Raw genomic sequence first — 54,945 nt, 5'->3', positions numbered from 1 at the left:
CCTTGCCCTGTTATATATAGTAGTAGCCCTTTGGCTTATAGTTTTGCGGAAGCCGATCAACAGAAGTATGTTGTTTTGATTGATGCAGAACCCAATCAGGCAGTAACTATTACACCGATTCCACTTAAAGCAGGTAAGCGTTTATTACGACCAAAATTCAAACTTGTTACCGAAGCCGTTGAGTGGCTTCAGGAAAACCCGAACTGTTTCGCAGAAATTACCCTGCAAACTACAACGTATCTGACCAGCGAGGAACGTCGGCAGCTTCAGCAAGCGCATGAGTCGTTAGTGACCATTATTCCTGATGTGCGTATTGTAGATGAGCCGGAGCAGGAAACAACACCTGCTATTGATCTTACGCAGAGTATGGAAGCTCTATTTACAAATTATTTCAAGAGTCGAAACAAAGGGCAAGAGCCTAATGGCCGCTTACAGCAATTGTTTCGAGAGATTTTAGCAACTGAACCTGAATGATACCTATTAAATTATCCATTCAAGGTCTCTACTCGTATCAGGATCTTCAGGAGATTGACTTTCAGAAACTGACCGGATCGAGTGTGTTTGGCATTTTCGGGAAAGTGGGCAGTGGTAAAACGTCGCTGCTGGAAGCTATCAGCTTTGCCTTATATGGCGAAACGGAGCGGCTAAATAGCCGAGATAACCGACAGTATAATATGATGAACCTGAAGTCGAAGCATTTGCTTATTGACTTCGAATTTCAGGCAGGCCCCGATCAGCATATATATAAGTTCACGTACGAAGCGAAACGGCATCCGAAAAAACACCACGAGATTGGCCCCGGCGAACGGCGAATGTTTGTCCGCCAAGAAAACGACTGGCATCCAATCGGAAATGAAAAAGAGGATATTTCGGTACTCTCGAAGCAGATTCTGGGCCTGGATTACGAGAATTTCAAGCGTACGATTATCATTCCTCAGAATCAGTTTCGCGAATTTCTGGAACTTAGTCCCACTGAGCGGACTAAGATGATGAATCAGCTGTTCAAACTAGAACAGTACGATCTGGCTGGACGGATAGGGAAATTGAGCAAATCTAATGATGATCAACTAGCCGAACTTCGCGGATTATTAAGTCCGTTGGAAGCTGTTACGCCTGAGGCTATCACACACGCCGAGGCAAATATTGCCTCCAGCATGGATGCTGTTCGAGCAAAGGAACTCGAAATAGAGCAGTTGGAACCCAATGAACAACAGCTGTTGCATTCCCAAACCCAAAGCCAGAAGTTGGCAAGCGTGCAGCGAGAATTAGTAAGTTTGCAAACACTGGAAATCAATTATAATCAGCTTCGGCAGACGATTGCCTTATATGAAACATGTCGGCTTGTGTTTCAGGCCGATTTGATAGCGCTTCGAAAATTGCAGGATAAACAAACCGGTCTGATTGACGCGAAAACTAAAGCAGCCAAGCAGTTTGCCTTAACAGAGAGTCGGTTAGTTAGTGTTCAATCGGTTTATGAGGCTACGAAAAAAGCCTATGAAAGTCGAGGCCAATTGCAACAACAGATCGATGAGTTAGACACGGTCCAGCAGTTACGAACGTTGCAGGAATCGATTGAACTCCAGACGCGCAATCGTCAGCAACTAGCGACTCGAATTGAACGACAAAAGAAAGAGTGTGATAGTCAAAAAACACAGCGTCAAACGTACCAGACCCTTATCGACCGTTTGCTTGGACAACCCTCCCAACTAGAACGTCTGTATCAGGCAGAAAAATGGTTTGCCGTTTATAAGCCACTGAAAAAGCAGGCTGATGACTTACAGAAACAGTTAGTTGAGTACGAAACAGCGATTGAGCAAATCAAACACCAAAAAGACCAGGCGCTGACAGGTTTCCCTGAAGAGTGGGCCTCGTTTACCTTGAAAACATTGCCAGCGCACATTGATACCGCGTTGGAACAACTAAAAGGCATTCGTAAAGACCGCGAAAAGGTTTATCAGCAGGCATTCGTAAAACAGGAATTAGCCCATTTTGCCGATTCACTGACTGATGGTGCCCCCTGCCCTCTTTGCGGTTCCGAGCACCATCCGGCCAGACACGAAGCTATTCAGGATACATCGAAGGCCGATTTAATTCAGCAGGAGGTATCGAAAAGTGAAGCTGCACTGAACAAAGTAAATCAGCGTATTGATGATACGACTGCGTTACGATTGCTCATCGAAGGGTTAGCCAAAGATCTTCGGACAGCTTTAGATAACAGCAAACGGCTTATTCAGGAACGCACCGAAATAGTCCGTCAATTGACCGAACATGAAGATCAGTTCATTTGGCATGAGTTCGACAAAAACCAGGAAGACGACCTGACGGGTACTATTCGTCGGGAAAGCGAACAGCAAAAGCAACTTCAGGATGGGCAGAAGATCGTTAGGGAGTTGAGCCGACAAATCGAGGATATCGAAACTGTATTGCGCGATGAGGAAAAAAAGCGGAATGAGTTCGATACAGCGATTGCTGGTCTGAGTGGCCAATTGAAACGGGAAGTTGAATCCCTTGCCTATTACCGTCTTTCTGAGGTTGAGAAGTGGGATTTGCGCCAGATTAGTGATTTGCGAAGCGCTCTCAATCGAGCCTACGAGCAAACGAAGACCAATTTTGACGAAGCCGATAAGCAGAAATCGGATGTCGAGAAATCACGAGCAACGTTAGCGGAACAACTTCAGCAACTGAGCAAGCAGTTGACCGACCAGGAGACGGAAATTCAGGCAGTAGAATTGACCCTTGCTCAAAATCTGGTCAGGGAATCTATGACTCGTGAAGTCGTTGAACAAGTGCTGCAAAGTAATCTGGACATTGATCAGGAAAAGCAACGCATTCGTGAATTTGACAAAAAACGGGCTGGTTTAGAGAAGCAAATCGCCGATTTGGAAATTGAGCTGGCCAAACACCCGTTTGATCCAACTGCGCTGGCAACTGTACAAAGCCAACTCAAGCTGTTGCGAGACCAAAAAGACGGTTTAAATAAAGAGTTCGGGCGACTGGCCAATGTGCTGACAACGCTAAAACAGCAATGGACTCAGAAACAGGAGCATCAGAAACGGTATGATGCGTTAGATCTTCGTAAGCAGGATTTGAAGAAAATGGACGAAATGTTTCGGGCGCAGGGCTTTGTCAACTATGTTTCATCCGTTTATTTGAAAAACCTCTGCGAATCGGCTAATGATCGTTTCTTCAAGTTGACTAATAGTCAACTGAAGCTTGAACTAGATGAAAAAAACAATTTTCAGGTACGCGACTACCTCAACGGGGGCGAAACCCGGAGTGTAAAAACGCTGTCGGGTGGTCAAACCTTTCAGGCGGCTTTATCGCTGGCGCTGGCGCTGTCTGACAATATTCAGCATTTGACCAAAGCGAAGCAGAATCTATTTTTTCTGGACGAGGGGTTTGGTACTCTGGACAAAGATTCGCTGCAAACGGTCTTCAAAACCCTAAAGGCGTTACGCGCTGAAAATCGGGTGGTGGGAATTATTTCACACGTTGAAGAACTACAACAGGAAGTGGATATGTACATACGCGCCGAAGCTTCGGAAAATGGGAGTCGGATTAAGCGGAGTTGGGAAGAGTAAAAAGCTGGCGCGGGCATTTGCCCGTGCCTTTTCATTTAGCCAGCATTCGCTGGCACCTAAATAGCCAATAGAGTCAGCGAATGCTGACTAGATAAAAGGCGCGAGCAAATGCCCGCGCCAGTTCTATCTACAAAGCAATCTGCTTCACTCCCCACTGCTCAACTACTTTCCCGTCATTCAAACGGAAAATAGTATAGAACGTAGCCGCCTTTGAACCTACTTTCCCCTCAGCTTGCACGACTACAAAATCGCCTTCGCCAATAACATGGGCTACTTTCTCTACGATAAATTGATCCGATGTCTGATGGAAGTAAGCTGTTAATCCAGCGATGCCATTTTCAATTTCAGGAATGTGCTGGATTAGGTTAGCATCAACAAAATCGGGAAGTGCTTCTAGTTGGCGCTTGATATAAACCTTTTCAAAGAACTCCGACACCAGGGCTTTGTTGTTTGCTACCTGCCCGTTATCCTCAATCGGCAACGGGCCGTCCATCATGGCGTTACCATTTCGGGTTGTTTCGGGCTGATCTTCAATAGCATCCCAATGCTCAGTTACCTGCCCGTTTCGAAATCGGAACAGGTCAACTACGACTTTCTGCTTATCACCCCAACCGAAACTCATGTTCGTTACAACATAGTCTCCTTCGGCAATTAGGCGCAGAAAAGGCGTTGAGGTACTTGCTGGTTTCGGCATTTGCTTCATGTAGGCCAGTGCTTCCAGAAGTCCCTCTTTTCCTGGCTTAACCATCGGACTATGTTGAATGTACTCGTCTGCTATTATTTGTTTCGCAAAATCGAGGTCGCCCTGACTAACTGCCCGGCGGTAGAAATCGCGGATGATGGATTTATTTATTGCTTCTTGTTGCATGATCTGCTTGTTTGTAGTAATCGTTTTGGAACACGACAAAATGAGGGCGACACCTACGCATAGGAAGCCCGAGATGAAATGATGAAATTTCATCGGTAGAGAATTATAAGGATTGAGAAATGACCAAAAACTCACCCCAAAAATAGGACGAGTCAACGCTGCCCCGTGTTGGGCAGTCTATACCGAAAAGCATTATCCTACTAGATAGGAGCTTTCGGCGCAGGTCAGTGATATGTGATGATAATCTTCAGGGTGGTAAAGTTATCAAATCTTTAATTACTCTGGGAAACGGCAGCGCTTTTTTACTTTTACCGAATCAATCATCAAACTCATTCCGATGAAAAAACTTATTACGCTTTTCCTCTTCGGCTGCATTGTACTAACCGGATGCCGTACACCGAAGTCGGGAACGGCTACATCATCAATCCAGAAGCCCATTACTACTATCGCCTTTGGCTCATGCAGCGACCAAAAACGGCCTCAGCCACTGTGGGATGATATTGTGGCGCAAAAACCGGATATCTGGATTTGGCTGGGCGACAATATTTATGGCGATTCGGAAAGCATGGATACCCTGCGGGCTAAATATGCCCGTCAAAAATCGAATCCTGTTTATCAGCAATTACGGCAATCCACCCCGATCATTGGCGTTTGGGATGACCACGATTACGGAGTTAATGATGGTGGCAAAGAATATCCCAAACGAAAAGAGAGCCAGCAGGTTATGCTGGATTTTCTGGATGTGCCCACCAATAGTCCATTACGAACGCAGGAAGGGGCTTACTCCATAAACACATATGGCCCAAATGGCCAACGGGTAAAAGTAATTCTATTAGATGGCCGCTACTTCCGAGACCCATTGAAGAAGGAAAACAAACAAAACGTACCCGATCCATCGGGCGATATGCTAGGCGAAACGCAGTGGAAATGGCTGGAACAACAATTAACCAACTCTGATGCCGATGTGCATATTATTGGTTGTGGTATTCAATTCTTGCCAGAAGAACATATCTACGAGAAGTGGGCCAATTTTCCAACCGCCCGCCAGCGCTTCCTGGATTTGATAAGCAAGACAAAACCCAAAGGCGCGATGCTTATCAGCGGTGATCGCCACATGGCAGAGGTTTCGAAGGTAAGTATACCGGGTTTACCCTATGATCTGTACGATATAACCAGCAGCGGCCTGACCCACGTTTCGGCCCCGCACGAAGAAGCGAATCGCCATCGGGTTGGTAAAATGGTCACAGAACTGAACTATGGATTAATTACAATTGACTGGAATGCCAAACCTCTAACGGCTACTGTTCGGATCAATGGCGATAACCAGACGACGTATCTTACTCAGGAGATTAAGTTTTAGGAAAAGGACAAAAGGAAGGAGCGGGAAGAAAGGAAAACATGCGTTGAGCAATGTGTATCCCTTTCTTCCCGCTCCTCCCTTTCGTCCCTTTTCCCCCCTGTGTTTATTCCTTCGTAATCAAGGACATTACCTCTTCCGAGATCCCGGTCATTGAGAAACCGCCATCGTGGAACAGGTTTTGCATCGTTACCATACGCGTCAGATCAGAGAAAAGTGTGATCACATAATCAGCACATTGATTGGCGGTCGCATTTCCGAGAGGAGCCGTTTTATCAGCGAAATCGAAGAATTTATCGAATCCCCCAATGCCACCACCCGCTTTCGTTGGTGTTGGAGATTGCGAAACCGTATTTACACGTACATTACGATATTTACCATATTGATAGCCAAAGCTCCGGGCAATGGACTCCAACGCAGCTTTTGCATCGGCCATGTCGCCATAAAATGGAAATGTCCGTTGTGCCGCCATGTAGGTTAAAGCAACAATCGAACCCCATTCATTGATAGCATCCTGCTTATAGGCTGTCTGCATCATTTTGTGAAAAGACAGAGCCGAAATGTCGATACTTTGCTTATACCACTCGTAGTTGAGGTCGGTATAGGCTTTTCCTTTCCGCACGTTTGGGCTCATGCCAATACTATGCAACACGAAATCCAGTTTACCGCCGAGGATTTCGGTTGATTTGGAAAACAGATTTTCGATGTCTTCAACCGAAGTGGCGTCTGCCGGAATAATTTCGGCATTACACTGTTCAGCCAGTTCTTTGATAGCCCCCATGCGCATAGCAATCGGCGCATTGGTCAACGTGAAAGTGGCCCCTTCTTCTTTCGCTTTTAAAGCGACTTTCCAGGCAATTGAGTTTTCGTCTAAGGCACCCGAAATGATGCCGCGTTTTCCGTTCAGTAATCCGTAAGCCATGTTTTTCTAATGATGAATGATGAATGATGAATGATGACCAACTAGTGTTCCAGTGAATCCCAATCCATTATTCATTAATTGCTCAAAGTTAGGTTATTTTTTTGGGTGAAGGGCTACAGTCGCCGTTGATGCTGGTGCAGATGGTAACTTTAAGACATCGGTCATGAATTTCTCAGTGGCCTGATAAACACCCGTTAAGTCTTTCGATGTGAAATGAGATGCAATTACGTGAGCATCTGCATTGGGGAAATCGACTTTCTCTTTTTTATCGGCGGGTGTCCCTAATTCGTCGAACATCTCCAGCATGGCGGGTACCGACACAACCTGATCCTGATGCGCGGTATCTTTATAGTAATAGCCCATAAATACGGGCTGCTTCACTTTCTGAAACTGCTCGGGCGTCATAAACTCATCGAGCATCGTTTGCAGCGTAATCAGACCGTTTGTATGATACCGAGGCAGCCAATATTTAGCCCGTTCGTTATCGTAATGGCTATTAATGAAGTATTCGCCTTGAAACACCTGATCCAGAATTTGCTTCCCCCAGGGCTTGGTGGCCAATTTTAAGGCTGGATTAGCCGTTGCAATACAAGGCGAGTATAAGATTAACGCATCTATTTCAGGATGATGCGCAGCTAGATAAAGCGACAACATGCCCCCCGCCGATGTACCCATGACAATCACTTTTTCGCCCAACGCTTTACCGATCGCTAGCGCCCGTTCGGCAGAGGCCGCATAATTCGATGGCGTAATTTCCTTAAACGCATCCGGTGAACTTATGCCATGCTCTGCTGTACGGGCGAGGTATAAATTACAGCCGAAGTGCCTGGCAATCTGTTTATGAACCGGATCGCCTTCTGCCCAGCTTGCCGAAAAGCCTGGAATGTATACGATGCTATAAGGCGTTTTGACTTTATGCAGACTATCGGCCCAAACAATGCGGGCTTCATTGTCGGGCCGTAGGTTAGATTTTCGCTCTGACTCTGCAATACTTTGTTCCAGCTTCACCAGATCTGGATCAAGCGTAATTGGTGCATCTTTAATAGGGTCAGAATGAGCCGATGGGCCAAGTAAATAACCGACCGCCATAACCGCCAAGAGCAAGCCTAAAATCAGAACAAACCGTTTCATACGTATTCTTTTATATCCATCCGAATGCGCCAATCTTTCGGCAAATAGTTATTCACCCGGTTGCCCACTCCTTTTACCCAACCCAGATTCAAGCCATTGTACTTAACCAACAGCCAGCCCTTCACTGGTTCATCGAACACCAGATTCTCTTTCTTAAAGTATCGTAACGCGTTTTCTTTACTTAATTCAATACTCGGCAGATTCTGATTAATGGCCGTGCTGAGCGCTAGTGCGTGAGAAGGAATAAAGTCTTGTCCTTTAAACTGCCCCATTTCCAATCCGAAACCTTTTTGGCGAATAGCAACATCGAGGAACAGAAACGTTTTTTCTAATGCTTTCGGCAAAGCCATTACATCGCCATTCGGTTTTTCCCAGAACGAAAAATCGGCTGGATTTTGCAGCCATTTCGATGCTATTGCTGTTTCGCGAGGTCGTAAGGCCCGGATACTGCGGAAAGTACGCGCATCCAATTTCACCGGAGCCGTAAATGCCGTTTTCTTAAAAACACTAATGAAAAAACCTTCACCCTGTACCCGATGCGGGTAACATTGATACCCAACAGCCTCTCCCGTTTCCGAGTCACCAGCTTCTCGCTCCACTACATTCCAATCAGCAGGCAGAATCAAGGGAATATTTCTGAAGCCATTTTCGGTCAGAAATCGGACGTTCTCCGCGTTTTCAGTATCGTTATAAGTACACGTGCTGTAAATCAGGATACCGTCTTTATCCAGTAACGTTGCCGCTGCGGCCAGAATCCTCTTTTGGCGCGCCGAACAAAGTTGCACATTCGCTTCTGACCACTCTTGTATAGCATCGGGATCTTTTCGAAAAAGTCCCTCACCAGAGCAAGGCGCATCGACGACGACCACATCAAAAAAGCCCGCCAGATTAGCCATATCTTCCGAATCATGATTGCTAACAACGACATTTGGATATCCCCATTTATCGAGATTTTCACGCAAAACCGAAACCCGACTTCGAATTACTTCATTGCACATCAGCAAACTATCGGGATGTAAAGCCGAGGTCAGCAAGGTACTTTTCCCGCCCGGCGCAGCACACAAATCCAGAACCCGCAACGGGTGATTTACATTAACAGTTTGTCGTACTACATCATGGAGCAACATCGACGAAGCCTCCTGAACGTAATAAGCACCTGCCTGAAACAGGGGATCAAGCGTAAAATTGGGGCGTTCGGGCAGATAGAATCCAGCAGAACACCAAGGCACAGGTGTCAAGTTAGCTGTGTCATAGCCATTCTTACGTGGATTCAGACGAATGCTTATGGGTGAAGGTCCCATCAACGCAGACTGGAAATCAGGAAATTCCGTAGTCAGTTGCGCCTGCATCTGCGCCTGGAACTCCTGGGGCAATTCAACCTGGGGCGACCCAGTCCAGGACGGGTTTTGATCATTCATGCAGCAAAAATACGGAACTGTCGGGCGGTTTTCACTAAACTTGTAACATGGCAGCAACACAAGAGCGATTTACCAAAATCAAGACCTTCATTTTTGATGTCGATGGTGTTTTGACCGATGGTAGCGTTAATCTATTAGCCTCCGGCGAACGCTTCCGAACGGTACACATCCGCGATACCTATGCTATTGAACAGGCACTGAAAGCAGGCTTCCGGGTAGCCATTCTATCTTCATCTAATGCCGACGGTGTCCGTAACTGGCTGACGAACATGGGCGTAAAAGATATTTTCATGGGTGGCCCATCCGACCAGAAAGTCAACGCCTACCTCGGTTATATTGCTCGCGACGGCCTGAACGAATCCGAAGTTTTATATATGGGCGACGACCTCCCCGACTACAAAATCTTGAGCCGTTCGGACGTACTAAGTACGTGTCCGTCTGATGCCGTTAGCGAAATAAAAGGCATTTGCCAATACATATCGCCCAACGCAGGCGGCCATTGTGCTGTTCGGGATGTGATTGAGCAGGTAATGAAAGCTCAGGGGAAGTGGGGTGTTTAATCTTAATGGATAATGAATAATGTACAATGGGAAACACTCACCCCATTCATTATTCATTATCCATTTTACATTATCCATTAGTTATAAATGAACAACTTAGCAGAACGTGATAAGGCTGTTATCTGGCATCCATTCACACAAATGCAGACGGCGCCAATGCCGATACCTATTGTACGAGGTCAGGGATCAGTATTATATAGTGCCGACGGTCGTGAATATCTGGATATGATTTCGTCGTGGTGGGTCAATTTGCATGGTCACGCGCATCCGTACATTGCGCAACGGGTAGCAGAGCAATTACAAATCCTTGAACACGTCATTTTTGCGGACTTTACCCATCCCACCGCCGTTGAGTTAGCCGAGCGATTACTCGCCATTTTGCCCCAAAACCAGAGCAGGGTATTTTATTCCGACAATGGTTCAACTGCCGTTGAGGTTGCTCTGAAAATGGCCTTTCAATATTGGCATAATTTGGGCAAACCGCGCCGTAAAGTTGTGGCTTTCGAGAATGCTTACCACGGTGATACGTTTGGAGCAATGGCCGTCAGTGGGCGTAGTGCCTTCACTGCTCCGTTTACCCCTTTCTTGTTCGATGTGGAGTATATACCTGTTCCTGTAGCGGGTCAGGAGGAAGCCGTTCTGCAACAAGCTGCTACGCTTTTTACTGACGAAGTAGCTGCTTTCATTGTAGAACCACTAGTACAAGGGTCCGGAGGTATGAATATGTATGAGCCTACTGCTCTGGACAAACTGTTTCAGCTAGCCCGCCAACATGGTTCGCTCATCATTGCCGACGAAGTAATGACTGGTTTCGGCCGGACGGGACGGTTATTCGCATCGGATCATTTGCAGGAAAATCCCGACCTCATGTGCTTATCGAAAGGGTTAACTGGTGGAACAATGGCGTTAGGGGTAACGACGTGTACGCAAGCCATCTACGATGCTTTTCTGTCGGACGACAAGTTCAAAACGCTTTTCCACGGCCACTCATTTACGGCCAATCCGCTTGCCTGTACGGCAGCTTTGGCCAGTATGGACTTGCTCCTACAGGATGAGACGCAGGCAAATATTCAGCGTATTTCCCAAAAACATACTGAATTCGCAAAGCAGTTAACAACTTACTCAACAGTCGACACCATTCGGCAACACGGGACATTATTGGCCTTCGATTTAAAAGCTGGCGAGCAGACATCGTATTTCAATAGTATCCGGGATACGGCCTACAATTTTCTGCTTGAAAGCGGTATTCTGATGCGCCCATTGGGCAATGTTTTATACCTGATGCCGCCTTATTGTACCACAGATGAGCAATTAGCGTATACGTATTTCCAGATAAGCAAACTGGCTCAAACGATCTGACTACCAGGGCTTGACATTGTGATTTTAAAGAATCAACTTTGTTATCGTAAACAAGCGGGAGTAGCTCAGTCGGTAGAGCGGCAGCTTCCCAAGCTGCAGGCCGTGGGTTCGAGACCCATTTCCCGCTCGCCCATAACTATATGAAAAGTAGCCGGTTAGCCGAAAGGTTGGCCGGCATTTTTTATGGGATTTGGAGGACGGTTGAAACGCTGGTTGAAACACCTCCTATACCCCCTTTTTCAGAGCTTACCCACAGTTATCCCCAACCCCTGTGGATAAAAATCACAAAAAGGCAAAAATTGGGGCTTCCTAACCTAGCTTCAGTCGGGCCAGAACTACTGGGGTTTATTCTGTTTTGTCTCTTCCGATGAAACTAAAAAGATGAAAATTTCAAGAATCGAGGTCTTGCACAAAAAAGACCGATTTTTGAACCACCAAAGCCATTGTTTTCATGTAGCTGAGGTAGTCATATCTTTAACAATCGATAGTGTACGCTGATCGGGGACGCCATTAAAATACTTCAATAAGACCGCTTGAAAAACAGGATCTGCTTTGTCCAATAGACTAAACAGGGTCATACTGGAGTGCAATTTCAAGTCGTCTGGACTTCCCAAAATTTGATTGGCTGATTTTCCATTAAGCTGAAGCATTGCGTTCGCTATTTCAATCAGGCGTTTCCCCAATACGGGATGCTCCAAATAATCACGGGCCTCCTGGAGGTCTTTAATAGCGTAGAATCGAGCGGTTTCACTAAGCCCTAGCCCATCAATCTGAGGAAAGATATACCACATCCAGTGAGTTTGCTTTCGGCCACTGATGATTTCAGCTAGGGCCTTGGCATAGCTGCTATACTGAGCGTCTAAAAAGCGTTGGAGTTTATGATCTGCTTTCATGCATGTCTGGGGCAGCTTACTATAGCTACCGTAGGTTGACTATTCCCTTAACCAGTGAGTATGCCCTGTTGTTGGCGCTAGCTATAAGTAGCTACAAATAGGCTTTAGTTTTGGCTCCTACTTTGGGGTAAAGAAGGGAAATGTTAACAGGCAAAAAAGAATGTTTTATAGCCTACACTGATTGTCTTACTATTTACAGTTTAACACCTGCTGTAGCATTTGTTTCAACTGGGCCTGCTCCCGCTTGATGGCCTGTAGTTCCTCGTTTTGCTGTTGAATAGCCTTATCTTGCTGAATGCTATACAGCGTCAATTCTTCTACCTTCTCCAACAGAGTAGCATTCATCTTTACCAGATCAACGCCGTCCTTTACTACCTGCTCAGCTGAGGGTATACCAGGTAAATGCTGGTTGACATCGATGTACTTCTTTACCTCCGTCAATGATTGCAAGTGATAGCCCGATGCAAACACCTTGTCACTCCATTCATTAGCATTGGCGATTCGGAGTTGATAACGTGCTTTCACGACATCACCCTTTTCGTTGACCGTTAGGAACTGGTCGGTCGAGCGGCCTGCCGGACTTGATGAAGTTAGTTGTTCTAGGCGCACCCCTGATTGATTAGCCTGTGAACTGTTTACATGAAGACTGGAAGTAGGGGCAGAGGTACCAATGCCCACGTTGGCATTATTACCCAGAATTAGGGCGTTACTGATGGCTACTCGGCTGTTGGCACCGATGGCAGTGGCGTTATACAATCCATCTTCGGCCTGACTATTATAACCCATTAGCACATTGTCGTCACCAGTTGTGATAGCAGTGCCCGAGTTAGGCCCGATGATGATATTATTGCTACCTGTTGAATTCAAATAACCTGCCTGATAGCCGATAAACGTATTTTTTACTCCAGTTTGGTTTGTGTAGCCTGCCTGATAGCCCAAAAAGGTATTGGCAGAAGCAGTTGTATTATTTATACCCGAACTAGTCCCTATAAACGTATTCTGCTGGCCAGTTGTGTTAGCAGTCCCCGCCGAAGCTCCCACTAAAGTATTTCCAGTACCGGTCGTATTTGAAGTTCCCGCAACATAGCCCGTAAACGTGTTAAATGAACCTGTGGTGGTTGAGAAACCTGCCTGAGCACCCAAAAAGGCATTACTACCTCCAGTAGTATTGTGATTTCCCGCTTGATAGCCCACGAAAGCATTTGAGCTGCCAGTGGTGTTAAAAACCCCTGACTCATTTCCCAAAAATGAATTCCACTTCCCTGTTGTATTAGTATAGCCAGCACGATAACCTACAAAAGCGTTATCTGTACCTGAACTATTACTATACCCCGACTTTGACCCAACAAACACATTGCCCGAAACAGTATTATTAAGACCAGCCGAGTCACCAATCATGATATTGTTACTCCCATTTTGATTACTAAAGCTTGCATAGCTTCCAAGATAAACATTTGAAAAGCCTGTCTTATTCAAAAACCCTGCATAGTAACCTACCAGCACGTTATTTGAGCCAGTTGTATTGGATTGCCCCGAACTACGACCGAGAATTGTATTTTGACTCCCAGTTGTATTATTACTCCCGGCGTCTCCCCCTAAAAAAGTATTTGAATTGCCAGTTGTATTGTTAGTCCCCGCGTATGTGCCAATAAACGAGTTTGAGATACCCGTTGTACTGTAGCTACCTGCCCTTGCACCCATAAATACATTGGCATACCCAGTTGTATTAGCCGAGCCTGATTCTGCTCCAACAAAGGTATTGCTGATTCCTGTTGTGTTAAGATAACCTACACCGGCCCCTAAGAAGGTGTTTAAGTTTCCTGTTGTATTCAATAATCCAGCACTACTACCTATAAATGTGTTTTCTGATCCAGATGTATTCCGGTTGCCGGCTTGAGATCCAATAAATACATTATCAGCAGAAATGCTTGTACTACTTACACCTGCCTGATATCCAATTAACGTATTATTCTTTCCAGGTGTACTTGAAATTGGGGCGGTAACGACATAGTTGTTTTGTGCAAAAACCGATGTACTAAGAAAGAGAATAAGTAAGTAAAAATGAGTTTTCATTGTATTTAGGATGGTTAAACGATGTGAACATTGACTGCACGTTAAAAATATGGGATTTTAATATATAACTCATTGGTTTTGTAATAATCAAAAAACGCCAGCCCTAATAGAGCCAGCGTTTGTTTATTTCGATACCGAACCCGGTTACATTTAATTCAGCCGCCTGACATCATTAATGAACTCGCCCGAGAAAGCTACCTCATACTGCACTAAACGCTCGATGAGCAGTTCCATTTTCTCCGACAGTAAGGCCGCTTTCTCTTCCAACAGGGTCGCTTTCTCATCTAGCTGCCGGTAGAGCCTGTCTGCAACCTCACACTGCTTGTTACTGCAAGTTACTAGCTCCTGCTGTACGGTCGCTAGGCCCTGTAGCTCTTCCACCCACTGCCAGAGCGTTTCGAAGTCGTAGCAATCGCGGGGATCGCCGGATGATGGTTTCGTTTTCATGGCTTAGTACGATACAACGGATGAGTTAGTAGCAAAACCGGCAATAATCTTTAGATCCAGGCCGATGTACCGTCGCGCAGGACGTGTTGAGGACCACCCTCCCAGACGCGTCATCTGCATATCATTATCACTCCGAATCCCACGAGCAGTTAAGCCTGTATCACAACCCATCCCAAACAGGAGTCGAATAAATTCGCCCGTTTTCGGGTCACGTAGATCCGTCAGACGCGCAATCGTTTTTAGTTGCTTGCTCCAGTTCGAGCCATAAAAGAGCCCCTTAGACCCGTTATACTTTTCCAGGAGCCGCAATGCTCTAGGCGTTACGTCTACGGTCTGAACAAGCCTGGTTCCAGCCTGCTTAGCTCGGTCATGCTGCATGAAGAGGTTATTGGAATAGACAAACTCTATTTGGGGCAATTCTATATAATTAGCCTAGTGTAGACACAGTTCGGCAGCAACCAGCCAGCTATCACACTGGAGGTGAAGTAGCGGGGGTAATTCGGCCTTCTCAAGCTGGTTCATTTATTCACTCGGGAATGCAGATGAATGAGTTTATCGAACAGAAAGTAAAAGAGCTGGAAAGCTAACAGGCTATATATATGAGTGGGTTTAGAAGTCCTGGTGTTATTGGTGCCGGGCCTTTTTGTTTAAGCCTACAGCAATGGAGAGCGCTTAGTAAGGACAATCCTATCCTCAAAATGCCATATGAATAGGGTAGTTTTAAGTCGAAAGCTAGGACTAATTACGGGCCATAAAGCCTGTTGCCCAACTACAACCCAACTCTCAAAACATTATTCCTAAGCAAAGAGTCTTACTGGCCACTTACTAGCCCGGCTAAATCAGATCGTATAACTGCCTGGTGTAAACCCATTATGCCTATAGTTTCTGCTTTTCCGCTGGTACTTTCCCAGAATCGACCATTACGTTACGGCGTTTTCTTTTACCTGTATATCATGCAGGGCATTCCGGCTGGTTTTTCGCTCACCGCCTTAGCCAACTATTTAACCGCCGAAGGAGTTAAGTCGTCCTCCGTGGGTTCGTTTGCGGCCCTAGTGGGGCTACCCTGGGCGTTTCAATTTGTCTGGGGGCCCTTGATTGACCGCTATCAACGCTCGTCAATGGGGCGTCGGAAACCTTGGGTGCTAGGTGCTCAACTATTGGCGCTTCTGGCCTCAATCGCTCTGCTCTTCATTCACAATCCCATAACCCAGCTTCAGACACTAGGGGGCTGCTTCCTGGTCCACAGCATCTTTGCTGCCATACAGGATGCAAGCGTTGACGCCATGGCCATTTCGGTCATTCCCGACCAGGAACGGGGACGCGTAAACGCCTTCATGCGGGCAGGCTTTCTGCTAGGTACCGGCGTAGGTGCTGCCGTTTTTGCGCAGATTCTGCGGAGATATGGTTTTTTTGAGGCAGCCCTAACCCAAACGCTCTGCCTACTAGCCCTAACCCTATTGACTTTTTTCATCCGGGAGCGTCCTGAGGATCGGCTTTCCCCCTTTTTGACTCGTCGAGAATCCTTATTCCCGGCTACTGAGGCCAAAAAAGCGGGGCCCAATCATACCTTCAGCTGGCTATTTGCCGAATTATTGAAAGGCATTTTCGCCAAACGAAGCTTATTATTATTTGGCGGGGTGGTAGCCACTTATGTAAGCATAAGTCTGTTTTTGAGATCCTACAATTATCACCTGATTCACAAGCTGGGCTGGGCCGACACATCCGTGTCTATTCTTACTGGTACCTATGGTATGCTGGTTGCCACCAGTGTTGCCCTTCTAGGGGGCTATCTGGCTGACCGAATCGGGGCCCGTCGTTTACTGGTTTTTGTTTTAGCGCTTATCGCAACCTATCTGCTTGTATTTAACCTCCTGGAGCCCACCTGGAGCAATCGGACGGTTGCCCAAACTGGCCTGGTCGCTTTGTATTTTATGGACCCTAGCCTAAGTGTGGCAGCTATACCGCTGCTCATGTCAGTCTGTCGACCTGGGGTGGAAGGATCACAGTTCACCACCTACATGGCATTTATAAATTTGTCGGATATTGCCGGATCATTTCTGGCGGGGCAGGCATTGGTTTATATTCAGGCACCCACAATTGGCTTACTGGCCGGTGGCTTAGCCGTGGTGGCTCTGCTACTTACTGGGTTGGTTTTACGGCGCTATAAAGATTTATCAACAGTCCTAAAAGTCGAAAAAATTTAACACTGACAATCTTCTATTCCTGATAAAAAAGAAACGTTCGTTAAATCAGTCAGGTTTTTTCAAACTTGCCATTAACGGATTACCTATCTGTTAGTGGCATGTATTAAGACAGGGTGAATGCCTGTTCTCTTTTGCCAGGTAAGTGATAGTCTACAAGTAGACGACTTTCTGATGCTGTGGGAGTTAAGTTATTTGTTGCCAAATTAATTCAAAAAACAGCCAATAAGTTACCACTAGCTTCATTTCTTCAACTATATTGACCCCGATTGCAGGTCTACATCTAGTAGCCTGCGAGCTCTTATGGGTTAGATATAAACGTTGGTGCTACTAGTGCCAACGTTTTTTTATGTGTCCAAAATACACTTTGACCGTCTAAAGAATACCAACGTGAATTTAACCCATAAGAGCACGTTCATCAAAGAAAAAGTATTAGCCCTGTCCGCCTAAGGATGGGGTTATTTTTTTGAGAAAACCGATCTAATATGCCTGGTTTCGCCCAAATCCCTATAGCTATTACGACTTTAGGGGAACTTAGAGCTACTCAACATATATGATTTAGCCAACATTTATACCTGTTCGTTGCTTTTAGGGGTATGACTACCCAAACCAACCCAACCACTGGCCTCTCACTCAATGATTCCAGCGGACGCCAGCAGCTACAAGCCACCCTATCGGACTACGTTACGTTTCTGCGTCGACAACCAGCCGTCTGTGGCACGCCCGAACAACAGGAAGCACTCATCAAACACGTTGCTCAGGGCCATGATTTAATCAAGCTTGTAACAGTTGAGCGGCTCAAGATTACCCGTCAACTCGACCAGCAGAAACATGACTGGATTGAATTGGAAAAGGAAATGACGGCTCCCATCCTGGCCGCGATGCAACCCCTGAAAGATGCTGTTGAGCATTATAACCGGGAGCTATTACGAGTGAGGGAACATCAGCAGGCTGAAGCCGCCCAGCAAGCCTCACTAGCTCAATCCGGCGAGACAAACTGGCTTACACCGGAAGTCGCCTTAATCGCTAAACCTAAAGGCGTACAGATGAGATGGACCTTTGAAATCGTAGATCCCAATCAAGTGCCGAACGGCTACTGGATCATTGATGAAGCCGCAATTAAAGCTGATATCGCCAATGGTGCGAGAGATATACCAGGTGTCCGGATTTACGAAGAGGCTATTACCACATATCGCAAATAAGGTAAGGTCCTGTTAGCTATCTCGAAACAAAGACTATGAATGAAGAACTAAAAGACCAACTCGCAACTGAAATAAGCGCCTTTAAGGAGCTACCCTCAACCACTAGTGCCGACGAGATTACCGCAGCCTATAATCGAATTATAGACATCGTTCAATCGCTGATGCTGACCGATGAAGATTCTGACTCCCATGCCCGAGCCTGGAGCCTGCTCAGAGATGATGCCTATAAGTGCCTGGCAGAGGTTCAGGAAGGTAAAACACATGCTATTCATGAGCTGAAACACGAAATGGATCAGCTTGGTGAACTACTGTCAATCGCCTAGTAACGATTAGGCAATGAACCATTGTCAAAAGTGTTAACTCATAGCGATTTGCTATACATAGTACCATATTCTCATTAATAAGACAGTTTTTTACCTCTTCTCAATTTCCTCGTGTTAGATGCTTACCTATCAACTAAATAGGTGTAATCAACTCAAGGTTATGAAAAAGGTAATCATACTCGGGGCTATGCTAGTCGGCATTGCTACCTTCAGCGCACAGGCGCAAACAACACCTACCACTACCAGCGGTAGTGGTACAGGCAACGGTACGAACGGCTCGGCTGCTCAAAACGGATCAACAGTAGGAACAGGTAGCACTTCAGGAACAGGCTCCATGAATGGCGATCAGACTGGCCAGGGTGGTCGTCGCAAATCAGGTCGTTCAGGATCGATGAGTAACGGCTCATCGACGAATGGAATGGGCAATCAGCGTGACAATTCGTCAACAGATGCGACAGGCACCCAAACCGGCAACTCGATGTCAACTCAGGATGGGACGATGGATAAAGGATCTTCGCAATCTCAGGGACGCGGCAACCGTAAAGGTAAAATGACGAAGCCTACTACAACGACTTCCTCGAATTAATCAAATTTAATTCTTAGTAAGTATACTAAATGTCTTTTAAAGGTCGGCTCTAAATTGAAGCCGACCTTTTTCATGAATAATGATACCTACCGCGACGGGTAGCCGCCTAACGGCTTAACCCATTATTCACGTTAGATTAAGTAGACATCACTGCTTATCGATTACTTGCAGAATCACAGCCTGAAGCTCATCAGTAGAGCTTGGCTTTAGTAGATAACCAGTGGCTCCGAGTGCCAGAAAACGTTCTTGATGCGCCTGACTAAATTGACCAGCAAGTATAAAGATGGGAATGTTCTGACAACACATATGGCCCAGAAAGGTCGTTAGCCAGCTTTCCTGATCGTCATCTGGGACTATTCCATCCAGAACGATGGCCGTTGGTTTACTACTAGCCCTGGACGCTTCGGCAAGAAACGATTCGGCGGATAAAAACCATTTGAGCACTACTGGTTTTGCCCAAGTTTCAACGCCATATTGCCAGAATGTAAAATCGTCCTCATCATCATCCAGTAGAGCTATCCAGGGCATTGTCGATATTGGTATCATTGATTCGGTTGTAAGCAATACCTATAGACATCAATAAGCGCGCTATTGTTTACACATTCTAAACTAATCCACTTACTGCATTTAGGGTAAATGAATTCTGCTCATTGTTGTATATTCGCCTTCTCCGTAACAACGAGCTAATGGATCAATACCCTACTCATGCTGTCTTTATCGCTGATGACGACGAAGATGATCGTTTACTATTAAAATACGCCTTCGCTCAACACAGCCCCGAATGTGAGTTGATCTTTGCTGAGGATGGTCTGGCTTTGCTGGATGCTCTGGCCCAATTGACCTCAGAACCCTGCTTAATTATCCTTGATTTGAACATGCCTCGACTCAATGGCCTGGAAGCCTTGCAGGTGTTGCGCCTTAGCACGCAGTATAAACACACCCCAATTGTGATTCTAACAACCTCAAGTGATTCCACAGATCGCCAGGATGCATATGCCTTAGGGGCAAATGAGTATCTGATAAAGCCCATTAGTGTGGATTTGCTTGGCCAAATGGTTCTTCATCTTCGTAAAGCCTGGCATCTGGATCAATGCGTGTAATTACTAATACAGTCGGATACAGGAATTAGGGATGACTAGTGCTTTTCCAATTTAGATTCTATAGTTTCTGTAGATTCTATCGATTCTGATAATCAGTCATCTAGTACCAAAAGAATCTAGTAGAATCAAAAAAAACTCTTTTGGAAGAGCACTAGTAGCAGACTAAGTGTTCTTGTTGAAAGGTGCTTGTGATAGGATGATGTGAATAGAATAAACGCTCAGTTGATCCTGCTCTAAAGCCTTTTCATTCGATTGTAGCTTTTTCTTCGCCCGTTACCTCACTGCCAGTAACCAACAGCCTGGCTTGTCAGTAGTGTAAATGATATTTTAGTTTATTACATGCAGCAATCAGCCGTTACCTACTAGGTGGCGGCTGTTTTTATGCTAAACGCCAGACCCAAAAGAGGCTGGTGTTTAGCAATCAACCTTTGTGAATGCTAGCTACGGCTAGCAGACGTAGGGATGAGGGGATGTCATAAAAAACGCCCAAGCCATCAGCCTGAGCGTTTCGTGAAACCACACCGTCGCGCCTAGCGCGAACTAACGTAATACCCAAAATAGGGATTAGTGGACTATTAGTTGCTGAATTTGCAAGATGGCTTTAGCCATATTTATTTTGAAAATGAGCACTCAACGTCGCGGCAAAACCGAAAAAAGTCCGCTGGGTGCTTCCTTTTTACCGGTAAGTCGATCAAATACGTCATACTTCTTATTTTTGTCCTCAGTAAACCTTGGCTAGGCCAATCGGCAAACGCCCTATAGCGTCAACAGCTTCCACTTTGGAGACAACTTCTAACCCTAAGCATTACCCTTTTCTACAGGGAAACGGCAAGACGGCAGCCTTCCTTCGGCAGTATGACTGGTCTAAAACCGGCTTAGGTACACCCGACCAATGGCCTTACAGTTTACGGGCCTCTGTTAGTAATCTGCTACAGGCAAGCCTACCCATGTTTGTATTTTGGGGAGAAGAGCTTTATAGCTTCTACAATGACGCGGTGATTCCGAGCCTGACCCCAGAAAAACATCCGACCCTTGGTCAACCTGTTCAGGAGCTATGCGGAAAAGACTGGGACTTTATGATCCCCATGCTCAGCAGCGTCCGCAAGACGGGTGAGCCCGTTACTAGTCAGGAGGTACCGATACGGCTTGAGCGTCATGGTGTTTGGGAGGAGGTTTATTGGACTTTTTCCTGTAGTCTGATTCTTGATGATCATGGCCAGCATGGTGGAGTGTTGGTCAACTGTCAGGATACAACCGAAGCGACCAAAAGCCGACAGCAGGTCCAGTTTCCTGAACAACAGTTCCGGGCCCTGGTGGAACAGGCTCCCATTGCTATGGCTGTCTTCCAGGGTTCTGATCACATTATCGAAACGGCCAACCAGGCTTATCAGCAGCTTGTTGGCCGCCCAGCGGATGAGTTGCTGGGAAAACCTATGTTTGAGGCCATGCCAGAAATTAAGGGGAAGGGCTACGAAGAACTGTTGGCCACTGTCCTCGCTACTGGTGAACCTTTGTACGCCAATGAGTTAAACGCTCCCTTAATGCGAAAGGGTCAACTTGAACTGGTGTATTTCAACTTCGTCTATCAACCTCTTCGAGCAGTTGATGGAACCATTCGTGGTGTCACCGTGGTCGCTAATGAAATCACTGAACAAGTACTGGCTCGAAAAAAGGTCGAAGAAAGCAGAGCCCATCTGGAACTGTTAAGCAATACAGTACCAGCGATGATTTTTTACCTGGATGACCAGCAACGCTATCAGTACTATAATGATACCTTCCGGCACTGGTTCGGGGTCAATCCAACGGAGGCCATTGGAAAAACGGTACGCGAGTTTATTGGCGAAGCGGCTTATCAAAACGTACTGCCTCATTTAGCCATTGCTTATGGAGGACAACAGGAACGCTACGAATTGTGGTCTCCCACTCGAATGGGGGAAGGAAAATGGTTGAACATCACCTATACACCTTACAAAAACAAAGAGGAACAGGTACTTGGGTTGATTGTCCATGCTGCTGATATTACCCAAACCAAGCAGCGAGAATTGGCGCTGCGGGACAGTGAAGCGGCTCTGCGGAATGCCATTGAACTGGCAGAATTAGGCACTTGGGCTATTAATGCCCAAACCGGGCAAATTACGTATTCGGAACGACTGCAAACCTGGTTAGGTACCACAGAGCCCGTTTTACAACAGGTCCCTTCCCCCCGTATTCACCCTAAAGACCAGAAGCGAATTAATGTAGCAATCGGGCGGGCGCTTCAAAAAGGGGGTACTGGCCATTTTGATGAGGTATATACCATCTTGCATAGCAAAACGGGGCATGAGCGCATCATTCATGCCAGCGGACAGACCACCTTCGATGCGGATGGCAACGCACTAATCCTGGCGGGTACGGCGCAGGATATCACGATGCAACAAGCCTTACAGTTGGCGTTGGAAAATGAAGTACAAACCCGGACCGAGGAATTAGCGGCAACCAACGGAAAACTGGCTGCCAGCCTTGAAGAGTATGCCACACTGAATGAAGAGTTGGAAGAGGCCAACGGATTGCTGCTGCGCTCGAATGCCAATCTGCAAACCTTTGCCTATGTAGCTTCCCATGACTTGCAGGAGCCTTTGCGCAAAATCCAGCAGTTTGGCGATCTATTAGCGATGCGGCAGGATGCCTTATCGAGTGAAGACCAAATGTATATTAAGCGGATGCAGGTTGCGGCTAGCCGAATGTCCACCTTAATCCGGGATTTGTTGAACTTTTCGCGCATTGCCACTCAACGGGACGCTAACAAGCCGGTATCGCTGACGGAAACCATTCATCGGGTACTCTCTACGCTCGACTTGGTGATTAGTGAAACCAATGCCCAGGTGGAGATAGGCTCTTTACCGACCGTGCAGGGGGATGCGGCTCAATTGGATATGTTGTTTCAGAATCTGTTGAGTAATGCCCTGAAGTTTCGCAGGGCTGACTCGTCCGGACGTTCGATTCCTCCGATCATTCACATTAACGCCCAAATCTTAGGAGCGGACCAGCTCCCGCTTTCCGTGAAGCCGGCCTGGGCAACCTCAACCTATCATCAGATTGACGTGGTCGACAATGGGATCGGTTTCGATGAGAAGTATCTGGACCGCATATTCCAAGTCTTTCAGCGGCTGCATGGTAAGAGCGAATTTGCCGGGACTGGTATTGGCCTAGCTATTTGTGAGCGGGTCGTGGCCAATCATGGCGGAGCCATCACGGCTAGCAGCCAGCCTGACCAAGGAGCCCGGTTCAGTGTGTACCTACCCATTGCTTAGATTCGTTTATTCAGGACTTATTCGAATTCGGGTAACGGCAAGGGGTTAATTGAGCGAATCCTCCGTAGGTAGCCGCGTTGTTTTATACCAATAAGCCCTCATCACCGCCAGATAATCAGTCCACCCCGCCAAATCATCGGGCTTCACCGTGTAGGCCACCGCGCCCAGGTGATAGGCTTGTTCAATAGTTAGTTTGGCCCCATCTGTACTAAATATGATTACAGGGACTTTACCTTGAAACCGCTGAACCAGCTCTGGTAATAAAGCCAAACCATTCGATTCGGTCTTCAAATCGATGTCCAACAAGACTAATTGAGGCAACTTAGTCGTCTTGGCCAGATAAATCAGTGTTTCTGGGGCCGATCGAGTGTTGATAAAAGTCGCTTCGGGAAATGCCTTCTGCGCAATTCTGGTCAGAAGTTCAAAGACGGTTGGCTCATCGTCGACCACCAGAACCATAAATGAAACAATTGAGCCTTCAGTAGGTTGCATTTCAATAATCGTTTGCGTCCTTATAAGCCCTAAAGTCGCTAATTGTTTTCAATTTCCTCATCTATAGACTTTTTCGTGAGCCCAATGCCCACTTCCTTTCCCATATTGGTCGTTGATGATGACCCCCACATTGTAGATATCCTTCGGCGAGCAGCCAGGAGCGTCTTTCCTCAGGCCCATTTTCTGGGTATCCAGAGTTTTGCCGAAGCGGCCCGCTTTCTGAGTGATTTGTCGGGTCCGGGTCCCCGGCTGGTATTGCTGGATATTGACTTGCAAAGTGAACTGGATGGGCTGGATTTTTTGACCTTATTACGGGGGCATCCCCAAGGCCGTTTATTGCCCATTATTATGTTGTCTGCCAATAAAAATCCGCTGAAACGAGGAGAGGCTTATGTGCGTGGCGCCAATGCCGTTACCGGCAAGCCGTTTAGCTTCGAGGAGTGGAAGTTGTATGTGGAGAATTTACGGTTGTATTGGGTTGATGTGGCTACCACGCCAAAACTCTATTTTCTTAGTGAGGACTGAGTCCAGCGCTTTAGGTGCTTTTACAACGTAGCGCCCCTATATCCCCTCTTCTAAAACTTACCCACAGCTATTCCCAACGCCTGTGGATAAAATTCACAAAAAGGCGATAGCTGGCTTTAACTAGCAACCAGCAGATAGCTACTCGTACGGCCGTAGGCAGGCAATCCAAAGCCCAGTTCCTGAATAACCTGGCTAATTCGGCGTCGGCCGATCGGTAGCCTAGCGCCATTATGCATAATCATATAGGCTAAAATCGAAGAAAGAACGATACAATTATGAACATACGCTGGGTTGATTAAATAACCCTTGTGAATCCGAATAAAGCAGGGCCACCGATTACTATACCACTTTAGGGTTCGACTGGATAGAATGGCCCGACCATCCAGCAGATAAACGGTGCAATAATTAACATCCCCAGCTAAATAAAGAATCTGGTCAGGATCAAAGTTGTGTTGAATCTGTGCCGCATGAGAAGATCGCTTCATAGCTAGAGCCGTTGAGGAAAAGAAAATGTAGTTTTTCCTATGTAGTACTACTAGGATACTAATAAATACTATCACTTGTTGCTTTTATTGCATTTCGGTAACAATATATCCTTTATAAATCCTGGAAAATTTATTTATTGGGCTAGCCAGAAATCCTTTTAGAGCCCTAAATCTCAGCCTGCAAAGCAAGTACAACTGTAATAATACTAGATAGCACCCCAGAATGCGGCATTAAGCCCCAAGTGTGTATGGATATCCATTAACCTGGATATGGAGTAACGCGTCGGAGAGAGCCACCTGAATTTAGGACCCTGAAACTTTCTCGAGGCTGAATAAACAGAGCTATCTGCTTTTCTGGTCTGTAATGATGGGGAGTATCCCACTCAATACGCAGGAAGCAGCATACTCGAAAATGCCAGGCACCAAATCCTGACCAGAGTGACCCGGTCGAACTAACCGGTAAGGTATAGCAAAACTGGCCAGGACTGTAGCGAACGATTCCTACCGGGCAACTCATGACCATAGAGGGAAAAAATGTACTGCCCAAGAGTGTATGCTTATCAAAAAATCCAGGTCGAGCCCCACAACAACCGATTGCTGTAGTCCCGCCAGTAGTATTCGCACTAAGGTAACCATGACCTCTACATGAATAATTATAATGTTAAAGACAACGCAAGTGTGGTATCTATCTGTTTAAATTTCAGATTAAATAGTAGGCTTTCTTGTCTGACATTGTAAGTAGTTGTTTTACCATTTTGTTGCTATTCGCACAACTCTGGGGAGAAATAACAAGGAAACAGTAAGGCTAAGGGTGTCAGACGTAAGGTGCCAGGTTAAATAAGTTGCGCACCCCAGGTGTACTTATCGTAGCAGTCGTAGTTGCCCTACTTGTCAGGAGACATGCATCAAACTCAAAATACAACCGTTCAATCAGTTGATTACCGTCTGGGAGGTATCTAGACCGTAAATTGCTAGGCGCATTATCCTATGCGAAAAGAAACCATCTAGCAAACTCCTAGCGTCAATGGGTTACTTTCTTACTTTTTTAGCGGGCATAGTAGTACTTCTAGGCTCACTGTATTTATTCTCCAACTCGATTAATTTTATTAAAACAGGAACCCGTACACTGGCCACGGTTGAAGAGCTTGTTCGAGAAAATAGCAAAAAGGGGAAATCAACCTATCGGCCTATTTTTAAATTTACGACTATCACCGGTAAAGAAATACATCATGCCTATAATGTTGCGAGTTCTCCACCGGATTGGCAAGTGGGCGAGAAAGCAACGGTTGTTTATAAGATAGGTGATCCTGAGAATCCTATGGTACTAAGTTACTTTGGCGCCTTTGGCTGGGCCATCATTCTATTAGCCATTGCTGCAGGATTACTAATCATTGGCGGAGGCTACTACGTATTTAGCTATTACATGAAGCAATTTTTATTGTGAATAGCCCAAAAGCTGGTTCCCTAATCAATTTACGAAGAGGCTGTTACTACCTATCGTAAATAAGAAGGGAGAGTTGGGCCAATTCTGTTCACCTAATTAAGCTTTGGCCGCTGCAATTGCCCGGCGAATAGCTTCATCCTGGCTTATGCCCTGCTCAAGATACTGTTTGGCCTGATCGATTACTTCTTGAATAGTAATACTCGTGGTGGCGTTCATGGGATTAACTAGGAATATTTAAGCCTCAATTTGTTACCGATTTAGACGTTACAAGAAATTTTGTGTCACCTTTTCAAACCTATTCACTATCACAAATTTACTAGACGGCATATATGAAGGATAAATCTACCATCGCTAGTACTATAAACGAGTTGCCAGTGTATTGATCCCATTACCTTATTTCATACACTATCTAGTCCCTTATCCCCTGTCAATTTGTTTACTTCAACAATTGACAACGTTATAAACGAACTAGACACATGAAAAAGATGCAAATGGCCATAGCAGTGGTTCTACTGACTGGAACCTTACAGGCATGGGCTCAATCCGGCAATACGCAAACTCCCAACAATAGCCAGATAGAAAGTAAAGGTGCTTCCAATAATAAGGATGCCAAGCAGAAAAGTAAAACGATACCGAAGCGAGCGGATCATCCGGTACCGGCCTCATCAGTCGGTACTGGTGTTGATGCAGCGGCTAATCCAAATAGTAGTGTTTCGCCAGGTAGTCACACAGCTCAACGGGAGACAAAGATGGATTATAAAGCGAATGGAAAAGGGAAGAGTAAGTTAAAGGGCAAACAGTAAGCGGGCATTAACTTTATCTGAAGGCCAGCAATCAAACCAACTTATTCAACAAACAATAATAGCCTCGCCATTAGACGGGGCTATTAGTTTATACTGCTATGAGTTAGTGTTATCCCCATCCCGTTTATTTCCTTCTGCATAGCCTTGATGCAATCCTTAAACTTGCGGGAGCGCCTATATGTACTTTACCACCTTGCAACCAGTAACTCATACTCCTTAAATACCTATGATGCTAATGGCTTACTAATCAAAGTCACTCAACACGACGGAGGATACGAGTTTATTTATGAATATGAAGCCTATTAACTACTGGCTACTATTCATTCAGGCTTCGCCCGTTGCCTCACTGCCAGTAACTCCAAACCTACTCTATAGATAGTACAGATAATAGTTTAGTTTATTACATGTAGCAATCAGCCGTTACTTGCTGGGTAGCGGCTGTTTTTATAGCAAAAACGCCAGCTCCAAATGGAACCAGCGTTTCGGCAATTACCGTAATTTATAAGACAGCTTCGATGAGGCCGCCAACAAAATTAAGTATAAATACCTACAATAAAAATTAAGTACTTACGCTGCCTGGGTATTAGTATTATAGTCACTGTCGAAAGGTCTAACCTGTACAACTATTTTCGACTTAAAACTTGTTTCAACAACTGTTCTAGTTCGGCCTGCTTCTGCTCTAATGCTTGTAGTTTCTTTTGATCCTGTTGGCGAGCCTCCTCCAATTGAATGCTATATAAGGTCAACTCCTCCACCTTTTCCAATAAGGTGGCATTCATCTTCAATAGATCAATACCATCTCCAGCGACCTGTTCTGCTGAGGGAACGCCCGGCAAATGCTGGTTGGCACCGATGTACTTCTTTACCTCCGCCAATGTCGACAAGTTATAGCCTGGCGCAAACACCTTATCACTCCATTCGCTAGTATTATTGATGTGTAGTTGATAAGAATAGGTCCCTATAAATGCCTTATACTTACTGGTAAGGCTTTATTACCTGCTCCTGGTCCAATAATCGTAGTATAATCAGCAGGTATAAGAGTGTTGGGCGTATTAACAACATAATTGGTCTGAGCCCAAAGGAGGTAAGCAAGCGAAGGAGAAACAAGTAAAATAATGACTCCACTAATGCAGTGCTAATTGTAACAGATTTAGTTTTTAACTATGTAATATAGACGAAATCATGCCATAGAGTATGTAATCGGTTTACTGAATTGGCGATAAAGCTGCGCAATTCACAACGACGAAGCAGGCTCAGCACTAAACTTCTCCGTCGTATTATTTGACAAACCAGAAGGTTTATGAGGCTCATGGCGACCTTTTAGAAGAAGCCTGCCAAGACCGAGTAAAGCATATAAGCTGAGTATAACGGCTGGCAGAATACCTATCCCATGATCTGTCTGCCCCGACCCATCCAGAAATAGGGATACAATCGATAGGCCGAAACCACCTCCAATGAAATAGGCAGTAGTATTAACCCCCGATACTAACCCGTGATGAACTTCTGGGACGGGTTGTAAGGAAAGTACCGTTAAGCCAGAAAAGCTCAGCGCAATACCTATGCTATTAACTCCCAAAAGAGATATTAGCAATACAATAAGCGGATGGTCGGTCGATTGGATATAATAGGTTAAGCATAGCGTACCGATTACCAGCGAGGCCATGCCCAAAATAGCCACCTGTTTTATGGAGAATCGTTTCAGTAGCATGGGCAGTAAATATTTTCCGGCTAAGGCCGAGAGAAGGCTGAAGGGAAAAAGCAACAAGCCCGCATACGCTGCGCTTAGTTGTCGATCCTGTTGCAAAATCAATGAAATCAGAAACAGGTAGCCCGTATAGGGTGATTGCACGAAAAGCTAAGTTAGCCATCTTTGACAGATGGACGTAGCCGAATTGTTTTTTGAGATTGATGATCCCCGCCAAGAAGGAAAGTGTTTTCACCAGCTAACCGATATTCTAATGATCGTACTTTGTGGATACTTAGCTGATTGTGAGGGATTTGAAGAGGTTTATGATTATGCTTGTGATAAACAGGAGGTGTTCCGTGAGTTTTTGGAACTACCCTGCGGGATTCCTTCGCACGATACCCTAAATCGGGTCTTTCGCCGACTTGAGCCCACCCAGCTGGAGACTTTGTTAACCAATTGGGGCAAAGAAATTGTTGACCTGCTGACCCAAAAACAGCTTATCATCGACGGTAAACAACTGCGGGGAACGGTAGAGGCTGGCCACAAACAAGCCACCGTTCAGATTGTCAGTGTCTGGGCCGAGAAAGAGCGGTTGTGTCTGGCTCAGAGCCAGATAGCTACTAAAACCAACGAGATCAAAGCGATTCCTGATTTGTTAAAATCGATTGACATCGCCAGTAGCGTGGTTAGTATGGATGCCATTGGATGCCAAAAAACGATTGCCAAACTCATTATCGATCAGCGGGCAGACTATCTCATTGGCTTAAAGGCCAATCAGGACGGCTTATATGAACAAGTGGTCGATTGGTTCGAGCGAACAAAGCCTTCCTTACAAGCCGATATAAGCCGGGATTTGGGCCATGGGCGAGCTGAAAAGCGGGCTGTATTCGTAAGCGAAACACTGGACTTGATTGATGCCGCAGCGGGGTGGGTAGGCTTAAAAAGCGTCATTTATGTGGAGTCAACTCGTTGGATCAATGACAAAGAACAGCGCAGTACACGCTACTATATCAGCTCACTAAGAGGCTATTCAGCCGCTCAGATGAGTTGCTACATTCGTCGGCACTGGAGTATTGAGAATGAGCAGCATTGGCACCTTGATGTCACCTTTGATGAAGATGGGTGCCAGGTCCGGAAAGACCATGCTCCGCGTAATTTGAGTACGGTTCGTAAGTTGGCCTTAGGCTTAATTAGTCGTGACCCGGCCAAGATGAGTTTGAAGCGTAAGCGAAAGAAAGCTGCCCGAGACGATGCTTATCTAATGACTCTATTGAGCCAACTTAACGTTTGATGCAATTACCCTGTAGCCCGTAAAGGTAGCACCAAGCATGGCCATAACCGTAATTGGGATCAGAGAGCGGTTAAGGACTGGAAACGAAATCAACGGAAAAGCCTGAACGCTGTTTCGCTTGATAAACAGCGCTGCACCACCAGCCACCAACAGGCTTAACAGGAGCAATAAATAACCCTGATTCGCCCAGTCGCCTAGTTCATGGACCACATACGACAAGGCCGTAATAACCAGCGTCAGCAATAACCCGGATGGGATATCGGGCAAGGGTTCCGTGCGAGCCGCATCTTTGGGAAGGTATCGAAAAGCCAATAATAAGGTGAGTAAAATAACTGGAACATTAATAAAAAATACCCACTGCCAGCCAAACCAGGCCGCAATTAAGCCGCCAACCGATAAACCACTACCCGAACCAAGCGCGGCAAACGAACTAAAAATACCAATTGCCTTACTGCGGGCCTGGGGTTCCGTAAACGCGTGTGTCACAATCGAAAGTGCCGATGGCATTAATAAGGCAGCAGCGATGCCCTGGATAGTCCGGAAAATGAGCAGCCAAACAAACGATCCGGCCAATCCGGCCCCAAGTGAAGTGAGCAGAAATAGCGTGGAAGCCACCAGAAAGATTTTTCGCCGACCTATGGTATCCGTCAAACGTCCTCCCAGAATGAGTAACCCACCATACAGCAGCACATACAGCGTCTGTAGCCATTGTACCTGATTAAAAGACAGCTTAAACCAGGTCTGAATCAGCGGCATGGTTAAATTGACAATCGCAATATCTAACGCTTCAAAAAAGACACTGACCGATGCAATAAGCAGGGCTAATTTGGGTCGGAGTATAGGTACCATAATGACCAATTGTTTTCACAAAAGAAGCAATAGCAGCATAGAGCTAAAAAAAACTGTAGGATATTTAGAACAAATACTTATTTTTTACCCCTTATATAGAACATCTGCTTTATCCCATTTTTCTTTTATGAGCCAAACAGAACAGCCCAATCGAGTCGCTATTGAGTTAGATGAAAAGGATTACGCTATTTTGCGACTGCTCCAGGACAATGCCAAGCTTACCGTGCGGGAGATCGCGTCGCGCATTCACCTGAGTACTACGCCCACCCACGAGCGAATCAAACGACTTGAACAACTACAGGTCATTCGGCAGTATGTGGCCTTAGTGGATAATCGAAAAGTAAACCGGAAAGTCATGGTGATTTGTCAGGTGGCACTGAAAGAGCACGACAAACAAACAGCTCACGCTTTTGTAAGTGGCATTATTGGGTTTAAAGAAGTGGTCGAGTGCTATAACGTATCAGGTGACTATGACTTTATGCTCAAAATTCTAGCCGAGAGCATCGAAAGTTATCATGACTTTTTTATCAATTATCTGGGGGAGGTTAAAGGCATCCAAAAGGCGAAAAGCGTATTCGTCATGGATATCATTAAAGACTCTCATGAAGTGGTGTAATTGACATTGTACTAAAGGGCTTTTTGTCATTCTGACGAAAAACGCGATCAAATAAAGTGTATTTCTAAGCTATCATTAGTAGAGTATCGGCTCTCTCTGCTCCTATATATCAACTACCTCAAGCTACTATTGGCCATGAAATTTAGAATTAAAATTAGCCTGCTCGCATTGATTGGTTTCACCTGTTTAGGTAGTACACTCAGGGGTATAGATCCGCCGGAGAAAACCAGCAATAGACACCGGCGAATTGAAAAATCGGTTACCATTAACTTGCAGGAAGAATTTCAGACCATCCACAGTTTTGGTGCATCAGACTGCTGGTCGGCTAAGTTTATTGGCAAATGGCAAGATGAAAGCAAGAAAAATCAGATTGCCGATCTGCTATTTAGCCTGGATACGTTGCCTAGCGGTCAGCCTAAGGGAATTGGTTTGTCCTTATGGCGGATGAATATTGGCGCGGGGAGCTATGAGCAAGGCGACAGCAGCCGCATTAGCGACCCTTGGCGCCGGGAGGAATGTTTTATGGATAGCCAAGGACGTTTCGACTGGACTAAACAAAGTGGAAGCCAATGGTTTTTGCAGGCCGCTCGGCAACGGAGAGTGCGCTATACATTGGGCTTTACCAACTCCCCTCCCGTACAGATGACGAAAAATGGCAAAGCGTTTTCGGCAGGAGGCAAATCCATTAACCTTAAACCGGATGCGACGAATGCCTTCGCAGATTTTTTAGTGAAAGTGTCCGAGCACTTCAAATTCGATTACCTGAGTCCCATCAACGAACCGCAGTGGGACTGGACAGCCGGGAAAAATGGCCGAGCCGGGCAGGAAGGCTCCCCTGCCGAAAATGCCGACATTGCAGCCGTCACAAAAGCGTTATCGGCAAAATTGGCAGCCCAAAAAGCCAAAACGACCGTAGTAACCGGCGAAGCAGGGCAGCTCAATTTCCTCTACGAAAAAGCAGAAAGTGGCCGTGGGAATCAATTAGATTACTTTTTTTCCTCAAAACAAGAAGCGCCCATAACCAAACTCCCCAATGTTGAACCGATTTGGGCATATCATAGCTATTTCACGACCTGTTCAGATTCAGTGCTGGTGGCTATGCGACAGAAAGTGGCCCAACGCGTTAAAGCAGTTGGCAATCCGATGCTCTGGCAAAGTGAGTTTGGCGTTCTGGGCGACATCTGTGGCCGTTACAACGGCAGTCCTCGCCATACAGACATGGACTATGGCCTCTATGTTGCCAAAGTCATCCACAACGACCTAACCGTGGCCAATGTAACGTCGTGGCAATGGTGGCTGGCGATCAATCCATATGACTATAGCGATGGGCTGGTGTATATCAATGGCCCCGATGGTAACTACAAAAAGCACGACAACGCTCGACAAGATGGCCAGGTGCTGGACTCCAGGCAACTGTGGGCTTTCGGTAACTATGCCCGCTTTGTACGCCCCGGCATGAAGCGGGTAGCTGTCCATATGGCAGATAGCAACCCCACACAAGAGGCTAGTCAGTGTATGATATCGGCTTATAAAGATAGTCGTACTAAGCAGATCGTGCTGGTTTGTATCAACATGACCGCTGATCCACTAACCCTGCCACTCCACGGTTTGACGATTCGGCATGGACGATTTGACTGTTATAAAACAACTGAAACCCAAACGCTTGCCAAGTCCATTGCTCCTTCTAACCAAATCCAGCTTGAACCCAAGTCGGTTGTAACGCTAGTGGGCCAGTATAACTGATTTACTATAGCTCTGTGAGAGCATGTTTTTTTCATTCTCGCCGGGTTAAAACCCAGCGCATCCTTGTTGAGCGTAGTATGAACTACGTTCGAGTGTTATCCGGTCTCTGACCGGTATAAAATAAGTTGGAAACTGGTCAGAGACCAGATAACACCAGGGCGTAGTCTTTGGACTACGCCAAACAAAGGGAATCAAAAATCTCTCTCAATCAGCTCGACCTTTTACTCCATAACTTAGTGAAACGAGCAACAATAATAGGATTATGAATCCAAAAGCGGTGGCCAGGGAAAAATGCTGAGCAATAAACCCTAGTAAAGCAGGACCAGCCAGTAGTCCAGTGTAACCCATAGTCGTAATGGCAGATATACTGACTGTTGGAGCGATACCGGGCAGCCTACCAGCCGCACTAAAAAACACCGGAACAACATTAGCCACTCCCAGGCCCATTAACGTAAAGCCAATCAGTGCTCCAATTACCCAAGGACATAAAACAGCAAGGCTCAATCCGGCGGCCCCAATCAAACTACCTCCTACCACCACCGTTTTACTGTTCAAGCGTGCTACCAGCTTATCCCCTACTAATCGCATTATGGCCATAGCAACAGAAAAGGCGGCATAGCCTGCTCCCGCAAACGCTGGTTCAATTTGTTTTATATCCCTAAGAAAGACGGCACTCCAGTCGAGAATAGCGCCTTCAGCCAGGAAAATGGCAAAGCACATCATCCCTAAGAATACTACACTACTGTTCAACCAACTAAACTGCCGATTGCTTTCTGCCGGTTTCTCGTCGCCAGAAAAACGAGCAATCGCCTGTCGCTCAATAGGCAACGGAAACAAGTCTTTGTATTGGGTAAGGGTAATAATGATCATCAACGCAGCTATACTACCGATGGCATAAGCTGGATTAAGTCCCAACTTAATCAGAAAGCCCAGTCCGAGGGAACCGAACAATCCGCCAACACTAAAGAGGCCATGTAGAGACGACATGATCGGCTTTCCGTACAAATTCTGTACTTGTACACCATGCGCATTCATGGCTACGTCAACAGCGCCAATACTAGAGCCAAAAACAAACAACGCAATCGCCACAGGAACGACGGAAGGCAACAGAAGCAACAACGGCAGGACGAGCGCCATGATTAGTGCGGCACAGGCCATAACGATACGACTGCCAAAGCGACCAACCAGCCAACCCGAAATAGGCATCATCAGCATGGCACCTCCGCCTAATAACAATAATAATAAGCCCAGACTGGCGTCGTTCAAAGCTAAACGATCTTTGGCCAGAGGAACCATTGGAGCCCAGCTAGACATGCCCAGACCACAAACCAGAAAAATTAACTGGGTGGCTCTTCGGGCCTTCAACAACACGTGTCCTGATGGCATAGCGGTATCCATTACGTACTAAGCAAAATCTGATTGTGAGCACCAAATGTATAAAACAGCTCCTTAAGAATGGCGAGCCTTTTGCTCATGAGTAACGTCAAGCCAGTTGCTAGTTTGGTTTGGGAGACTCCTCAGCAGCATTTAGTAAATAAGTATCTTGCGTACAATTTAAACCGAATGGTGGATACTGCTCAGCATACGATCGTATAAGGCGACAACTATTGATCAGGAAAATTCACAAACAGGAGGGAGTTTGATAATGTCTACACCAGTAAGTGACGGCTTTCACTTTGGTTATTCACTTATGAATGCCATGCCAGGCAAGCATCTGGTACTATTGCCCGATGCGCCAAACTTTACGATTGCTGCCGTGACCGATGCGTATATCGACGCTTTTGGTATCCAGCGTGAATCGCTGATAGGAGCCAACTTAGTTGAGGTATTTTTGGGTGACCGACGTGATGATGAATTGGCCAGTCAAATCAGCCAGTCACTAACTCAGGTAGTACAAACCAAACGGCCTCATGTCATGGCCAACCAACGTCATCAGTGGCCTGATCAACAAACGGGCAAACTTACGTGGCGAACCTGGCGTCCGGCCAGCAAGCCGGTTCTGGATAGCTGTGGCGAGGTCATCTATATCATTCATACGATTGAGGATAGTGCCAGTGCCGAGGAACTACTAAAAGTGGCCAAAGCCAACCAGTATCAACAAACCCTACTTGACTTAATGAAAGAACCGTTGCAGGTTCTTCAGCCCATTTTCGAAAATGGGGAAATCATTGATTTCCAGTTTAAACTTACGAACCAAGCCTATGCGTCGTATGCCAATACAACGCCTGAACAATTGCAGGGCAAAAAGGTAGGCGACGTTTTTCCTGGCTACTTCGACACAGTGAGTTTTACTAAACCCGTAGAAACCTACAAAACGGGGCAGTCACTTACGTTTGAAATCCACTACGACAAAGATGGCCTCGACCTTTATAATCTGATGAGTACGTTCAAAGTGGATGATGAAGTGGTCATCTACTTTACTGATTTTACCCGTCTGAGGCAGTTACAACTCCAGCTTGAAAGCAAGATCGATGAGTTGAATCGCTCCAACGAAAATCTACAGCAGTTTGCTTACGTGGCCAGTCATGATTTGCAGGAACCGTTGCGAAAGATTCAATCCTTTGCCGATTTACTCAAGGATCAGTACAGCGATCAGTTGGAAGACGGTGCCAGCTTTCTGGAACGAATACAGGCATCGGCAGCGCGGATGTCTATCCTGATTCGCGATCTGTTAGCCTTAGCCCGCATTTCTACCTATCAGGAAACCACAGAGCCGGTAGGTCTGAAAAACGTTATTGACTCGGTCTTAGCTGACCTAGAGATTCGTATTCAGGAAACAGGAACGGTAGTCGAGATCAAAGAGCCGCTGCCCACTCTATCGGGCGATGCTGTTCAATTAGGTCAACTGTTTTTGAACCTGATTAGCAACGCTATCAAATTTCACCGGGCAGGCCAAAGCCCATTCGTTCGGATCAATGCGAATCAAATCAGTGCCAGCCAATTACCTGCCTCTATTAATCATATTCGGCCCGCTTCGACTTACCATTGCATCAGCATATCGGATAATGGAATTGGTTTTGATGAAAAGCATACCGAACGCATTTTTCAGGTCTTTCAACGCTTACATGGCCGGAATGAATTTGCGGGAACGGGCGTCGGGTTAGCCATCTGTCAGAAAGTAGCCCTTAATCATGGCGGAGCTATTACAGCCACCAGTCAACCAGGTCAGGGAGCAACTTTTTCCGTGTATTTACCCAACTAATCTCACGGTATAAATCTCTCTGCACCCACGACGAGTATATTTAGCAGACTTTTTGGACATTCCCATCTATCCAGACAATTAAATCCAAAGCCCAACACACCAGCCTAGTCAGAAGTTAAACAGAATAAGATCATAAGCCCTAGATCAATTACTTTTCTGCCGAAACCTGAATCGTTGCCCTCTTTATCGATGAATGAACTTGACCAATCAGAACAATTTTTAGCGGGTGGTGGCGAAATGGGTGAGCTGATTCGTTCGATGGATTGGTCGACCACTCCGCTTGGCCCAGTTGCTACCTGGCCCCAAAGTTTACGCACCTCCGTTAGTTTGTGTCTCTCCTCAACGTTTCCTATTCTGATTGCCTGGGGTCCCGAAACGATTCAGATCTATAACGACAGCTACCGACCTATCTGTGGCGCCAAACATCCGGAATCGATGGGGCAGAATTTCCGGATTTGCTGGGAAACAGCCCTCCCTGTTGTGGGCGATGCGTTTACGCGTGGCCAACAGGGCGAGGGAACTTATATCAAAGACCAGCGCATGTTTCTGGATCGATATGGGTATCTGGAAGAAGCCTTTATGACCTTTTCTTTTGCCCCGATCCGGGACGAAAGTGGTCAGGTAGGTGGCATTTTTCACCCCATTACCGAAACGACCGATAAGATGCTCAGCGCCCGTCGAACGCAGGTGCTTCGCGATGTGGCAGCCCGCACGGGTCAGGCCAAAACCAACCAGGATATTTATACGAGCCTGACGGATGCCTCATCAGATTTTGCGCTCGATTTACCCTTTCTGCTGATTTATAAAATTCAGGATGAGCAGAACCAGGCTCATCTGAAAAGTATGGCTGGCCTGTCGGCAGACCACCTTTTTCCAGTAGAGTTGACTGAGTTGGATGTAGCCCAGACAGACTGGCTAACCGATTTACCGCAGACCTTAGTGATTGAGAATCTCGCAGAACGGATCGGCTCGTTACATGGTGGTCCTTACGAGGAGTCTCCGCACACGGTTGTTCGCTTACCCATCCTGCTATCGACCAAAGAACAGCCAATTGGCTTTTTGCTGGCGGGAGTTAGTCCACACCGGGCGCTGGATACCGATTATCTCAGTTTCTATGCCCTACTGGCCAACACGATTAGTACGGCCTTCTCCAATGTACATGCCTATCAGGAAGAGCAAAAGAGAGCCGAGGCACTAGCTGCTATCGACCAGGCCAAAACTGCCTTTTTTAGCAACGTCAGTCACGAGTTCCGTACACCGCTAACCCTGATGCTGGGGCCACTGGAAGAATTACTTCAGGATACAACCGTATTGGCATCGCCTTACAAAGCACCTATAGAAGCAACTCACCGAAACGCACTTCGTTTGCTCAAACTGGTGAACAACCTGCTCGATTTCAGTCGAATAGAAGCTAGCCGTGTAAAAGCCAGTTTTCGTCCGGTTGATCTGGTCGCTCTCACGCTGGACTTAACCAGTAGTTTTCGCTCACTAATCGAGCGGGGAGGTTTACAATTTGTTGTTGACTGCCACCCATTACCATCGACTGTCTACGCCGATACAGAAATGTGGGAGAAGATTGTCCTCAATCTGCTGTCCAATGCCTTCAAGTTTACCCTACAAGGAAGTATTCGAGTCGAACTTGCAGCTGAGGAAAACACTGCCGTTCTGCGGGTTTCGGATACGGGGGTTGGTATTCCCGAGCGGGAAATTCCGCATATGTTCGAGCGATTCCACCGAGTGGAAAACGCTGGTGGTCGTACCTACGAGGGTAGCGGCATTGGCCTTTCGTTGGTTCATGAACTGGTACGGCTCCATGCAGGCAGTATTCGGGTGGTCAGTGAGGAAGGGAAAGGGAGTACATTTATCGTCAATATACCGTTAGGCAAATCTCATCTTCCCGCGGGTCAGATAGTTGAAGACAAGCCAAGCCATACGATGAGCCGCTTAGCCGAATCCTTTATTCAGGAAGCTAATTCCATATTAGACGAACCGAGCCCTTCAGCTTCAGCAGAGGCTCTCTCCGAAGAGTTTACGGAGAATAAGGCCGTCAAGATTCTGATTGTAGATGATAACGCCGACATGCGGGCGTATCTGACTCGCTTATTAGAGCCATCATTTACAGTGTACGCGGCTCTGAATGGGGTCGACGCACTTCAGCAAGTAGCGGGTATACAGCCTCAGCTTATTCTGAGCGACATTATGATGCCGGTGATGGATGGTAGTCAATTACTCTATCACCTCAAACAAAATCCAGCCACGGCACATATTCCACTGATCTTTCTATCGGCACGGGCCGGTCAGGAAGCCCGAATTGAGGGTCTACAGGCAGGAGCCGACGATTATCTGGTCAAACCTTTTTCAGCCCAGGAGTTGCTGACTAAAGTGCGGGGCCAGATAAACCTGGAACAGTCGCGCAGGCAGGCTGAAACTCGGCTCCGGAATCTGGTTCAACAAGCGCCTGTGGCTATGTTGCTAGTTAAAGGCAACGAACTGGTTATCGAGTTGATCAATCAGGCGATGCTCGAGCTTGTTTATCGCGAAGGCGATGTTTTGGGTAAGCCCCTTCTGGCAGCCCTACCCGAACTGAGCGGCCAACCCTTTATCGGTCGACTTTTACAGGTATATGAAACGGGTATACCCGATCAGGGCTGGGCAGTGCCGATTTTGGTTCAGCGGAATAACAAACTGGAAGAGGCCTATTTCAATATCCTGTTAACGCCTTACTACGAAGGAACTAAGCTAACTGGTGTTCTGGAGGTATGTACGGAGGTTACCCAACAGGTGTTAGCCAGTCAGGCATTGGCTCAGAGTGAAGCGAGCTATCGTCAGCTTTCGGCCGAGTTGGACGGGCAGGTACAGCAGCGAACAGCGGAGTTACAGGCATCGGTTCATGACCTACAGCGCTCTAACGATAACCTACAAACGTTCGCTTACATTGCCTCCCATGATTTGCAGGAGCCTTTACGAAAGATTCAGTCATTCGGCGATTTACTACAGCAACGCTATGCAGAACAGTTGGGCGACGGAGTTGATTATTTACGACGCATGCAAGTCGGAGCTAACCGCATGTCTACTCTCATTCGGGACTTGTTGAATTTTTCCAGAATTTCAACTCGGCAGGAAGCACCTTCCCAAATTCTGCTGACAGACCTTGTTCACACAGTACTGGCCGATCTGGAGAATATGATCAATGCGTCAGGTGCGCACGTACAGGTAAATCCATTGCCAACTGTGCTGGGCGATCGCTCCCAATTAACTCAAGTGCTACAAAATCTATTGTCGAACGCGCTGAAATTTCACAAAACAAGCCCAGATGGACTTCCAATAATGCCAGTTGTTTCGGTACAGGCTCATTTGGTCAATGCGACTGAACTCCCCACCCAAATCAGGCCTTTTCGGGCGACTGCAACCTACCATCGGATCGATGTTATTGACAACGGTATTGGTTTTGATGAAAAGTATTTGGATCGCATTTTCCAGATATTTCAGCGACTGCACAGTCAAAGCGTCTTTGCAGGAACTGGTATTGGTTTAGCCATTTGCGAAAAGGTGGTGGCTAATCATGGGGGAGCTATTACGGCCACCAGTCAGCCAGGCCAAGGGGCGACTTTTAGTATGTATCTCCCAATCTGATTAGTACAAATGTTACTACCTGCCCCCTGACTCTTTGCTCACTTTTATACACTCGGAGTTACTAAACCGTTCGAACGAATATGTGTTTTCTTTAACTTTGATCTATGAAAACAACGTTATTATTTCTCGTTCTCGCCCTGGCAGCCTGCACAGGGAAGAAAAAAGAGTCTAAAGAGCCACCTGTTGGCATACGAGTTACGCGGGAACCGAGTGGTCGAATTGTGTCCGTACCAGATAGTTCAAGAAGGGATAGTTTCTAGTCATGAGCTACTATGCTCCTATAGGCTAATAGTAGTTAGAACCAGCGAAGAGCCCCTGGCGGGCAACTGGATAAGCGATGTTAAAAAATTAACTTTATCAGCATTTCGGCAATGATGACAAAAAGCGAAGCTGTAATAGACAGGATGAGTGTCCAGGGGCCGGGCAAAATCGATTGTTTGTTCATATCTATCAACGTTGAGATAAAAGATAAACATGAAATTATTACAAATGTTTAGCTAATTAGTAATAAAATAAAGAGCTTATACGCTACTGCTTCTACTGGAAACAAAAATAGCAGCTCCGGTATTGAGTAAGGATGCTAAAAACGAAGCACTTATTACCGGATAAGCAACCTGCTTCAAATACAGCGAGACAACTGCGTAGCCGAAACAACTGAGGCCTATTAATAAGAAGAGAATAGTCAAGATTCGATAAAAGAGGTTCATAGTTCTGGGAGGCCTTCACTAAATAAGCCCCCACCAGAATTGACCGGCAGGGGCTGGATTACTAAGGATAGCTACTAAAATGAATGTAATAAGGAAGATTTAATGTGGTGTTTGTTTTTGATTTAAAGTAAATAAGGAGTTACTAATATAGCAAATAGATTAATAAAAATTCAAATAAAGATAATAATCAAACCAGAATAAATCCTACTACAGCACTTTTCACACGGTAGCACTAGTTAAAAATAATGTAGGCTTTCGCTGGATCAAACCAGTAGAATTCTGCATTATTTTTTTTGTATGCTACAATCGATCTTGCTGACCAATCTTCTACAAATCTTGATTCTACTCTACTTTTATGGCCTTTCCCCGTACAATTTCCCGAAGCGAGTTCTTGAAAACAAGTGCCCTTGCTCTTTCTCTGCCCATTCTGAGTAAACTGGACGCTACGGCGGCTCCACTAAAAAACGTAGGTCTGCAACTCTATACGGTCCGAAATGAGATGGAAAAAGACGTAGAAGGTACACTGAAAAAGGTAGCGGCTATCGGCTATACCGAAATAGAAATAGGTGGCTACTATGGCAAATCTCCAAAGGAATTCAAAGCCTTTTTGAGTGGAATGGGGCTGAGTGCGCCAAGTCTCCTCACTATGACGAGCACGATGAAAACCGACTGGCAGAAAACCGTAGACCAGGCCGCTGAAGCTGGCCAATCGCTCATAGGATGTGCTTATTTAGCCCCCAATGAACGTAAAACTATCGATGACTATAAAAAGCTGAACGAGTTATTTAACCGATCGGCAGAAGTATGCCAGAAAGCCGGGCTTCAATTTATTTACCACAATCACGACTTTGAATTTCAACCCTTAGACGGTCAGGTTCCCTATGATCTACTCCTAAAAGGAACTGATCCTAAATTGGTTAAACTGGAATTAGATATATACTGGTCAACAAAAGCGGGTCAAGATCCGGTAGCGCTATTCAAGCAAAACCCAGGCCGTTTCCCAATTGTCCATTTGAAGGATATGGAAAAAACGGCCGAGCGTTCCTTCGCGCCAGTAGGTACTGGCTCCATTGATTTTCAGCGAATTCTGGATGCACGCAAGATTGCAGGTATTAAACACTATTACGTTGAGCAGGACATTTGCAAAGTTCCCCCGCTGGAAGCCATTGCGATTAGCTTCCAAAATGTCAAGAAGCTTAACGCCTGAGAATGAATACCCGCTTAGGCTTTTACCTGCTGACAGCAACGATCTATGCCAATAAGGAGTATTGGTACTAAGTGATAATCTTTAATAGGTCCTACAGTCGTCATCTATTTTGATGGCGACTGTTTTTTATGCGTCTACTATAACGGACTATAGCCGCAAGCGAATCGTATACTTCTCTGATTGACAACACGATACCTTCGTAAATGAAAAAACGCCAGTCCCAGCGAAACTGACGTTAAACTTCTCTATCCACACCTTCGTGCATGTAACGCACTTAATAAGCCATGCAACTTACAGGTTAATGAATTTAAGTTCATTAACAGAGAATTAAAAACGCCAGTCCTACGAGAACTGGCGTTTGGGCAATATCCACACCATCCCTACCTAAGTAGGAGACAATAAATAGTACCCAGAGCTTTGCCGAATGGGCTATTGGCAAGCCATATACTTTTTATAACAATACGCTATAGTCTTATCATGCCTGGTCAAGCTTCGAGATAGTATAGTGGTTTATGACGATTTGAATCTTCGGCAATAGCCGTAAAAAAACGCCAGTCCCAATGAGACTGGCGTTATATATATTCTATCCACACCATTCGTGCGCCAAAGCGCACCTAATAACTTCTTGCAACTTACGGCATAACGAAGTCAAGCTCATTAATATAAAATTAAAAACGCCAGCCTCAGTAAGGCTGGCGTTTTTTGTACCTAATCCATTCTACACATGAGTGAGGAATAATAGTAGTACTTACAAAGAACACGAATAGACTATCAGAAACTGTTGTTTGAGGCAGCCTATAGCTATATCTTCTCTCTATTAAGCCTTACCGATTCATCTATAGCTGTATAAATAAGCCCGCTAGTCATTGTAAAAAACGCTGGACTCAAACGAGCCAGCGTTTACAAATTATTTCCAACGAATAATTAAGTTTACACTTAACAATTCTCAAAACAAAATAAGGAACAAATGTTTATATTTGGTAACACATCGACTAAACGGCGTAACTAACTAACACATGTTAATTTTAACAGAATTGGAATTTGTAGGCCAATCTGAAGTTCATGGCATCTTGATTTGGTAGGCTTTTAGTTATCAAATACACACGAAAACATCATTTTTTAGAGAGTTAAGCGTATAGTATGAATTCTTAGGAATCAAAAACATCCTGATTTACGTATAGTAGTCAACCCATGAAACTGTTTTCCTTATGCTCTATCCAGCAACACAGGTCATCGCTCGACTAGGTTACTTTGTTTACTTACTACAACAGATTCATCTGAGAAGGATCAATTAATTGACAAAAATCAGTACAGAAGAATAGGAACAATAGGAACGTCTTTAAACTAACTATAGACAAGGTTTTTTACTTAACTCCCAAAACCCTCTTTTCATCTAAACTCTAGCTTAAATCAGCAATAGCATGTATACGTTGATGACTCAGGTTACAGCTCAGAATGCTCACATCCAATCACTTACCCTTTGTGATGATGTCTCGGATATTGATTATGCGTTTGCCCGACTGGAAGGATTATTTCAGCAGGTGTTATTCATCAACCCTGGTAATTCCCGTTTATTACAGGCGTGGGTAATTTTGGATCAACAGGCCAGACCTAATTTAAGACAACTTACCGCTAACAGCACTGGAGTAATCTCCAGGAAAAGGACTTTTATTTCTCTCCAGGAAAAGATTAGCCATGCAGTGGCTTTGCTATAGCGTATAAAAACAGCTATCAAAGTGGCTATCTTATACTCTCAGGCCTATCGCTTAACGCCTGCCACAGTTTGTCAATAGAATTGTAGCGCGACGTTAAGCGATAGGCCTAACTCTATTTTACTGGAAAATTTCCGGTTGAAATGAGTTGAAACTAAATGCCCCTAGAAAGCGGCTGGTGGGCATTGTTGACATACTGTTGAAATGAAAAAACCGCGTTTACAGTTTGTAGACGCGGTTTTTATCAAAGTTTGTGGCTTTATAGGGACTCGAACCCCAACCAACAGTTCCGAAGACTGTGATGCTATCCATTACACCATAAAGCCATTGCGCAAAAGTAAGCTTATTTAGCCGATTTAAGGCATAGGTAAACTCAACAATTTCAATTTGAGTCGATATTTAGCAGAAAAGTAGGCCCGCATCGATCCGACATGGGGCTTGTTCGATACCATTCCATCCTTTTTAGCCAGCGAAACAAAAATCCCGATCGGCAATTGCCAATCGGAACTTAGGAACACCAAATTATTAATTATAAAACTATCAGCCTGAATAGGCCAATACTCAAACAAGTCGAGATAATGAATATTGAGCCCCAGGTTAGTGTATTTACCAGATCAATTGAAAGTATGCGTAAGCGATTCATGTATTGTACAGGTTACAGCGATAATAGATAGCATACATACCGTATAAATACCTAGTTTCAAAATTGAGTATTTTTAACAAGTTTTTAATTGCAAATACCTTTTAATCAGAGCTTATAGCAAGAAGTAACTACCAAAAAATATCATAGAATAGCTTCTTATTTCGGAATTTACGTTCACCCATAAGATTTTTTAGTCAATGGCGTTTTAACTGAGTCGTCAGGCAGTTATGTTAAGCCATCAGATTGCACCAATTGGGCTATATAGTATATTTGTAAGAAACCTTCTCTTTCATGAAAAGCGGTCTTTACCTATTCCTGCTGTTATTGTTAGCCACTGTCGGCTATTCGCAAAGTGATAAAATCCCTAAAGGGGCAAATCGAATAGAAGTCTCTACTACGCTGTCCGATTCTGCCTTATTCGATATGATTTCCTTTAGACTCGAATCGGTGGGCTTTTTTATTGAACAGTCAAATCTGGAAAAGGGCTATATCATAACAGAATACAAAAACGTGAATAAGCCTGATACGGACCCTATCTCTATAAAAGTTATTGTTGGTATCAGCAGTAATAAGGCTGTTTTTAGAGGCCAGGGAGATGCCGAAGTTCTGGGTTATAAGTATACCAACGTGCCCCTGGTTTATAGAGGGTCAGGCAGTGGGGTCGAAAAGAGCGGTTTTGTTTCTTTGACTGAATTGGTAAAGAAAATATCAAAAACGATAGGAACTTCCAGTATCAATTACTTAACCGGTAGTAATTAGAATCGGCCCTCACGACCTCAAATGCGAAAAACCAGTTAACATTGGTCAAAAGTAACAAGAGGTTAAACTCGCTAAAACCAGTATTTCCATAGCCACTGCCCCAGAAGCCAGAGCCCAACAGCCAGGATAGCCAATAAAAGTGTCCACGGGCCGGGATCAGGCCATTTTGCTCGCTTCATTTTGTTTTGACTTGCCTCAATTTCAAGCAGTCACAAAAAATGAACAATAAGAAACCGGTTTGCCTAAAAAAGCAACCTCACCGCTATGTACAGCAAGACCAGCACAATGGCAATAGCCAATGGCCAGGCACCTGGTAGTAGTGGTTTTTTCATAAATGAGCCGCGCTACTGTGTTATATACGGCAGCAATTGAACAATAGATGTCAAGACGGCACTCATTATTTAGGCTAGGTTGAAAAAATAACCTTCTTTCCACGTCGGGTTGTCCCGCTTACTTTTCCCAATACGGTTCGGTGCCTTACCACCATCCTCTACATCCCAGACAGGTAATTTTACAAACGGCTCAATTTCGTCAGCGGGTATTGTTATGCCCCCTAACTACCCTGGCACCAATAGTATTTACTCGAAGCAGCCTTATTTACGGGTTGGTATTGCAAACGTATTTCTGTTGAATTTGCCCATAGGCATCAAAAAAACGTTGGCCTCAAAAATGGACCAACGTTTTTGAACCTAACCCATAAGAGCTTGCAAGCCGACAACTATCAGCTTGCAATCATCTAAAGCACGGCAACTATTGAGCCAACAAAATGCTTGCTCTGTAGATGCTTTCGCTTTATTAGATAAGTATAAAGGCCTATACTCATAGCCTTTGTACGTCAATAGCAAGATCCCATTAAAGTGATTAAGACAACCCCTTTAATCAGTAACCGCCTAACAACTAGCAAGTTAAACGTAAATCTACTATAGCGTTAGTAGATAGTACCAAGCTTACCACTTGTTCTCAACCTCAGAAACGACTTATTTCATTCTCACGTAAAAGCCAACTTTGGCAGAGTAGCTGCTTTTTACATCAGACAAAAACTTACTGACTGGTTAATGGTGCATTGATAGAGCGGAGCTTGAGCGCTACACGCTTCACCATACGTCGGGAAATGGGAATCTTAATCCCTGTATGCATCGTAATGTAAGCTGTAGCGGGCGATAGCTTAACCCCTTCTTTTACATACATAGGATTAATCATGGCACTTTTACTAATTCGGAGTAGCGTTGGGTACCCCTCCTCATACCACTTTAATGTGTGGCTGGTTAACTCTGAAGTACCATTCGAGAAGTACAAATTGCTGTAGTTCCCGTTACCGAGGGCATACATAATTTGATCTGAATTGAGTATTTGTTTTCTCATAGGGAGCTAAATTTTGTTACCAGTACTTACGAAACAGATTTAAGGACGGATTTGCTATTAATTACTTTTATTAACGAAAAATTAATACCTATCAGCAGACATCCGTAACACTCTCACTATTCCCTCATAGTTAGATCGTTACGAAACAATTTCAAAAAAATATAGCTAGTGATATATACTCTCTCTGAATCGTAGTAAAGCTGCATACTATCAAAAAATAAAACAGCCCTGTCATGATTGACAAGGCTGCTTTGGCGAGCTTCCTACGTGGGCTATAAAGTGAAGAGGAAGTTGTGTCGGAAAGTCTTTTTGTGACTACGCCTGCGCTTCTGCCAGAACAGGATAATCAATATACCCCTGAGCAAAGCCATCAGTGCCGGGTGCATAAAGAGTAGCTGGATCAAGTGGCGCTAATTCTGCACCAGTTTCCAGACGTTCGACGAGGTCAGGGTTAGCAATAAATGGCCGTCCAAAAGCAACCAGATCAGCCTTACCACTTTCGAGGTCAGCTTCAGCCCGACTAGCCGTATAGCTACCACATAAAATTAATGTTCCTTTAAATTGCTCCCGAATTGCGTCTACTGTGGCTTCTGGTACGGCAGGTGCTCCTAAGCCAGAGTGATCAACTAAATGCAGGTACACAATCCCTAATTCGTTTAGTTTAGCCGTCAGATAAACGTATAAATCATGATTATCGTCAGCATGAGGAAGTAAGTCGCCCGCAGCCCCGAAAGGCGATAGGCGTAAGCCCACTTTATCGGCGCCAATAGCTTCAATAGAACCAGCTACGATTTCAAGTAAGAATCGAGCCCGGTTTTCGATGGCACCACCGTATTCATCTGTCCGCTGATTGCTCCGATGGCTCAGGAATTGCTCAATCAAATACCCATTGGCTCCGTGCAGTTCTATACCATCAAAACCCGCTTCAACAGCATTCTTGGCCGCTTGTACAAACTCCTGAATCGTTGCTTTTATATCGGCCTGGGTCATCTCACGAGGAGTGGCATTGGAAACCATCCCTTCCGAATCCGTCCACATATCACCTGCTGCAGCTACCGACGAAGGGGCTAGAATTTCAGCACCTTGAGGCATATTGGCGCTATGCGAAATACGGCCTGTATGCATTAGTTGAATAAACACTTTACTGCCTTTCTGATGTATTGCCGATGTTGATTTCTTCCAGCCTTCAATCTGTTCGGCACTATAAATGCCAGGTATCCGGGCATACCCTAATCCGTTGGGCGAGGGAGAGGTGCCTTCGGTGATAATCAAACCGGCCGATGCTCGTTGTGCATAGTACTCAGCCATCATATCGTTAGGGATGTTGCCAAGAGCACGGCTTCGGGTCATGGGAGCCATTACAATGTGATTGGTGAGTGTTAGCGCACCAAGTTTAGCTTCTGAAAATAATTTCTGAGCCATTCGTCTAGTCGTTTTAATGGTGAACAAAGCCAGCGCTTTGCAGTAGTTTCAAGGCCCTAACGCACCTATACATCCAAAAGTTTAAATGTATAAATAAAACTTTTAAGGCCAATCCGCTTTCAGACGGTAACGAACTTATGACTAGTACAGGGTCAAGTATGGCTGTTCACTATATCTATTTGCGCCAGAGACAATACAGAAATCGGTATGATGTAGGAAAGCCCTTCCCCTACTCTTAAATTAACAATTGGCTATACCAACAGTAACTTGTAATTAAAAAAGCTGTCCAATCAAACAGGATAAATAATAGACTAAGAGTGACCTTTCATTCATAAAATTGATCAACCTATCCCCCAAAGATTACAATCAATCAGGTACTTATGTAAACAGTTTGGGCAATTCCTTAAACCGACCTCATTTAGTTTTTTGATTAATCGACTCAAAATATCCATATAATTTCTGGTATTATTAAAAGAGAGCAATATTGGTAAATTACAAATATCACTTAAGTATAAATCAAGCTCAAGGATAAGTAAATTCACTTATATTTACGGCAAAATAGTGCTTTTTCAGGCTTTTTTAATACGTTGAGCTTGTATCCAGAGATTCATATAAATACGCCGTCTAATAGATTTATTATATTTTGCTTATCATCAAGCCATCCGTAAGTCAGGCTGGTCGCGTATGTACTTAGAGGTATGCGCATACTATGATGAGAGTTAGCTTGCCTTCATCACTCCCATAAACTATGAAATCACTTTCATTAACTGACGAGGAAACGATTCGTCAATATCTGCCGGATCAACCAGATCAATGTTTCGAAACACTTTACAATCGCTACGTTAATAAGGTCTATCGGCGTTGCTTGTCCATGACGAAAGACGCCGAGAAAGCAGAAGATTTCACGCACGACATATTCCTAAAAGTATTTGCTAAACTGGATGCATTTCAGGAGAGATCCAGCTTCTCAACCTGGCTTTACTCAATCGCTTATAATTATTGCTCAGACCAACTGCGGATAGCCAAGCGAGTCAATTATACCTCCATAGAAGAAGGATTAACCCAAAGCGCCCCCGACTTTGAGGCAACACAACTCCACGAAGAAACGCTGGAGGTTGTTAGACAGGCCATGGCGACCCTCTCTACGAAAGAACAAACCTTGCTTCGTTTGAAATACGAAGACAATATGAGCGTCGACGAGATTGCTCAGCTTTATAATCTAAAATCCAGCGCAGTCAAAATGCGGCTCAAACGTAGTCGCGAGAAAATACAGCGATTCTGTGCACAACAATACACCATCTAATACCTCAGTTAGCTGTGTCTTGTTTACAGACACAACTAACTGAGGTAATTATGGATAGAAACCATAACTACTTATTAATCAGGACAGATAAACGCTGTCTGTTACTGTACTACTTTTCGCTGGAAATTAAGTTGTCGGCGAAGTATAAACCAACGTCGGCGGGATACGGGCAGAATTGCCCCAGTAACTAAATAAAAGGCAGGGCTGGTACTATCGCATTCGATCCGCTCAATAAACTGCCGATTAACCAGATAATGTCGATGAAGCCGAATAAACCAGGAAGACGGCAATTTAGCCTCGAACCGCTTTAATGTATAGGGAACTAGTATTCGTCGTCCATCAGCAAATTGAAGCCAAGTGTAATTTAATTCTCCTTCCAGGTAAACTAAGTCTGCTACCGCTAACCATTGAGCCCCGCTGCAATTGTCATAAACACGAAGTGGAGGCCAATTAAGTAATTCAGAAGTAATCCATTGTCCGCGATCTACATAAAATGCCATACGTTGAATAAGATAATGGTGAGATGAGGATAGCAAGGGGTACTCTTATAGAGCACTCCTCATTGGGTTTATTTTAATAATCTTTAGTACAAAACTAATGCCACTCTAACCTAAATGTCGCTAAAGTCTAGCGAATAAATTCACTTAATCACAAAATCAAAAACTTATATACTTTATTAAGATACATTCTAAACGATTCATATCCATTAATGATCATTTAACGCTAATCTATATCAACTTATCAACTCGCACAACTAAAAGCTTATATTATTGTTCAACTTTACCTCAAAATATTAACTCGATATAGTACTTACGTACATGAACGTACGATCGATTTATAAAAATATTCGATTTATTTTACGGTGTGCAGAGTGATCGTGAATGGGTATTATAGGTCGTAGAGCCGATTTCAGCCTATACAAGCAATTTTACCGACAAGACAAGTTACTGAAACAGCCGTCCAGAGAATGAGCCACTATAGGAGCACTCATAAAATGTGGCATGATTAACTTAGGTTAGAATTACCTGAGGGTAAAAAATAAAAATCACAAATGGGTATAAACTGCCCCTGCTGTTATTTTTACTCGGTAAATACTCAAGGTACCTTTTTAAGAGCGAACCTCTCTTAGTTGCTCAAGCATATGACCCCATTTCCTGTATTTAAGGGTTCGGCATTGACCCGCCGGGCTCTTGCGCTCTCTACTGCCGGCTTGCTAATCGGTGGCAGTTTTATTGGCGCTTATCAGAATCGCAACCTGAATGCGGCTTCGGGCAAGTACCTCAACAGCCTGTTTGCTCAACTGAGCGACGATGATAAACATGACCCCAAATATGCCGTCGGGAGTCTAAACGTAGCGCCTGGGCTTGAAGCAACCCTTTTTGCGTCAGAACCAATGCTGACTAATCCAACCGACATCGATGTTGATGCACGAGGGCGAGTCTGGGTGTGCGAAGCGTATAATTACCGACCAGCCATCAATGGAAATCCAACCCGAAAGGAAGGTGACCGGATTGTTATTCTGGAAGATCAGAATGGCGATGGCAAAGCCGATGTTTCGAAAGTATTCTTTCAAGATCCAAGCATCGAGTCGCCACTCGGCATCTGGGTTCAGGGCAACAAAGTTATCGTTTCGGACAGCCCAAACGTTTGGGTGTTGACGGATGAAAACGGTGACGATAAAGCCGACAAAAAAGAGCTACTCTTTACGGGCATCGGGGGCGAGCAACACGACCACGGCATGCACACTTTTGTGTTCGGGCCTGACGGAAAATGGTACTTCAATTTTGGGAATGAAGGTGGTCAGCTCCTCGATAAAGATGGCAATGCGGTTACGGATATTGTTACCGGCAAAACCATCAATAAACAGAACTTCAAAATGGGCATGGTGTTTCGCTGTGACCCAGACGGAAAAAACGTAGAAGTGCTTGGGCAGAATTTCCGTAACAACTATGAGGTAGCTGTCGATTCGTACGGTACCCTCTGGCAATCAGATAACGACGACGACGGTAACAAAGGTGTTCGAATTAACTACGTCATGGAAGGTGGCAACTACGGCTACACCGACGAAATGACAGGCGCAGGCTGGCAGGTCAATCGGGAAAATATCGAACCCGAAATTCCTCGTCGGCACTGGCACTTAAACGACCCAGGTGTTGTGCCCAACCTGCTTCAGACTGGCGCTGGCTCACCCACCGGCATGATTGTGTACGAAGGAAAATTGCTTCCTGAAGTCTTTCGGAATCAGATGATTCACTGCGATGCAGGTCCAAATGTAGTGCGATCATACCCAGTACAGAAAGATGGGGCAGGCTACAAAGCGGAGATTGTGAATGTACTCGAAGGCACCCGTGACCAATGGTTCCGACCCGCCGATGTGTGCGTAGCTCCCGATGGTTCGCTGATTATTGCCGACTGGTATGATCCCGGCGTAGGTGGCCACCAGGCGGGCGATCAGAGTCGGGGACGAGTCTATCGGGTAGCTCCCCCAAATTCGCCTTACACGATGCCGAAAGTTGATCTTACAACAACAGCGGGAGCCATTGAAGCCTTACAAAGCCCCAATATGTCTATCCGCTATGCTGGCTGGCAAAAACTTCGTGAACTGGATAAGAAAGCCGAAAAACCCCTGGCCAGCTTATATAAATCGTCCGACAACCCGAGGATGCAGGCTCGTGCATTATGGCTGTTGAGTAAGTTAGAAAAAGGCCCAAAATACATTGAAACGGCCCTCAAAAGCCCCAATGCCGATCTGCGCATTACGGCTCTTCGGGCGGCTAGAGAGCTTAAGGTTGATATAATTCCGTACATAAAACAGTTGGTCAATGACGCCGATGCCCAAGTACGTAGAGAGTGTATCATTGCCCTTCGGCGGAGCACGTCGGCCGAGGCACCCGCTTTATGGGCGCAACTGGCTAGCCAATACAACGGCAAAGATCGCTGGTATCTTGAAGCATTAGGCATTGGTGCCGATGGCAACTGGGATAGTTATTACACCGCCTGGGTAAAGCAAGTAAATGGTGACCCAATCGCCAAAACAGAAGGTCGTGATATTGTCTGGCGCGCGCGCACCAAAGAATCTGTCCCTCTGCTGGCTAAACTTGCCGGCGACCCTTCGGTTGATCTCAGTCAGCGGCTGCGCTACTTCCGGGCCTTCGATTTCAATCCGGGTGCTACCGAAAAATCAAACGCGCTGCTTGCCATTTTAGAAGCGAATAGCAACTCAACTGCTGCATCGGCCGCCGAGGTAACCAAATTGGCACTGCGGCACCTTGATCCCGCTTTCGTAAAAGGATCGTCTGTTGCCACAGCGGCCCTTACCAAACTCATGACTGATGTATACGGAACACCTGAATACATCGAACTCGTTACGCGGTACGAACCGACTTCCGAAAACGTTAATCTCAAGCAGTTAGCGGTAAAAAAAGCGACGGAAGGAATGGGCCGTGATGCCGCCCGGCAATTGTTGAAGCAAGGTGGCAGTCCGCTGGTTTGGTTGGCTATAGACGGTAGCGATACCGAAGCGGCCACCAATATGCTGATAGCTTTACGTCGTATCGGCAACAAAGAATCCATCGACATCCTGAAACGAGTGGCTTTAGATGAAAAACGCCCGGCAGCACTACGTCGGGAAGCAACTCGCTCATTGGGAGGTAGCATGGAAGGCGCCGATCAGGTGGTGGCTCTCCTGAAATCGGGCGATATCAAAGGCGATTATAAAAAAGCTGCAGTACAGGGTGTAAGTGGCGATTGGCGCAAAAATATCCGGCAACAGGCGGCTAACTTTCTGGATGGAGGCAAAAGTGCTGAAGGCAAAAAACTGCCCGGTCTGAACGAATTACTGACTCTTACGGGCGATGCATCGCGGGGGATGACTGTCTTCAAAAACAACTGTTCAACCTGCCATCAGGTGAATGGAGAAGGAATGGACTTCGGGCCTAAGCTCTCAGAAATCGGCTCTAAACTCCCCAAAGAAGGACAATACCTGGCTATTTTGCACCCCGATGCGGGCATTAGTTTCGGTTTTGAAGGTTGGGATGTTAAGTTCAAAGATGGCAGCTCGATGACGGGTATTGTTTCCAGTAAAACCGAAACCGATCTACAAATGAAGTTTCCGGGTGGCGTGGTTCAGAATTACAAAATGGCCGACGTAGTTTCCATGAAACAAATAGACTCGTCTATGATGCCATCGGGCTTACAGGAAACCATGAGTACGCAGGAATTAGTCGATTTAGTTGAATATTTAGCGAGTTTAAAGAAAAAATAATCCGAACCGGGATTTTTGTGATTTAACTGACTGACTTTGATTTTTTAGGATTTAGCTTTCAAAGAAAGCCAGAGGCTAAAATCAAAGTCAGTTAAATCACAAAAATCCCGGTTCAAACAACCCTTATGCAACGACGCAACTTCGTAAAATCAACCTTTGGCGCAGCGGGCTTAGGCCTGACAGGTGCCGCCGTTTCAAGCGAATCATTCGCCGAGAACTGGCATTCACAGCCCACTTTTCTGGCGAAAAATCATTTCAAACTCAAATATGCTCCGCACTTTGGCATGTTTGAAAACAGCGCGGGTAAAGACCTCATCGACCAGCTGAAGTTTATGGCCGATATGGGTTTTACGGCAATGGAAGACAACGGCATGATGGGTCGAGAACCTGCCTTACAAACCAAACTCGGCGAAGAAATGGCCCGCCTGGGCATAACTATGGGCGTGTTCGTGCTCGATAAAGGTGGTAATGGACAAAATACCCTGGCTGCCGGAAAGCAGGAGTACATCGACATTTTCCTGAACGGCTGTAAAAAAGCCGTTGAAACAGCCAAACGCTGCAACACAAAGTTGACGACGGTTGTACCCGGCGATTTCGAGCGCAAACTGCCGATTGGTATTCAAACGGGTAACGTAATTGATGCCCTTCGCCGGGGAGCCGATATTCTGGCAGCGGGTAACCTAACGATGGTTCTTGAACCACTCAGCGACACCCCAAACCTGTTTTTGCGCACCTCGGATCAGACCTACGAAATCTGTCGGGCGGTAAACAGTCCTTCGTGCAAAATTCTGTTCGATATCTATCACATGCAGAAAAACGAAGGGCACATCATTCCGCACATTGACTGGTGCTGGAGTGAAATCGGCTATTTCCAGATTGGCGATAATCCTGGCCGGAATGAGCCAACCACGGGTGAAATCAATTATAAAAACGTGTTCAAGCACATTTACCAAAAGCAGAAAGCCGAAAACAAGGAATTCATTTTTGGTATGGAGCACGGCAAATCGCAACAGGGTAAAGAAGGCGAAGTTGCCCTGATCAAAGCCTACGTTGAATCGGATAACTTTACCGTGTAATAGCAGCTCGGCTAACTAAGCAAATGGGTAATTAGGCAAGTCATGATGACACCTAATTACCCATTTATTGTTCCTATCAAATGTCTTTCCTAGAGAACAACAACCGAGTTCTCTTCGCTCGAAACGCCACTGGCTACATATTTATCAGCAGCCCAATCGTTTGTCCAAGTCGTACCATCCAAAATGTAGCGATATTGATACTCGCCACCTACAGGCAGTTCAACGGTCGTTTTGTACGAACCATCTTTCTGCTTCTTCAGAACCTGGGCGCTAGGGTCCCAGCTATTAAATTCACCGGCCAGGGCGACCGTTTTAGCACCGTTGACGGCTTCAGCCGGCAATTCAAACGTTACTTTTGCAAGTGGTTTGCTTTTTAGAAATTGTTTGGCAACTGCCATAGAGGTCTACT

Annotated in this window: 44 protein-coding genes and 2 tRNA genes (1 of these 46 only partly in view); 26 read left to right on the top strand and 20 right to left on the bottom strand. The window is 45.5% G+C overall.

Annotated elements, in window-relative coordinates; all coding sequences use genetic code 11:
• Both H3H32_RS33290 and H3H32_RS33285 read left to right on the top strand, forming a co-directional pair.
• Positions 1–474, top strand: partial view of a metallophosphoesterase family protein gene (locus tag H3H32_RS33290; RefSeq protein ID WP_182460019.1) — the end only. 753 nt of this gene lie to the left of the window's left edge; the window shows 474 of its 1,227 coding nt (coding positions 754–1,227); its start codon lies beyond the left edge, outside the window; its stop codon occupies positions 472–474.
• Entirely contained in the window at positions 471–3,581 is a 3,111-nt protein-coding gene (locus H3H32_RS33285; RefSeq protein WP_182460018.1) for an AAA family ATPase, read from the top strand. The genes H3H32_RS33290 and H3H32_RS33285 overlap by 4 nt, the downstream gene beginning before the upstream one ends.
• Before the next feature lie 127 nt (positions 3,582–3,708).
• Here the strand turns inward: H3H32_RS33285 and H3H32_RS33280 are convergent, their stop codons facing one another.
• Positions 3,709–4,449: a nuclear transport factor 2 family protein gene (locus H3H32_RS33280; RefSeq protein ID WP_182460017.1), complete on the bottom strand. Its 741-nt coding sequence runs from the start codon at positions 4,447–4,449 to the stop codon at positions 3,709–3,711.
• A gap of 337 nt (positions 4,450–4,786) precedes the next feature.
• Here H3H32_RS33280 and H3H32_RS33275 point away from each other — a divergent pair, with 337 nt between their 5' ends.
• A complete protein-coding gene (locus tag H3H32_RS33275; protein WP_182460016.1) occupies positions 4,787–5,809 on the top strand; it encodes an alkaline phosphatase D family protein in 1,023 nt (340 codons plus the stop codon).
• 103 nt (positions 5,810–5,912) lie between these two features.
• Here H3H32_RS33275 and H3H32_RS33270 read toward each other — a convergent pair whose 3' ends face one another.
• From H3H32_RS33270 to H3H32_RS33260, 3 genes are all read right to left on the bottom strand, one after another.
• Entirely contained in the window at positions 5,913–6,728 is an 816-nt protein-coding gene (locus tag H3H32_RS33270; protein WP_182460015.1) for an enoyl-ACP reductase FabI, read from the bottom strand.
• 93 nt (positions 6,729–6,821) lie between these two features.
• Positions 6,822–7,859, bottom strand: a complete 1,038-nt coding sequence (locus tag H3H32_RS33265; protein ID WP_182460014.1) for an alpha/beta hydrolase — start codon at positions 7,857–7,859, stop codon at positions 6,822–6,824.
• Positions 7,856–9,277 (bottom strand): methyltransferase RsmF C-terminal domain-like protein, encoded by a 1,422-nt coding sequence (locus H3H32_RS33260; RefSeq protein WP_182460013.1) that lies wholly within the window; start codon positions 9,275–9,277, stop codon positions 7,856–7,858. The genes H3H32_RS33265 and H3H32_RS33260 overlap by 4 nt, the downstream gene beginning before the upstream one ends.
• Positions 9,278–9,324: 47 nt before the next feature.
• On the opposite strand from H3H32_RS33260, the gene H3H32_RS33255 reads away from it, so the two are divergent.
• The 3 genes from H3H32_RS33255 to H3H32_RS33245 all read left to right on the top strand — a co-directional run bounded on the left by H3H32_RS33255 (position 9,325) and on the right by H3H32_RS33245 (position 11,323).
• Positions 9,325–9,837 (top strand): KdsC family phosphatase, encoded by a 513-nt coding sequence (locus H3H32_RS33255; protein ID WP_182460012.1) that lies wholly within the window; start codon positions 9,325–9,327, stop codon positions 9,835–9,837.
• A gap of 87 nt (positions 9,838–9,924) precedes the next feature.
• Complete coding sequence (gene bioA, locus H3H32_RS33250; RefSeq protein WP_182460011.1) at positions 9,925–11,196, top strand: adenosylmethionine--8-amino-7-oxononanoate transaminase; 1,272 nt, start codon at positions 9,925–9,927, stop codon at positions 11,194–11,196.
• A 54-nt stretch (positions 11,197–11,250) separates the two neighbouring features.
• Positions 11,251–11,323 (top strand) — tRNA-Gly (locus H3H32_RS33245).
• A gap of 322 nt (positions 11,324–11,645) precedes the next feature.
• On the opposite strand, the gene H3H32_RS33240 is transcribed toward H3H32_RS33245, so the two are convergent.
• The 4 genes from H3H32_RS33240 to H3H32_RS33225 form a co-directional block, all read right to left on the bottom strand.
• On the bottom strand, positions 11,646–12,089 hold the full coding sequence (locus H3H32_RS33240) for a DUF1810 domain-containing protein (protein ID WP_182460010.1): 444 nt from the start codon (positions 12,087–12,089) through the stop codon (positions 11,646–11,648).
• Between the two features lie 189 nt (positions 12,090–12,278).
• Positions 12,279–14,162, bottom strand: coding sequence for a beta strand repeat-containing protein (locus H3H32_RS33235; protein ID WP_182460009.1), 1,884 nt, complete (start codon positions 14,160–14,162; stop codon positions 12,279–12,281).
• Positions 14,163–14,312: 150 nt separating this feature from the next.
• Entirely contained in the window at positions 14,313–14,609 is a 297-nt protein-coding gene (locus H3H32_RS33230; protein WP_182460008.1) for a hypothetical protein, read from the bottom strand.
• 3 nt (positions 14,610–14,612) lie between these two features.
• A complete protein-coding gene (locus H3H32_RS33225) occupies positions 14,613–14,987 on the bottom strand; it encodes a hypothetical protein (RefSeq protein ID WP_182460007.1) in 375 nt (124 codons plus the stop codon).
• A gap of 494 nt (positions 14,988–15,481) precedes the next feature.
• Between H3H32_RS33225 and H3H32_RS33220 the strand changes: the two genes are divergently transcribed.
• From H3H32_RS33220 to H3H32_RS33205, 4 genes are all read left to right on the top strand, one after another.
• Positions 15,482–16,813, top strand: a complete 1,332-nt coding sequence (locus tag H3H32_RS33220) for an MFS transporter (RefSeq protein WP_182460006.1) — start codon at positions 15,482–15,484, stop codon at positions 16,811–16,813.
• 593 nt (positions 16,814–17,406) lie between these two features.
• Positions 17,407–18,012, top strand: coding sequence for a hypothetical protein (locus H3H32_RS33215; RefSeq protein ID WP_182460005.1), 606 nt, complete (start codon positions 17,407–17,409; stop codon positions 18,010–18,012).
• Between the two features lie 35 nt (positions 18,013–18,047).
• Positions 18,048–18,335 (top strand): hypothetical protein, encoded by a 288-nt coding sequence (locus H3H32_RS33210; protein WP_182460004.1) that lies wholly within the window; start codon positions 18,048–18,050, stop codon positions 18,333–18,335.
• Between the two features lie 160 nt (positions 18,336–18,495).
• Positions 18,496–18,921: a hypothetical protein gene (locus H3H32_RS33205; protein WP_182460003.1), complete on the top strand. Its 426-nt coding sequence runs from the start codon at positions 18,496–18,498 to the stop codon at positions 18,919–18,921.
• 147 nt (positions 18,922–19,068) lie between these two features.
• Here the strand turns inward: H3H32_RS33205 and H3H32_RS33200 are convergent, their stop codons facing one another.
• On the bottom strand, positions 19,069–19,467 hold the full coding sequence (locus H3H32_RS33200; protein ID WP_182460002.1) for a response regulator: 399 nt from the start codon (positions 19,465–19,467) through the stop codon (positions 19,069–19,071).
• A 140-nt stretch (positions 19,468–19,607) separates the two neighbouring features.
• On the opposite strand from H3H32_RS33200, the gene H3H32_RS33195 reads away from it, so the two are divergent.
• Complete coding sequence (locus H3H32_RS33195) at positions 19,608–20,021, top strand: response regulator (protein WP_182460001.1); 414 nt, start codon at positions 19,608–19,610, stop codon at positions 20,019–20,021.
• A 779-nt stretch (positions 20,022–20,800) separates the two neighbouring features.
• On the top strand, positions 20,801–23,311 hold the full coding sequence (locus H3H32_RS33190) for a PAS domain-containing sensor histidine kinase (RefSeq protein ID WP_182460000.1): 2,511 nt from the start codon (positions 20,801–20,803) through the stop codon (positions 23,309–23,311).
• 45 nt (positions 23,312–23,356) lie between these two features.
• On the opposite strand, the gene H3H32_RS33185 is transcribed toward H3H32_RS33190, so the two are convergent.
• Positions 23,357–23,803: a response regulator gene (locus H3H32_RS33185; RefSeq protein ID WP_182459999.1), complete on the bottom strand. Its 447-nt coding sequence runs from the start codon at positions 23,801–23,803 to the stop codon at positions 23,357–23,359.
• Between the two features lie 84 nt (positions 23,804–23,887).
• On the opposite strand from H3H32_RS33185, the gene H3H32_RS33180 reads away from it, so the two are divergent.
• Complete coding sequence (locus tag H3H32_RS33180) at positions 23,888–24,328, top strand: response regulator (RefSeq protein ID WP_182459998.1); 441 nt, start codon at positions 23,888–23,890, stop codon at positions 24,326–24,328.
• Between the two features lie 116 nt (positions 24,329–24,444).
• Here H3H32_RS33180 and H3H32_RS33175 read toward each other — a convergent pair whose 3' ends face one another.
• On the bottom strand, positions 24,445–24,813 hold the full coding sequence (locus H3H32_RS33175) for a LytR/AlgR family response regulator transcription factor (protein WP_182459997.1): 369 nt from the start codon (positions 24,811–24,813) through the stop codon (positions 24,445–24,447).
• A 1,024-nt stretch (positions 24,814–25,837) separates the two neighbouring features.
• On the opposite strand from H3H32_RS33175, the gene H3H32_RS33170 reads away from it, so the two are divergent.
• Positions 25,838–26,257 carry a DUF3592 domain-containing protein gene (locus H3H32_RS33170; RefSeq protein ID WP_182459996.1) on the top strand — a complete coding sequence of 140 codons (420 nt, stop codon included), beginning with the start codon at positions 25,838–25,840 and terminating at the stop codon, positions 26,255–26,257.
• A gap of 476 nt (positions 26,258–26,733) precedes the next feature.
• The gene (locus H3H32_RS33165) at positions 26,734–27,060 is read left to right on the top strand and encodes a hypothetical protein (RefSeq protein WP_182459995.1); all 327 of its coding nucleotides are present in this window, start codon (positions 26,734–26,736) and stop codon (positions 27,058–27,060) included.
• Between the two features lie 623 nt (positions 27,061–27,683).
• Here H3H32_RS33165 and H3H32_RS33160 read toward each other — a convergent pair.
• Together H3H32_RS33160 and H3H32_RS33155 are read right to left on the bottom strand one after the other, a co-directional pair.
• Positions 27,684–27,944 carry a hypothetical protein gene (locus H3H32_RS33160; RefSeq protein ID WP_182459994.1) on the bottom strand — a complete coding sequence of 87 codons (261 nt, stop codon included), beginning with the start codon at positions 27,942–27,944 and terminating at the stop codon, positions 27,684–27,686.
• 350 nt (positions 27,945–28,294) lie between these two features.
• Entirely contained in the window at positions 28,295–28,909 is a 615-nt protein-coding gene (locus tag H3H32_RS33155) for an MFS transporter (protein ID WP_182459993.1), read from the bottom strand.
• A 28-nt stretch (positions 28,910–28,937) separates the two neighbouring features.
• Here H3H32_RS33155 and H3H32_RS33150 point away from each other — a divergent pair, with 28 nt between their 5' ends.
• The gene (locus H3H32_RS33150) at positions 28,938–30,038 is read left to right on the top strand and encodes an ISAs1 family transposase (protein WP_182459992.1); all 1,101 of its coding nucleotides are present in this window, start codon (positions 28,938–28,940) and stop codon (positions 30,036–30,038) included.
• On the opposite strand, the gene H3H32_RS33145 is transcribed toward H3H32_RS33150, so the two are convergent.
• On the bottom strand, positions 30,015–30,887 hold the full coding sequence (locus H3H32_RS33145) for an MFS transporter (protein WP_182459991.1): 873 nt from the start codon (positions 30,885–30,887) through the stop codon (positions 30,015–30,017). The two genes, H3H32_RS33150 and H3H32_RS33145, sit on opposite strands and share 24 nt — an antisense overlap.
• 127 nt (positions 30,888–31,014) lie before the next feature.
• Between H3H32_RS33145 and H3H32_RS33140 the strand changes: the two genes are divergently transcribed.
• Together H3H32_RS33140 and H3H32_RS33135 are read left to right on the top strand one after the other, a co-directional pair.
• On the top strand, positions 31,015–31,503 hold the full coding sequence (locus tag H3H32_RS33140) for an Lrp/AsnC family transcriptional regulator (RefSeq protein WP_182459990.1): 489 nt from the start codon (positions 31,015–31,017) through the stop codon (positions 31,501–31,503).
• Positions 31,504–31,638: 135 nt separating this feature from the next.
• Positions 31,639–33,246, top strand: a complete 1,608-nt coding sequence (locus H3H32_RS33135; RefSeq protein WP_182459989.1) for a glycoside hydrolase — start codon at positions 31,639–31,641, stop codon at positions 33,244–33,246.
• A gap of 204 nt (positions 33,247–33,450) precedes the next feature.
• Here the strand turns inward: H3H32_RS33135 and H3H32_RS33130 are convergent, their stop codons facing one another.
• Positions 33,451–34,644: an MFS transporter gene (locus tag H3H32_RS33130; protein ID WP_182459988.1), complete on the bottom strand. Its 1,194-nt coding sequence runs from the start codon at positions 34,642–34,644 to the stop codon at positions 33,451–33,453.
• Positions 34,645–34,936: 292 nt separating this feature from the next.
• Here H3H32_RS33130 and H3H32_RS33125 point away from each other — a divergent pair, with 292 nt between their 5' ends.
• From H3H32_RS33125 to H3H32_RS33110, 4 genes are all read left to right on the top strand, one after another.
• Positions 34,937–36,448, top strand: a complete 1,512-nt coding sequence (locus H3H32_RS33125; RefSeq protein ID WP_182459987.1) for a sensor histidine kinase — start codon at positions 34,937–34,939, stop codon at positions 36,446–36,448.
• A 189-nt stretch (positions 36,449–36,637) separates the two neighbouring features.
• Positions 36,638–40,081 (top strand): ATP-binding response regulator, encoded by a 3,444-nt coding sequence (locus H3H32_RS33120; protein ID WP_240543567.1) that lies wholly within the window; start codon positions 36,638–36,640, stop codon positions 40,079–40,081.
• Positions 40,082–41,143: 1,062 nt separating this feature from the next.
• The gene (locus H3H32_RS33115) at positions 41,144–41,995 is read left to right on the top strand and encodes a sugar phosphate isomerase/epimerase family protein (protein WP_182459986.1); all 852 of its coding nucleotides are present in this window, start codon (positions 41,144–41,146) and stop codon (positions 41,993–41,995) included.
• Between the two features lie 1,421 nt (positions 41,996–43,416).
• Positions 43,417–43,710, top strand: a complete 294-nt coding sequence (locus tag H3H32_RS33110) for a hypothetical protein (RefSeq protein ID WP_182459985.1) — start codon at positions 43,417–43,419, stop codon at positions 43,708–43,710.
• A gap of 251 nt (positions 43,711–43,961) precedes the next feature.
• Here the strand turns inward: H3H32_RS33110 and H3H32_RS33105 are convergent.
• Positions 43,962–44,033: transfer RNA gene (locus H3H32_RS33105), tRNA-Arg, on the bottom strand.
• Positions 44,034–44,641: 608 nt separating this feature from the next.
• Here H3H32_RS33105 and H3H32_RS33100 point away from each other — a divergent pair.
• On the top strand, positions 44,642–45,109 hold the full coding sequence (locus tag H3H32_RS33100; protein WP_182459984.1) for a hypothetical protein: 468 nt from the start codon (positions 44,642–44,644) through the stop codon (positions 45,107–45,109).
• Positions 45,110–46,150: 1,041 nt separating this feature from the next.
• Here the strand turns inward: H3H32_RS33100 and H3H32_RS33095 are convergent.
• Positions 46,151–46,471: a LytTR family DNA-binding domain-containing protein gene (locus H3H32_RS33095; protein WP_182459983.1), complete on the bottom strand. Its 321-nt coding sequence runs from the start codon at positions 46,469–46,471 to the stop codon at positions 46,151–46,153.
• Between the two features lie 315 nt (positions 46,472–46,786).
• Positions 46,787–47,893 carry an alkene reductase gene (locus tag H3H32_RS33090; protein ID WP_182459982.1) on the bottom strand — a complete coding sequence of 369 codons (1,107 nt, stop codon included), beginning with the start codon at positions 47,891–47,893 and terminating at the stop codon, positions 46,787–46,789.
• Between the two features lie 748 nt (positions 47,894–48,641).
• Between H3H32_RS33090 and H3H32_RS33085 the strand changes: the two genes are divergently transcribed.
• Entirely contained in the window at positions 48,642–49,196 is a 555-nt protein-coding gene (locus H3H32_RS33085) for an RNA polymerase sigma factor (RefSeq protein WP_182459981.1), read from the top strand.
• A 101-nt stretch (positions 49,197–49,297) separates the two neighbouring features.
• Here H3H32_RS33085 and H3H32_RS33080 read toward each other — a convergent pair whose 3' ends face one another.
• Positions 49,298–49,696, bottom strand: a complete 399-nt coding sequence (locus H3H32_RS33080; protein ID WP_182459980.1) for a LytR/AlgR family response regulator transcription factor — start codon at positions 49,694–49,696, stop codon at positions 49,298–49,300.
• Between the two features lie 641 nt (positions 49,697–50,337).
• Here H3H32_RS33080 and H3H32_RS33075 point away from each other — a divergent pair.
• Together H3H32_RS33075 and H3H32_RS33070 are read left to right on the top strand one after the other, a co-directional pair.
• On the top strand, positions 50,338–53,460 hold the full coding sequence (locus H3H32_RS33075; protein WP_182459979.1) for a PVC-type heme-binding CxxCH protein: 3,123 nt from the start codon (positions 50,338–50,340) through the stop codon (positions 53,458–53,460).
• A 125-nt stretch (positions 53,461–53,585) separates the two neighbouring features.
• Entirely contained in the window at positions 53,586–54,536 is a 951-nt protein-coding gene (locus tag H3H32_RS33070) for a hydroxypyruvate isomerase family protein (RefSeq protein WP_182459978.1), read from the top strand.
• 89 nt (positions 54,537–54,625) lie between these two features.
• On the opposite strand, the gene H3H32_RS33065 is transcribed toward H3H32_RS33070, so the two are convergent.
• On the bottom strand, positions 54,626–54,934 hold the full coding sequence (locus H3H32_RS33065) for an isoamylase early set domain-containing protein (RefSeq protein ID WP_182459977.1): 309 nt from the start codon (positions 54,932–54,934) through the stop codon (positions 54,626–54,628).
• Positions 54,935–54,945 lie beyond the last annotated feature (11 nt).

The organism is Spirosoma foliorum (assembly GCF_014117325.1).
Taxonomy (GTDB): Bacteria; Bacteroidota; Bacteroidia; order Cytophagales; family Spirosomataceae; genus Spirosoma; species Spirosoma foliorum.
The sequence above is the reverse complement of the archived record's forward strand: the minus strand, read 5'-3'. Positions and strand labels throughout refer to the sequence as shown.

Excerpts from the sequence above, each read along its gene's own strand:
- H3H32_RS33285 (WP_182460018.1), top strand. The coding sequence starts at position 471 with ATGATACCTATTAAATTATCCATTCAAGGTCTCTACTCGTATCAGGAT.
- H3H32_RS33280 (WP_182460017.1), bottom strand. The coding sequence starts at position 4,449 with ATGCAACAAGAAGCAATAAATAAATCCATCATCCGCGATTTCTACCGC.
- H3H32_RS33275 (WP_182460016.1), top strand. The coding sequence starts at position 4,787 with ATGAAAAAACTTATTACGCTTTTCCTCTTCGGCTGCATTGTACTAACC.
- H3H32_RS33270 (WP_182460015.1), bottom strand. The coding sequence starts at position 6,728 with ATGGCTTACGGATTACTGAACGGAAAACGCGGCATCATTTCGGGTGCC.
- H3H32_RS33265 (WP_182460014.1), bottom strand. The coding sequence starts at position 7,859 with ATGAAACGGTTTGTTCTGATTTTAGGCTTGCTCTTGGCGGTTATGGCG.
- H3H32_RS33260 (WP_182460013.1), bottom strand. The coding sequence starts at position 9,277 with ATGAATGATCAAAACCCGTCCTGGACTGGGTCGCCCCAGGTTGAATTG.
- H3H32_RS33255 (WP_182460012.1), top strand. The coding sequence starts at position 9,325 with ATGGCAGCAACACAAGAGCGATTTACCAAAATCAAGACCTTCATTTTT.
- bioA (WP_182460011.1), top strand. The coding sequence starts at position 9,925 with ATGAACAACTTAGCAGAACGTGATAAGGCTGTTATCTGGCATCCATTC.
- H3H32_RS33240 (WP_182460010.1), bottom strand. The coding sequence starts at position 12,089 with ATGAAAGCAGATCATAAACTCCAACGCTTTTTAGACGCTCAGTATAGC.
- H3H32_RS33235 (WP_182460009.1), bottom strand. The coding sequence starts at position 14,162 with ATGAAAACTCATTTTTACTTACTTATTCTCTTTCTTAGTACATCGGTT.
- H3H32_RS33230 (WP_182460008.1), bottom strand. The coding sequence starts at position 14,609 with ATGAAAACGAAACCATCATCCGGCGATCCCCGCGATTGCTACGACTTC.
- H3H32_RS33225 (WP_182460007.1), bottom strand. The coding sequence starts at position 14,987 with ATGCAGCATGACCGAGCTAAGCAGGCTGGAACCAGGCTTGTTCAGACC.
- H3H32_RS33220 (WP_182460006.1), top strand. The coding sequence starts at position 15,482 with ATGCCTATAGTTTCTGCTTTTCCGCTGGTACTTTCCCAGAATCGACCA.
- H3H32_RS33215 (WP_182460005.1), top strand. The coding sequence starts at position 17,407 with ATGACTACCCAAACCAACCCAACCACTGGCCTCTCACTCAATGATTCC.
- H3H32_RS33210 (WP_182460004.1), top strand. The coding sequence starts at position 18,048 with ATGAATGAAGAACTAAAAGACCAACTCGCAACTGAAATAAGCGCCTTT.
- H3H32_RS33205 (WP_182460003.1), top strand. The coding sequence starts at position 18,496 with ATGAAAAAGGTAATCATACTCGGGGCTATGCTAGTCGGCATTGCTACC.
- H3H32_RS33200 (WP_182460002.1), bottom strand. The coding sequence starts at position 19,467 with ATGATACCAATATCGACAATGCCCTGGATAGCTCTACTGGATGATGAT.
- H3H32_RS33195 (WP_182460001.1), top strand. The coding sequence starts at position 19,608 with ATGGATCAATACCCTACTCATGCTGTCTTTATCGCTGATGACGACGAA.
- H3H32_RS33185 (WP_182459999.1), bottom strand. The coding sequence starts at position 23,803 with ATGCAACCTACTGAAGGCTCAATTGTTTCATTTATGGTTCTGGTGGTC.
- H3H32_RS33180 (WP_182459998.1), top strand. The coding sequence starts at position 23,888 with ATGCCCACTTCCTTTCCCATATTGGTCGTTGATGATGACCCCCACATT.
- H3H32_RS33175 (WP_182459997.1), bottom strand. The coding sequence starts at position 24,813 with ATGAAGCGATCTTCTCATGCGGCACAGATTCAACACAACTTTGATCCT.
- H3H32_RS33170 (WP_182459996.1), top strand. The coding sequence starts at position 25,838 with ATGGGTTACTTTCTTACTTTTTTAGCGGGCATAGTAGTACTTCTAGGC.
- H3H32_RS33165 (WP_182459995.1), top strand. The coding sequence starts at position 26,734 with ATGAAAAAGATGCAAATGGCCATAGCAGTGGTTCTACTGACTGGAACC.
- H3H32_RS33150 (WP_182459992.1), top strand. The coding sequence starts at position 28,938 with ATGGACGTAGCCGAATTGTTTTTTGAGATTGATGATCCCCGCCAAGAA.
- H3H32_RS33145 (WP_182459991.1), bottom strand. The coding sequence starts at position 30,887 with ATGGTACCTATACTCCGACCCAAATTAGCCCTGCTTATTGCATCGGTC.
- H3H32_RS33140 (WP_182459990.1), top strand. The coding sequence starts at position 31,015 with ATGAGCCAAACAGAACAGCCCAATCGAGTCGCTATTGAGTTAGATGAA.
- H3H32_RS33135 (WP_182459989.1), top strand. The coding sequence starts at position 31,639 with ATGAAATTTAGAATTAAAATTAGCCTGCTCGCATTGATTGGTTTCACC.
- H3H32_RS33130 (WP_182459988.1), bottom strand. The coding sequence starts at position 34,644 with ATGGATACCGCTATGCCATCAGGACACGTGTTGTTGAAGGCCCGAAGA.
- H3H32_RS33125 (WP_182459987.1), top strand. The coding sequence starts at position 34,937 with ATGAATGCCATGCCAGGCAAGCATCTGGTACTATTGCCCGATGCGCCA.
- H3H32_RS33120 (WP_240543567.1), top strand. The coding sequence starts at position 36,638 with ATGAATGAACTTGACCAATCAGAACAATTTTTAGCGGGTGGTGGCGAA.
- H3H32_RS33115 (WP_182459986.1), top strand. The coding sequence starts at position 41,144 with ATGGCCTTTCCCCGTACAATTTCCCGAAGCGAGTTCTTGAAAACAAGT.
- H3H32_RS33110 (WP_182459985.1), top strand. The coding sequence starts at position 43,417 with ATGTATACGTTGATGACTCAGGTTACAGCTCAGAATGCTCACATCCAA.
- H3H32_RS33100 (WP_182459984.1), top strand. The coding sequence starts at position 44,642 with ATGAAAAGCGGTCTTTACCTATTCCTGCTGTTATTGTTAGCCACTGTC.
- H3H32_RS33095 (WP_182459983.1), bottom strand. The coding sequence starts at position 46,471 with ATGAGAAAACAAATACTCAATTCAGATCAAATTATGTATGCCCTCGGT.
- H3H32_RS33090 (WP_182459982.1), bottom strand. The coding sequence starts at position 47,893 with ATGGCTCAGAAATTATTTTCAGAAGCTAAACTTGGTGCGCTAACACTC.
- H3H32_RS33085 (WP_182459981.1), top strand. The coding sequence starts at position 48,642 with ATGAAATCACTTTCATTAACTGACGAGGAAACGATTCGTCAATATCTG.
- H3H32_RS33080 (WP_182459980.1), bottom strand. The coding sequence starts at position 49,696 with ATGGCATTTTATGTAGATCGCGGACAATGGATTACTTCTGAATTACTT.
- H3H32_RS33075 (WP_182459979.1), top strand. The coding sequence starts at position 50,338 with ATGACCCCATTTCCTGTATTTAAGGGTTCGGCATTGACCCGCCGGGCT.
- H3H32_RS33070 (WP_182459978.1), top strand. The coding sequence starts at position 53,586 with ATGCAACGACGCAACTTCGTAAAATCAACCTTTGGCGCAGCGGGCTTA.
- H3H32_RS33065 (WP_182459977.1), bottom strand. The coding sequence starts at position 54,934 with ATGGCAGTTGCCAAACAATTTCTAAAAAGCAAACCACTTGCAAAAGTA.